The 57,671-nt window shown below is 37.2% G+C and carries 56 protein-coding genes and 1 riboswitch (2 of these 57 only partly in view); of the genes, 39 read left to right on the top strand and 17 right to left on the bottom strand.

Going from position 1 to position 57,671, the window contains the following annotated elements; all coding sequences use genetic code 11:
- The 3 genes from IGI65_RS00910 to gshAB form a co-directional block, all read left to right on the top strand.
- On the top strand, window positions 1–801 hold the 3' portion of the coding sequence (locus tag IGI65_RS00910; RefSeq protein WP_438772958.1) for a zinc-binding alcohol dehydrogenase family protein. It extends 228 nt beyond the left edge of the window; only the last 801 of its 1,029 coding nucleotides appear in the window; the start codon falls outside the window, past its left edge; the stop codon is at window positions 799–801.
- 365 nt (window positions 802–1,166) lie between these two features.
- Window positions 1,167–1,328 carry a hypothetical protein gene (locus IGI65_RS00905; protein ID WP_438772957.1) on the top strand — a complete coding sequence of 54 codons (162 nt, stop codon included), beginning with the start codon at window positions 1,167–1,169 and terminating at the stop codon, window positions 1,326–1,328.
- Window positions 1,329–1,503: 175 nt separating this feature from the next.
- Window positions 1,504–3,765 (top strand): bifunctional glutamate--cysteine ligase GshA/glutathione synthetase GshB, encoded by a 2,262-nt coding sequence (gshAB, locus tag IGI65_RS00900; RefSeq protein ID WP_438772956.1) that lies wholly within the window; start codon window positions 1,504–1,506, stop codon window positions 3,763–3,765.
- Window positions 3,766–3,950: 185 nt separating this feature from the next.
- Here gshAB and IGI65_RS00895 read toward each other — a convergent pair whose 3' ends face one another.
- Both IGI65_RS00895 and IGI65_RS00890 read right to left on the bottom strand, forming a co-directional pair.
- Window positions 3,951–4,364: a hypothetical protein gene (locus IGI65_RS00895; RefSeq protein ID WP_071864277.1), complete on the bottom strand. Its 414-nt coding sequence runs from the start codon at window positions 4,362–4,364 to the stop codon at window positions 3,951–3,953.
- A gap of 48 nt (window positions 4,365–4,412) precedes the next feature.
- Window positions 4,413–4,862, bottom strand: a complete 450-nt coding sequence (locus IGI65_RS00890; RefSeq protein WP_438772955.1) for a YueI family protein — start codon at window positions 4,860–4,862, stop codon at window positions 4,413–4,415.
- A gap of 188 nt (window positions 4,863–5,050) precedes the next feature.
- On the opposite strand from IGI65_RS00890, the gene IGI65_RS00885 reads away from it, so the two are divergent.
- The 5 genes from IGI65_RS00885 (at window position 5,051) to IGI65_RS00865 (ending at window position 8,945) form a co-directional block, all read left to right on the top strand.
- Window positions 5,051–5,224 carry a hypothetical protein gene (locus tag IGI65_RS00885; RefSeq protein ID WP_438772954.1) on the top strand — a complete coding sequence of 58 codons (174 nt, stop codon included), beginning with the start codon at window positions 5,051–5,053 and terminating at the stop codon, window positions 5,222–5,224.
- Window positions 5,225–5,448: 224 nt separating this feature from the next.
- Complete coding sequence (locus tag IGI65_RS00880; RefSeq protein ID WP_438772953.1) at window positions 5,449–7,029, top strand: amidohydrolase; 1,581 nt, start codon at window positions 5,449–5,451, stop codon at window positions 7,027–7,029.
- Between the two features lie 12 nt (window positions 7,030–7,041).
- The gene (locus IGI65_RS00875; RefSeq protein ID WP_438772952.1) at window positions 7,042–7,611 is read left to right on the top strand and encodes a GNAT family N-acetyltransferase; all 570 of its coding nucleotides are present in this window, start codon (window positions 7,042–7,044) and stop codon (window positions 7,609–7,611) included.
- 58 nt (window positions 7,612–7,669) lie between these two features.
- Entirely contained in the window at window positions 7,670–8,071 is a 402-nt protein-coding gene (locus IGI65_RS00870; protein WP_438772951.1) for an iron-sulfur cluster biosynthesis family protein, read from the top strand.
- A complete protein-coding gene (locus tag IGI65_RS00865) occupies window positions 8,049–8,945 on the top strand; it encodes a metallophosphoesterase (protein WP_438772950.1) in 897 nt (298 codons plus the stop codon). The genes IGI65_RS00870 and IGI65_RS00865 overlap by 23 nt, the downstream gene beginning before the upstream one ends.
- 56 nt (window positions 8,946–9,001) lie before the next feature.
- Here IGI65_RS00865 and IGI65_RS00860 read toward each other — a convergent pair whose 3' ends face one another.
- The gene (locus IGI65_RS00860; RefSeq protein WP_071864283.1) at window positions 9,002–9,733 is read right to left on the bottom strand and encodes an MIP/aquaporin family protein; all 732 of its coding nucleotides are present in this window, start codon (window positions 9,731–9,733) and stop codon (window positions 9,002–9,004) included.
- Between the two features lie 289 nt (window positions 9,734–10,022).
- Between IGI65_RS00860 and IGI65_RS00855 the strand changes: the two genes are divergently transcribed.
- Complete coding sequence (locus IGI65_RS00855; protein ID WP_071864284.1) at window positions 10,023–10,295, top strand: HU family DNA-binding protein; 273 nt, start codon at window positions 10,023–10,025, stop codon at window positions 10,293–10,295.
- Window positions 10,296–10,400: 105 nt separating this feature from the next.
- Here IGI65_RS00855 and IGI65_RS00850 read toward each other — a convergent pair whose 3' ends face one another.
- A complete protein-coding gene (locus tag IGI65_RS00850; protein ID WP_438772949.1) occupies window positions 10,401–10,946 on the bottom strand; it encodes a biotin transporter BioY in 546 nt (181 codons plus the stop codon).
- Between the two features lie 154 nt (window positions 10,947–11,100).
- Here IGI65_RS00850 and IGI65_RS00845 point away from each other — a divergent pair, with 154 nt between their 5' ends.
- Window positions 11,101–11,532, top strand: coding sequence for a hypothetical protein (locus tag IGI65_RS00845; RefSeq protein WP_438772948.1), 432 nt, complete (start codon window positions 11,101–11,103; stop codon window positions 11,530–11,532).
- A gap of 237 nt (window positions 11,533–11,769) precedes the next feature.
- Here IGI65_RS00845 and rpsD read toward each other — a convergent pair whose 3' ends face one another.
- On the bottom strand, window positions 11,770–12,381 hold the full coding sequence (gene rpsD, locus IGI65_RS00840; RefSeq protein WP_016173655.1) for a 30S ribosomal protein S4: 612 nt from the start codon (window positions 12,379–12,381) through the stop codon (window positions 11,770–11,772).
- Between the two features lie 553 nt (window positions 12,382–12,934).
- On the opposite strand from rpsD, the gene IGI65_RS00835 reads away from it, so the two are divergent.
- The 16 genes from IGI65_RS00835 (at window position 12,935) to IGI65_RS00760 (ending at window position 28,577) form a co-directional block, all read left to right on the top strand.
- On the top strand, window positions 12,935–13,732 hold the full coding sequence (locus IGI65_RS00835) for a formate/nitrite transporter family protein (protein WP_095006534.1): 798 nt from the start codon (window positions 12,935–12,937) through the stop codon (window positions 13,730–13,732).
- 188 nt (window positions 13,733–13,920) lie between these two features.
- Entirely contained in the window at window positions 13,921–14,577 is a 657-nt protein-coding gene (locus IGI65_RS00830) for a DNA alkylation repair protein (RefSeq protein WP_438772947.1), read from the top strand.
- Window positions 14,574–15,350 (top strand): Cof-type HAD-IIB family hydrolase, encoded by a 777-nt coding sequence (locus IGI65_RS00825; RefSeq protein WP_438772946.1) that lies wholly within the window; start codon window positions 14,574–14,576, stop codon window positions 15,348–15,350. Before IGI65_RS00830 ends, IGI65_RS00825 begins: the two co-directional genes overlap by 4 nt.
- A 16-nt stretch (window positions 15,351–15,366) precedes the next feature.
- Window positions 15,367–15,789 (top strand): methylglyoxal synthase, encoded by a 423-nt coding sequence (gene mgsA, locus IGI65_RS00820; protein ID WP_071864291.1) that lies wholly within the window; start codon window positions 15,367–15,369, stop codon window positions 15,787–15,789.
- Between the two features lie 156 nt (window positions 15,790–15,945).
- On the top strand, window positions 15,946–16,743 hold the full coding sequence (locus tag IGI65_RS00815) for a TIGR00282 family metallophosphoesterase (RefSeq protein ID WP_071864292.1): 798 nt from the start codon (window positions 15,946–15,948) through the stop codon (window positions 16,741–16,743).
- 9 nt (window positions 16,744–16,752) lie between these two features.
- Window positions 16,753–17,130, top strand: coding sequence for a YlbF family regulator (locus IGI65_RS00810; protein ID WP_438772945.1), 378 nt, complete (start codon window positions 16,753–16,755; stop codon window positions 17,128–17,130).
- A 99-nt stretch (window positions 17,131–17,229) separates the two neighbouring features.
- Window positions 17,230–19,785, top strand: coding sequence for a DNA mismatch repair protein MutS (gene mutS / locus IGI65_RS00805; protein ID WP_438772944.1), 2,556 nt, complete (start codon window positions 17,230–17,232; stop codon window positions 19,783–19,785).
- Window positions 19,786–19,800: 15 nt separating this feature from the next.
- Window positions 19,801–21,966, top strand: a complete 2,166-nt coding sequence (gene mutL, locus IGI65_RS00800; protein WP_438772943.1) for a DNA mismatch repair endonuclease MutL — start codon at window positions 19,801–19,803, stop codon at window positions 21,964–21,966.
- Window positions 21,967–22,246: 280 nt separating this feature from the next.
- A complete protein-coding gene (locus tag IGI65_RS00795) occupies window positions 22,247–24,046 on the top strand; it encodes a DNA-binding protein (RefSeq protein ID WP_438772942.1) in 1,800 nt (599 codons plus the stop codon).
- A gap of 246 nt (window positions 24,047–24,292) precedes the next feature.
- Window positions 24,293–24,847, top strand: coding sequence for a Maf family protein (locus tag IGI65_RS00790; protein WP_438772941.1), 555 nt, complete (start codon window positions 24,293–24,295; stop codon window positions 24,845–24,847).
- Between the two features lie 136 nt (window positions 24,848–24,983).
- Window positions 24,984–25,412 carry a peptide-methionine (R)-S-oxide reductase MsrB gene (gene msrB / locus IGI65_RS00785; RefSeq protein WP_438772940.1) on the top strand — a complete coding sequence of 143 codons (429 nt, stop codon included), beginning with the start codon at window positions 24,984–24,986 and terminating at the stop codon, window positions 25,410–25,412.
- Between the two features lie 66 nt (window positions 25,413–25,478).
- Entirely contained in the window at window positions 25,479–26,072 is a 594-nt protein-coding gene (gene ruvA / locus IGI65_RS00780) for a Holliday junction branch migration protein RuvA (RefSeq protein ID WP_071864299.1), read from the top strand.
- A gap of 15 nt (window positions 26,073–26,087) precedes the next feature.
- Window positions 26,088–27,086 (top strand): Holliday junction branch migration DNA helicase RuvB, encoded by a 999-nt coding sequence (gene ruvB / locus IGI65_RS00775; protein WP_071864300.1) that lies wholly within the window; start codon window positions 26,088–26,090, stop codon window positions 27,084–27,086.
- A 14-nt stretch (window positions 27,087–27,100) separates the two neighbouring features.
- Entirely contained in the window at window positions 27,101–27,667 is a 567-nt protein-coding gene (locus IGI65_RS00770) for a TetR/AcrR family transcriptional regulator (protein ID WP_071864301.1), read from the top strand.
- An 8-nt stretch (window positions 27,668–27,675) separates the two neighbouring features.
- Entirely contained in the window at window positions 27,676–28,131 is a 456-nt protein-coding gene (locus IGI65_RS00765; RefSeq protein WP_438774397.1) for a low molecular weight protein-tyrosine-phosphatase, read from the top strand.
- Between the two features lie 71 nt (window positions 28,132–28,202).
- Window positions 28,203–28,577 (top strand): hypothetical protein, encoded by a 375-nt coding sequence (locus tag IGI65_RS00760; RefSeq protein ID WP_438772939.1) that lies wholly within the window; start codon window positions 28,203–28,205, stop codon window positions 28,575–28,577.
- Window positions 28,578–28,997: 420 nt separating this feature from the next.
- Here IGI65_RS00760 and ypfJ read toward each other — a convergent pair whose 3' ends face one another.
- The 3 genes from ypfJ to brnQ all read right to left on the bottom strand — a co-directional run bounded on the left by ypfJ (window position 28,998) and on the right by brnQ (window position 32,904).
- Window positions 28,998–29,882: a KPN_02809 family neutral zinc metallopeptidase gene (ypfJ, locus tag IGI65_RS00755; RefSeq protein WP_438772938.1), complete on the bottom strand. Its 885-nt coding sequence runs from the start codon at window positions 29,880–29,882 to the stop codon at window positions 28,998–29,000.
- A 22-nt stretch (window positions 29,883–29,904) separates the two neighbouring features.
- Window positions 29,905–31,401: a helix-turn-helix domain-containing protein gene (locus IGI65_RS00750; protein WP_438772937.1), complete on the bottom strand. Its 1,497-nt coding sequence runs from the start codon at window positions 31,399–31,401 to the stop codon at window positions 29,905–29,907.
- A 150-nt stretch (window positions 31,402–31,551) separates the two neighbouring features.
- Window positions 31,552–32,904, bottom strand: a complete 1,353-nt coding sequence (gene brnQ, locus IGI65_RS00745; protein WP_095006545.1) for a branched-chain amino acid transport system II carrier protein — start codon at window positions 32,902–32,904, stop codon at window positions 31,552–31,554.
- 255 nt (window positions 32,905–33,159) lie between these two features.
- On the opposite strand from brnQ, the gene IGI65_RS00740 reads away from it, so the two are divergent.
- Window positions 33,160–33,747, top strand: coding sequence for a TMEM175 family protein (locus tag IGI65_RS00740; protein WP_071864306.1), 588 nt, complete (start codon window positions 33,160–33,162; stop codon window positions 33,745–33,747).
- Window positions 33,748–33,808: 61 nt separating this feature from the next.
- Here IGI65_RS00740 and IGI65_RS00735 read toward each other — a convergent pair whose 3' ends face one another.
- The 4 genes from IGI65_RS00735 to IGI65_RS00720 all read right to left on the bottom strand — a co-directional run bounded on the left by IGI65_RS00735 (window position 33,809) and on the right by IGI65_RS00720 (window position 38,718).
- A complete protein-coding gene (locus tag IGI65_RS00735; RefSeq protein WP_438772936.1) occupies window positions 33,809–35,152 on the bottom strand; it encodes an amino acid permease in 1,344 nt (447 codons plus the stop codon).
- 185 nt (window positions 35,153–35,337) lie between these two features.
- Entirely contained in the window at window positions 35,338–36,084 is a 747-nt protein-coding gene (locus IGI65_RS00730; RefSeq protein ID WP_412258746.1) for an amino acid ABC transporter ATP-binding protein, read from the bottom strand.
- Window positions 36,085–36,108: 24 nt separating this feature from the next.
- Entirely contained in the window at window positions 36,109–37,713 is a 1,605-nt protein-coding gene (locus tag IGI65_RS00725) for an ABC transporter permease subunit (protein WP_438772935.1), read from the bottom strand.
- Between the two features lie 176 nt (window positions 37,714–37,889).
- Window positions 37,890–38,063, bottom strand: a riboswitch (Lysine riboswitch).
- A gap of 358 nt (window positions 38,064–38,421) precedes the next feature.
- A complete protein-coding gene (locus IGI65_RS00720; RefSeq protein WP_071864310.1) occupies window positions 38,422–38,718 on the bottom strand; it encodes a hypothetical protein in 297 nt (98 codons plus the stop codon).
- A 246-nt stretch (window positions 38,719–38,964) separates the two neighbouring features.
- On the opposite strand from IGI65_RS00720, the gene IGI65_RS00715 reads away from it, so the two are divergent.
- The 4 genes from IGI65_RS00715 to IGI65_RS00700 all read left to right on the top strand — a co-directional run bounded on the left by IGI65_RS00715 (window position 38,965) and on the right by IGI65_RS00700 (window position 42,015).
- Complete coding sequence (locus IGI65_RS00715) at window positions 38,965–39,876, top strand: EamA family transporter (RefSeq protein WP_438772934.1); 912 nt, start codon at window positions 38,965–38,967, stop codon at window positions 39,874–39,876.
- A 70-nt stretch (window positions 39,877–39,946) separates the two neighbouring features.
- Window positions 39,947–40,648, top strand: coding sequence for an NAD-dependent protein deacylase (locus IGI65_RS00710; RefSeq protein ID WP_438772933.1), 702 nt, complete (start codon window positions 39,947–39,949; stop codon window positions 40,646–40,648).
- Window positions 40,649–40,658: 10 nt separating this feature from the next.
- Window positions 40,659–41,516: a chorismate mutase gene (locus IGI65_RS00705; protein WP_438772932.1), complete on the top strand. Its 858-nt coding sequence runs from the start codon at window positions 40,659–40,661 to the stop codon at window positions 41,514–41,516.
- Window positions 41,503–42,015: a transcription repressor NadR gene (locus IGI65_RS00700; RefSeq protein WP_412258751.1), complete on the top strand. Its 513-nt coding sequence runs from the start codon at window positions 41,503–41,505 to the stop codon at window positions 42,013–42,015. Before IGI65_RS00705 ends, IGI65_RS00700 begins: the two co-directional genes overlap by 14 nt.
- 202 nt (window positions 42,016–42,217) lie before the next feature.
- Here IGI65_RS00700 and def read toward each other — a convergent pair whose 3' ends face one another.
- Window positions 42,218–42,781 (bottom strand): peptide deformylase, encoded by a 564-nt coding sequence (def, locus tag IGI65_RS00695; RefSeq protein WP_071864315.1) that lies wholly within the window; start codon window positions 42,779–42,781, stop codon window positions 42,218–42,220.
- 226 nt (window positions 42,782–43,007) lie between these two features.
- Here def and IGI65_RS00690 point away from each other — a divergent pair, with 226 nt between their 5' ends.
- The 6 genes from IGI65_RS00690 (at window position 43,008) to IGI65_RS00665 (ending at window position 51,135) form a co-directional block, all read left to right on the top strand.
- Window positions 43,008–44,075 carry a DUF871 domain-containing protein gene (locus IGI65_RS00690; RefSeq protein ID WP_438772931.1) on the top strand — a complete coding sequence of 356 codons (1,068 nt, stop codon included), beginning with the start codon at window positions 43,008–43,010 and terminating at the stop codon, window positions 44,073–44,075.
- Entirely contained in the window at window positions 44,068–44,964 is an 897-nt protein-coding gene (gene murQ, locus IGI65_RS00685; RefSeq protein ID WP_071864317.1) for an N-acetylmuramic acid 6-phosphate etherase, read from the top strand. The genes IGI65_RS00690 and murQ overlap by 8 nt, the downstream gene beginning before the upstream one ends.
- A 94-nt stretch (window positions 44,965–45,058) precedes the next feature.
- A complete protein-coding gene (locus tag IGI65_RS00680) occupies window positions 45,059–47,014 on the top strand; it encodes a glucose PTS transporter subunit IIA (RefSeq protein WP_438772930.1) in 1,956 nt (651 codons plus the stop codon).
- Window positions 47,015–47,317: 303 nt separating this feature from the next.
- A complete protein-coding gene (locus IGI65_RS00675; RefSeq protein WP_438772929.1) occupies window positions 47,318–47,956 on the top strand; it encodes a GntR family transcriptional regulator in 639 nt (212 codons plus the stop codon).
- 253 nt (window positions 47,957–48,209) lie between these two features.
- Window positions 48,210–49,412 carry a quaternary amine ABC transporter ATP-binding protein gene (locus tag IGI65_RS00670; protein WP_438772928.1) on the top strand — a complete coding sequence of 401 codons (1,203 nt, stop codon included), beginning with the start codon at window positions 48,210–48,212 and terminating at the stop codon, window positions 49,410–49,412.
- Window positions 49,405–51,135 carry an ABC transporter permease/substrate binding protein gene (locus tag IGI65_RS00665; protein ID WP_438772927.1) on the top strand — a complete coding sequence of 577 codons (1,731 nt, stop codon included), beginning with the start codon at window positions 49,405–49,407 and terminating at the stop codon, window positions 51,133–51,135. The genes IGI65_RS00670 and IGI65_RS00665 overlap by 8 nt, the downstream gene beginning before the upstream one ends.
- 95 nt (window positions 51,136–51,230) lie before the next feature.
- On the opposite strand, the gene IGI65_RS00660 is transcribed toward IGI65_RS00665, so the two are convergent.
- On the bottom strand, window positions 51,231–52,082 hold the full coding sequence (locus tag IGI65_RS00660) for a MurR/RpiR family transcriptional regulator (RefSeq protein ID WP_071864321.1): 852 nt from the start codon (window positions 52,080–52,082) through the stop codon (window positions 51,231–51,233).
- A 125-nt stretch (window positions 52,083–52,207) separates the two neighbouring features.
- The gene (locus IGI65_RS00655; protein WP_438772926.1) at window positions 52,208–52,828 is read right to left on the bottom strand and encodes an FMN-dependent NADH-azoreductase; all 621 of its coding nucleotides are present in this window, start codon (window positions 52,826–52,828) and stop codon (window positions 52,208–52,210) included.
- A gap of 292 nt (window positions 52,829–53,120) precedes the next feature.
- On the opposite strand from IGI65_RS00655, the gene rpsO reads away from it, so the two are divergent.
- Window positions 53,121–53,390: a 30S ribosomal protein S15 gene (gene rpsO / locus IGI65_RS00650; protein WP_016173693.1), complete on the top strand. Its 270-nt coding sequence runs from the start codon at window positions 53,121–53,123 to the stop codon at window positions 53,388–53,390.
- A 176-nt stretch (window positions 53,391–53,566) separates the two neighbouring features.
- Window positions 53,567–55,690 (top strand): polyribonucleotide nucleotidyltransferase, encoded by a 2,124-nt coding sequence (pnp, locus tag IGI65_RS00645; protein WP_071864323.1) that lies wholly within the window; start codon window positions 53,567–53,569, stop codon window positions 55,688–55,690.
- 267 nt (window positions 55,691–55,957) lie between these two features.
- On the opposite strand, the gene IGI65_RS00640 is transcribed toward pnp, so the two are convergent.
- Window positions 55,958–56,698: a class I SAM-dependent methyltransferase gene (locus tag IGI65_RS00640; protein WP_438774396.1), complete on the bottom strand. Its 741-nt coding sequence runs from the start codon at window positions 56,696–56,698 to the stop codon at window positions 55,958–55,960.
- A 204-nt stretch (window positions 56,699–56,902) separates the two neighbouring features.
- A protein-coding gene (locus tag IGI65_RS00635) for an MATE family efflux transporter (RefSeq protein ID WP_438774395.1) crosses the window boundary here: on the bottom strand, window positions 56,903–57,671 show its 3' portion. Its footprint extends 272 nt past the window's final position; the window shows 769 of its 1,041 coding nt (coding positions 273–1,041); the start codon falls outside the window, past its right edge; it ends in the stop codon at window positions 56,903–56,905.

Raw genomic sequence — 57,671 nt, 5'->3', positions numbered from 1 at the left:
ACTGGTGCTAATGTTCATGATGTTCAAATTGGAGACAGAGTTTATTACGCTGGGACGACTAAACGAGCTGGGAGTAATCAAGAGTTGCAACTCGTTGACCGACGAATTTGTGCTTTAGCTCCCAAAACATTAACCGATGCCCAAGCAGCAGCAATGCCGTTAACAACAATAACCGCTTATGAATTATTATTTGAAAAATTTGGTTTAATTGCTAAAAAGGACGCAAATGAAGGAAAAAATATTCTCATAATCAACAGCGGTGGTGGTGTGGGTTCTGTTATGAGTCAACTAGCACATTGGGCAGGCTTGACGGTTTATGGTACCAGTAGCCCGCATAATTTTGAATGGTTACGCTATAATAAAGTCGATTTTCCCATTGACTATCATGGTGATTTGAAAAAAAATTTGGCCGCAGGTGGAGCAAAAAAATTTGATTACATCGCGGTGCTTTATGCGATTACACCATATTTTGATGCAATCAGTACCTTAATCGCACCACTCGGGCATGTGGGGACAATTGTAGCGATAAAAGAAGACTTGCCATTAGTTGCATGGAAAAATTTATCGGTTAGTTTTGATTGGGAGTATATGTTCACGAAAACAGATTTTCACACAGATATTGCCAGCCAAGGAAAAATTTTAGCTCATGTAGCGCAGTTGGTGGATGAGGGTGAAATTCAGACTACGTTGACGCAAACTATTACCGGAGGCATTAATGCGACCAATTTAAAAAAAGCAACGGCTTTGGTAGAAGCGGGACATATGGTTGGTAAAGTGGTGGTTACAGGTCCTTTTTTATAAAAGTGACGTTATTTTTAAAATACTAAAATAGGAATTCGCATTTTTAGTAAATGAGGTGTCTATTTTATACTATTCTTATAGTATTAGTTTTTTAGCTTCTAAGATGAATTTTTAAATCATTTGAAGTGTTTTTAATAATGGCTTTTGAATTGATTTAAAAATTTATCTGTTATTTATTTGGTTGTTGAGTTTTTTTGCTTTGGTGGTGGTTTAAAAAACGGAGGACACATCATGGAACAAAGAAAAATAATTGGGAAGATACTACAAGTTATTCTTGCTATTATTTTAGGATTAGTTGCTTATTGGGTGTTAATTGTATTAACGGGGACAACACCGGTATAAAATGCGTAAGAAAGGAGTAAAGAATGGGAAAAATTCAGTATTATTTTGGATTAACGTTGGTGGGTTTTTTACTGGCGTATTTTTACAAATTACAGGATTGGCGCCTTTTTTTACTGCTAGGATTACCCGCTGCTTTAACAGGCTACTCCTTAGCTGCGTATCAAAAGGAGCCTGTTAAAAAATGAAAAGGGATACATTTAACTCAGGTGTCATCTTGCTTTTTTATAAAAGTGAAAAAACAAATGGAAATGTTAAAAAGTTAAGCTAAAATGGGATTTTCCTTAACTTTGAGCAATTCCATTTTTTTTATGCCCGCTTTCCCATATAATGAGCATGAAACTAACTAAAAGGAAGTCGCATATGAAAACGATGAAGCAATTATTACATGAAAAGGCGCTCCAACCTTATCTTTGGCAAGCGCGTTATGGCGTAGAAAAAGAAAGTCAACGTATTACTGTGAACGGTCAACTGGCAAAAACCGATCATCCCAAAATTTTAGGCAACCGCGCTTATCATCCTTATATTCAAACAGATTTTGCAGAAACCCAACTGGAATTAGTGACACCAGTTGCAAACTCGCCACAAGAGTTGATGCGTTGGCTTGCTGCTATTCACGATGTGGCATATCGTTCTTTACCAAAAGAAGAAATGATGTGGCCGTTAAGTATGCCACCGATTTTACCGCTAAAAGATGAAGACATCGTGATTGCAAAATTAGATACTTTTGAAGATGTTTTGTATCGGCGTTATTTAGCCAAAACTTATGGTAAAAGAAAACAAATGGTCAGTGGAATCCATTTCAATTTTGAATTTGGAGCAGAGTTTTTACAAAACTTATTTGCGGTTCAAGAGCAATATCCTGATTTTACGGATTTCAAAACAGCGATTTACTTGAAAGTGACCCGCAATTATTTGCGCTATCGCTGGTTTTTAACCTACTTATTTGGGGCAACACCGACAAGTAATGAAAATTATTTTGTTGCAGATATTGCACCTAAAGAACCCGTACGTAGTATTCGCAACAGCCGGTTTGGTTATACCAATCACGATGATGTACAGGTTTCTTATGAAAGTCTAGGACAATACCTTGCAGATATTGCGCGGATGGTGGAAGTTGGTAAACTCTCAGAAGAAAAAGAATTTTATGCACCAGTACGCTTAAGAGGTGGGCAAAAAGTAGCAGATCTAGCAAAAACTGGGATTCGTTATATTGAATTACGTAATATTGATTTGAATCCTTTTGCACCTTTTGGTATCGATGAAAAACAAATTGAATTTTTACATGCCTTTATGTTATACATGCTTTATTTACCAGAAACTGAAGCTGCGGATGATTGGGTAGCAAAAGGCGATGCCATCAATAATTTTGTTGCTTTAGAAAGACCAGATCGGGTGACAGATTTTGTTGAAGAGGGCATGGATTTAGTAGCAGGATTAAAAGAACTGGTTAAAAACTTAAAACTGCCACTAGCAGAAGATTTCTTTGATTTTGCTCAACAGGCTTTTGAAGATCCAAACCAAACATTAGCTGCACGATTATATGCGGTCACAAAAGAAGATATGACGACTTGGGCTAAGACGGTGGCAAAAGAAAATCAAGCGCAAGCTTGGCAGAAACCTTATCAATTAGCCGGATTTACCAAAATGGAGTTATCCACGCAAATTTTAATGTTTGATGCCATTCAAAAAGGTGTTCAGGTCACGGTATTAGATGAAGAAGATCAATTTTTACAACTGCGTTTTGCCGGTCGCACAGAATATGTGAAAAATGCCAATATGACCAGTAAAGACAGCTATGTTGTGCCTTTAATGATGGCAAATAAGACAGTTACCAAAAAAGTGTTGGCAAATTCAGGTTTTCGCGTTCCACAAGGATCAGAATTTGCGGACATGGAGACTGCGGTTTTGGCTTATCCTAAATTTGCGGACAGTGGTTTTGTAGTCAAACCCAAATCGACTAACTATGGTTTAGGAATTTCTATTTTTAAACATGGTGCTAGTTTAGCTGATTTTAAAGAGGCATTAGCAATTGCTTTTGCAGAAGATTCTGCTGTTTTGGTGGAAGAATTCATGGCAGGAACTGAATATCGTTTCTTTGTTTTAGATGGATCGGTTAAAGCTATTTTGTTACGAGTGCCGGCAAATGTGGTCGGGGATGGTCGCCATACAATTGCAGAGTTAGTCGCAGCAAAAAATGAAGATCCATTGCGAGGAAGTCACCACCGCGCACCATTAGAGCTGATTCAATTAGGTGAAATTGAAAAGTTGATGTTAAAAGAGCAAGGTTATGCCACGACAAGTGTTCCAGCTGAAGGGGTAATTGTTTATTTAAGAGAAAACTCTAACGTTAGTACCGGTGGCGATTCAATTGATGTAACCGATGAATTCTCACAAGATTATAAAGAAGTAGCCGCCAAAGCTGTAACGGCTTTAGGTGCGAAAATTTCGGGGATTGATTTAATTATTCTCGATAAATTGCAACCAGCAACTTCACCAAACGCCTATGGGATTATTGAAGCCAACTTTAATCCAGCCATGCACATGCATGTGTATCCTTTTAGCGGAAAAAGTCGCCGTCTAACCATGGCAGTTTTAAAATTTTTATATCCTGAAATCAACTAAGCATAATTAAAAAGGTTGTGACAGAAGCAGCTTCTTCGAAAATAAGACGGAATTTCTAAAAATTTGAAAAACAATTTTCGGAAATTCCGTCTTATTTCTTGAAGCTGGTCACTTTTGTCACAACCTTTTTTGCGAATAAATAATGTTTATAGTAAATTTCCTAAAGGTTTTAATCTTTATAATTCTTAGTATTCAAAACTTTTAATTTCAATTGTTTGCTTTGTTTCTTCCACTTTTAAACCGGTAGTATTTTCCCACCAGGCTTTCATTTCCTTTTCGTAAGTGGTCGGGAAGGCATCGACGATTTCTAGCAAATTTTTGTTATTAATCTTGGCATAAGGAAAATTTAAGGTTAGATTATATTTTAATTCAGTTAGGAGACTATAATATTGAAACATTAAATAATTCATTTCCTCTTTATCATCGCAAGCTAAAACTTTCGGTGCGCGGTCCAGCATGAAGCCAAAACTACGCATCATAAACATAATACCGTCTAAATGATCGACTTGAATGTAAGAAGCATCTTTTAAAATATCAATGTGAGTATCCAAAGCTTCGAGTAATTCTGTCTTTAAAGCGGTGTATTCTGGTTGTATCATCGCATTTCCTCCTCAGATTAGTAGCAAATAGTGGCGTAGATTAGCTTTTTAATGGAAAAAGCGATCAAAGAAACCGTGCTTTTTTTCTTCATCCTTTTTCTCGGGTGCTTTTTTTTCTTCGGGATATTTCTTTTCTACATCAATCACAGGCTCATTGACGGCTTCTTTGGCGACTAAAAGTAAGCCAAAACTATCAGGATTGGCGTCTACAAAATCATTTACCACAGTAAATTTTGCATGATTCTTAGTCGCTAGTTGAATGTATTCACTTTGCAAACTTTCTGGCATTTGACCGTTTAAAAGAATTGTCGCATCTTCATGCTTTTTTAGCTCCGTTAAAAAGCTTTCTTTGTCAGCAGAACTTTTCATTTGAGCAATCGTCATACTTAAATAACAGCGTTCTCGAAAAGTTCCCATATATTTGTGTTGTTCATCAGGATTAACTAATGGCGTACCATAGCGGCCTTTATCTAAATGCTGTTGTAATTCGTCTGTCATCTCGTCGCCCCCAATAATTCTAATAAATTAATTATAGCATGTTTGTAAGAAAAGGTAAGAAAATGCTTGCATAATTACTGGTGCAGTTGTTTTAATAAAAACTAGCTTTTTTTCTGAAAATGAAAGAGGTATAATATTTACTGTTGAGTGGATAAAGTGAAAACTTAGCCAAGGAGGACAGTGCTGTTGTGGAAAATCCAAAAGAGAAGCTCTTGTTGCCACTAATTATTTTATTTTTATTGGTTAGTACATATATCGACAATCTTTCGCTAGGGCAAATTATCGCTTTTGTTTTAGTTGTGGTTCTTTTACCAGTTGGGTTGAAATTTTTTATGGCGCGGCAAATGGAGCGTTCAAAATAACAAGATGATTTAAAAACACGTCTGCTTTTTTAGTGGATGTGTTTTTTTTAGCTAATAGAAAAATTAACTGATTTCTATTAGTAAGCGATTCTAAAGAGCTGCAATTTAAAAAAACAATTTATTAAAATTCTATCTTATTGCTTGAGAGCGGAGCGAGTTTCCTTCAGCTTTTCTTTTATTTCTGTACTATAATAAAAAGAAAAAGGGACGAAGAAGGGATTTTTGTGAAACGGATTTTAGTAAATGGCAAAATTTTTACTGGTGACAAATTTTTCTCTGCAATGGAAATAACCGATGATAAAGTGAGTTGGCTAGGAGATAGCCAAGGGGCACGTTTACGCAATGCCGATGAAGTGGTTGATTTAAAAGGCCGTTTAACGCTGCCAAGTTTTTGGGATATTCATACGCATCCTCTATGGATTGCTGAAACAATTGGAAGTGTAGCTTGTACACCACCAAATGTTGCCAGTATTAAAGAGATGATTGCCGCTTTAAAAAAATCACCTCAAGTAGGCAAAAAAGATGCATGGATTGAAGGTTGGGGGTATGATGAATCAAAACTTGCCGAAGGACGCACCCCGACAATTGATGATTTAGATCAAGTATCAAAAACGCAGCCGGTGTATGTTTTACGCTCGGATTGTCATTCTTGTGTGGTTAATTCAGTGGCGTTAAAATTAGCTGGGATTACAAAAGAAACGCCAGATCCTTTTGGTGGGATGATTGGCCATTTTAAAAATGGTGATCCAAATGGTGTAATGATAGAAAATGGCGCCACCAAGTTAATTAAAGCCGTTAAGGAAAAAGATACTTTTGAAAACGTCGTGAAAAAGACCATGAAGTTAACAACGCACTATCGCGCCCGTGGTATTGGGGTTATTAGCGATATGATTAGTTTAATGTCCCCTTACGATTATGGTGAAATTTATTCAGAAGCTGCCCGTCGCGGTCTAGCCCAAGAGGTCTATTTGTATTATTCAATTGATGAAATTAAACGCCTGCAATTAACCACACTACCGCAACCTAGTCATCCTCAGGTTCATGCAGCAGGCATTAAATTATTTATGGATGGGACAATCTCCAATCAAACGGCACGAGTTAAAAAGCCTTATAAAAACTCAGAGAGTACCGGTTTTGCTATCAATACAGTTGAAGATTTAAAATTTGCCTATGAATTTGCTAAAAAGAATGATTGTCAAATTGCGATTCATGCGATGGGAGATGCGTCAATTCAACTGATTTTAGATACTTATGGTGATTTGGCACCGTGGTTAACAGATCGTCCTTCTATTCGAATTGAACATGCTACTTTATTGAGTGATAAACTGTTAAAAGAATTTGCGGCAGCCAAAATGAATTTTGCTTTTGTCACCCAAATTATTTTCCTCTATGCTGAATATGCGGCATATCAGAAAAATTTAGAGGAAAAACGATTAAAAGAATGCTATCCGCTGGCTTCGTTATTAAAAAGTGGTGTTACAACAGCTTTATCTTCGGATGCACCGGCGACAGCTTGGATTAAACCAGATGATGTTTTTGCCAGTCTTACCGCGGCAGTCACGCGCATTGGTGCCAATGGGGAAGATTTAAATCATAAAGAAGCAATTGATCTGCCTGCAGCTTTACAACTTTATACAAAAGCAGCGGCTAAAATGGTGAAAACAGACAAGACAGCTACGCTTTCAGTCGGCCAAAGTGCAGATATTATTGTACTTTCACAAGATTTATTTACTACTAATCCAGTAAAGTGGCAGGAAACAACGATTGAAAAAATGTACTTACGCGGAGCAGAAATCAAAAATTAGCGAGGTGTTAAAATGGAAGAAATGGTTAATATTCCCCTCACATTTGCGGAAAATACGATTTTAGAGACTACACGTTTGCGCTTACGGCCTGTTCAAATTTCAGACGCACAAGATATGTATGAATATGCCAGTGATGAAGAGACCACAAGATTTGTTTTTTTACAGCATCGCAGTTTAGAGGATAGTAAATTTGCAATTGCCAATTATTTTATGGCTGAGCCTTTAGGTAAGTATGCCATTGAAGAAAAAAAGAGTGGCAAAATGATTGGAACCATTGATTTACGCGTGGAGTCTAATTATGGTCGCGGAGAACTCGGCTATACTTTAAACAAAGCTTATTGGGGGCAGGGATTAATGCCAGAAGCGGCTTTTGCGCTCCTCGTTTTAGGTTTTGATCAAATGAAGCTAGTTTCCATTGGGGCGTATCATAATTTAGAAAATGGTAAATCTGGACGAGTGATGGAAAAAATCGGGATGAAAAAAATTACCGAAATCAAAAGTAGTCGTTTATGGAAAGGGCAACTTATTGATGAAGCTTTTTACATGATTACTGCGTCTGATTGGCGAAAACGTATTATGTAGAAGTAACAATATTTTTTAGGTGGTAATTTAAAAGCAGTGTTTGAAAGGAAATGATCAAATGAAACTTTCAATTGAAACAGATGTAGTAGAATATATCCGCAACAAGATGCACGCAGGAGATTTAATATATTTGGATTTTGAAGATGGCGATGGTCCATTTGCAAATACAGGGCTTAGTTGTCGATTGGATTTGAGTTTTCGCATCTTACTAACACCAGCAGATTATCCTGTAAAAGGGTTAGAAGTTTATGATGAAACGTTAGTAACGGCGTTAGGTCCAATTAAAATGAAAAAAAGTTCGGCGCGTTATTTAGAAGATGAAACGCAATTAGTAGAAAATAAAGCGATGCATACACTGCAATTAAAAGGCAAGAGTGGTATTTTAGCGACTAATATTCCCGTTTTACGGATTAATAAAGTGATTGCAGGTGGTAATAGTGGGAAAATTAGCGGTTGTTAGTGATCTTCATGCCGATATTAATCGTTTTACGACTGAAGATCTTGCCCAACTCGTCACCGTTTTACAAGAAAAAAAGGTTGATCGCCTGCATTTTGCGGGAGATTTAGCTAATAAGGTTGAACGAGCACTGGCGATTGTCGCGTATTTTGAACAATATTTTCCGACTACCTTTAATTGGGGAAATCATGAAATGGCTGATCTTGCCCCAGAGCAGATTGAAGATTATCCTAATCCGGCTTTTTTGAATCAAAAAGCATTGGCACTAAATCATACAACTGTTTTAGTCGGATATAACGGTTGGTATGATTATCGCTTTTCTACTTTGGAGGATGAAGAAAAAATAAAAGCCGTTAAACAATTGTATTGGTATGATCGTGTCATTAAAAGAAACGACAGTGATCCAAATGTTGATTTGCAATTACGGCGGCGTTTAAAAATCTTATTGGATGCGTTACAAAAAGAGGACAAACAAGTGATTTTAGCCACGCATTTTGTCCCCAAAAAAGAATTTATTGTTTATCAGACTGAACCCAAATTAAAACGTTGGAATGAATTGAACGCCTTTTTAGGTTCGGCGGCATTGGGCGAGCTGTTAAATCAGTATGACAATATTAAACAGGTAGTCTTCGGCCATACTCATCGTCGTTTTAACGATCAAAAGATTCATGGGACCTGGTATAGTTGTCATCCTTTTGGTTATTTTTTTGAATGGCAATTAACGCGAAATTTCGTTTTGGAAAATAAATTAGTAGAAGAGTATAATCCGATGAAATTAAGAGGGGTTTTAAAAACCCATGAAGCTCAGTTTAAGGAATATCAAACGCAACATTTAAAAAGTGAGTTTGAACAAGCACTCACCGTTATTGATTATTAAAAAAGTGATGACAAACGTCTAAAAACGTTTGTCATCACTTTTTTAATAAAACTTTTTTATAAGAATAAACCTTTATAAAGTAAGATAGCGACAATACTTGCTAAAATTGGAGCTAAAACAGGTACCCAGGCGTAATCCCATTGAGAAGAGCCTTTATATTTTAAAGGTAAAATACTGTGTAAAATTCTTGGTCCCAAGTCACGAGCAGGATTTAAACCAGGCCCAGTTGGTCCACCTAAAGATGCAACTAAAGTCCAAACTAGAAAACCTAATGCAAAGTGAGCTGTACCCAAGTTATCTTGGAAAAAAGGTGCTTTGGTAATTCCGATGGCACCAAAGAACAAAATGAAAGAACCGAAAAATTCATTAACAAAACCATTTAATTTTGAACCGACACTGTTAATTGTTGAAAATGTTCCTAAGACATGGTTTGTATCTTCTGTTTGGTCATAGTAAGGTTTGTAACACGCTACGACAATTAATTGACCCACAATGGCACCTAGCATTTGCGCTACAATATAAGGTAAAACTTCGCTCCAAGGAAACATGCCAGCAACTGCTAAACCAATTGAAAAAGCAGGGTTAATGTGGTTACCACTGATTGAACCAAACATCATCGCAGGAATCATAACCCCACAACCATAACCGACGGCAATTAACATCCAATCACTACCATAGCCTTTTGTACCTTTCAAATCGACGTTTGCTACCGCGCCGTTACCTAGCATAATTAAAAAAGCTGTTCCGACAAATTCGGCTGCTAGGCGTGTCATTAATGAATAATCCAAATAAAAAACCTCCTAAAATTTTTGCTTGAGTTTAAAATAAGTGCAAGAAAAATAAAGCAAAAAACTCAAACATTACTATAAAAACAGATTTTATTTAAAAAAACAAATGATAACACTTGTGAAAATTTCAGGAAAAATGCTGTTACATAAACATTAAAAGTATTACAATTATTTTAATAGTAATCATAGAAAGTGTTTTCTATTGCGCCATAACAGGCACTTTGCTAGAATAAAAGACAAGGATTGTTTAACATCCTAATTATTTTATTCCGAGTAGGAGGAATTATTAATGAACAAAGCAGATTTAATTTCAGCTGTGGCTGAAAAATCAGGGGTTACTAAAAAAGATGCTACTGCTGTATTGGCTGCCATTATTGAAACTGTTGAAACTACGCTTAAAGCAGAAGACAGTGTTCAAATCATGGGCTTTGGTACTTTTGAAACACGTAAACGTGCAGCCCGCAAAGGTCGCAATCCACAAACTGGTGAAGAAATCGAAATTCCAGCATCCGTTACACCAGCTTTCAAACCTGGTAAACAATTAAAAGACGCTGTAAAATAAAAAACGGCCGTGATAATTATCACGGCGTTTTTTTTGTCATCAAAAAAATAACTTTTATATATCGAGCTACTAGTTGAGTGTTAGAAAGGTTCCATTCAATTTTGTTTATTTGATTGGTGCAAAATAGCGTTGCGGCAAGCGACGTAAAAGAAAAATACCTAAGATGCCACAAGCAACTGCTTTTATGATACCTGGAATAATAAAAGGAATAAAGCCGGTTTTAAGAGCTGCAATAAATTCCATTCCCGTACCAAATTTTAACCAGGCAGTCCCAAAAGCTAGCGTCACCATCGCGCCAACAATATTGGCAATCACAGCCCAAAAGTAATTTTTTTTAGTATTATCTAAAATACTGCCTGTGACTAAGCCGTTAAAAATAAAGCCAATTAAAAAGCCACCGGTTGGTCCAAATAATACACCGAAACCTGCGCTGCCACCGGCGAAAACAGGTATGCCAATTAAGCCTAAGAGTAAATAGATCGTAATCGCCCAAGTGCCTGTCTTACTTCCTAAGATAGTGACCGTTAAACCGATGATAAAAGTTTGTAAAGTTAGAGGGATTAAGCCTAACGGAATAGTAACTTGGGATAAAATCGCGATAATCCCAGCAAAGATTGCAGCTAATAGTTGTTCTCGTAAAGAAATACGCATTTTTTTCACTCACTTTCGTTAACTTCATTTGCAAATGGTTAACCAAATTATATTTCTTGGTTAACGAAAAGTAAAGTTCTTTTTTTGTTCTCCCCTAAAATTAAAAAATAGCGTATGATACAAAAAGGAAGAAAAAAGAAAGGGTAACGAAATTATGAAGCGATTGAAAAAGCAGTTGATTTTTATTGTTGGTATAGTGGCGTTAGTAGTTTTGCTACTTTCGTTTTACAAACCAGCGGGAAAATCAGATGATGTCAAAGAAAGTTTTGAGCAATCTCCACGTTTTTCACAAACTGAAATTGGCGCTGCGGCAGCTGTTGTGAAAAGTGGATTTCCATCTGTCTTTAAAAACTGTCGGTTAGATACATTGGAGTTTAAAACAGATTTGCAAAAGTATGCCCGCTTAAAAACGGAAAATAATGTGTCAGATAAGACCGAATACTTATTGTTAACCAGCACGCTTTATGTCGGACCGAATGGGTATGAAAATTTACGTCCCAATACTTATTACAGAGACTGGTGTTGGTATTTAAAAAGAGTAGATCAAGGACAGTGGCAATTATATTATTATGGGAATTTAGGCTAGTTTTAGTTAGCTGAGAGTGAGGCAGTTCGCGGGCAAGCGACTGTCTTTTTTTGTGTGGAAAGATATAGCTTTAAATCCAATACCAAAGAATTTATATAGCAAAAGTTTCGTATCATAATACTTGTAAGAGCAACGAGGCAATGACAAGGAGGTGGGGGAGCTCAATGTTATGGTTTTAAAACGTACAGTTAAATAAAAAAATACCACGTCGCAAAAGACGTGGTAAAATTGAAATTCTTACATTAATTGGTTGTAGAATTCAACGACGAATGATTCGTCAACATCAGGTGTCATTTCTTCACGTTCTGGTAAACGAGTTAATGAACCTTCTAATTTTTCATCGTCAAAGCTAACGAAAGCAGGACGTCCGATTGTTGCTTCTAAAGCAGCGCGGATTGCTACGTTGTTTTGAGATTTTTCGCGAACACCGATCACTTGACCAACTTCAACGTGGTATGAAGGGATGTCAACGCGTTTGCCGTCAACTGTGATGTGGCCGTGGTTTACTAATTGACGTGCTTGACGACGAGTAGTAGCCAAACCTAGGCGGTAAACGACATTATCCAAACGTTGTTCTAACAAGATCATGAAGTTAACACCAAGTTTACCTTCTTTGATCCGGCCAGCTTTAACGAATAAGTTACGGAATTGACGTTCGTTCATGCCGTACATGTGACGTAGTTTTTGTTTTTCAGTTAATTGCAAGCCGTATTCAGATTTTTTACCGCGGCTGTTAGGGCCGTGTTGACCTGGTGGGAAAGGACGACGAGCTAATTCTTTACCAGTTCCAGACAATGAGATGCCTAAACGACGTGATAATTTCCATGATGGTCCAGTATAACGTGACATTTAAAAATTCCTCCAATAAAATAAATTGTTTTTTGGAGTAAAATAATCCGATGAAAAATTCATATTCGTACAGTTCATCCTTCAATCTTCACCTTTGCAGCCGCGGTTACACAATTGAACTGGCAAACCAGCGATGAACTGGTGACGAGCTATTACTTTTCTGCTGCATTATTTTACACAAAGTTTATTGTACGATAATTGTCTACTTGTAGTCAAGAGAAATTGTCTTATGAACCAAAATTGCAAAAGTAGTCAAAAAAAAAAGAAGTTAATAAAAATACAACGGTTATTTATCTGGTAGTTTTGCATTACTATCTCTCTTAGTACAATGAAATAGCACAAATTTTTAATGGAATTGCTTTTCTTAGTAAAAACAGTCATTTTGATAACAAAAAAGAAGCCAATTTGAAAAAAAGATTAAAGAGAATGACAGTCGTGTAATTTTGTTGCGGGCTTTTTCAGAAATTTACCGAAATAACTTTACAAAATCACTTTGCCTCTATAAAATAAGTGGGTATTTATAATTATTCATTTAAAGTAGAGGAGAAAAGAGATGAATCCTGTATCACCATTATTTTCAAAAATTGACACATCGATTGAAAAGAAAGTTGATTTAATTCAAGGCAGTTACTTCCGGTATGCGGTTCGTGCAATTTTAGCTTGTTTGTTTTTAGGTTTGGGAACAGCAGTGGCATTTGCAATCGCTATGAAAGGCGAGCATATTGTGCCAGGTTTGGGTAAGATGTTATATGCTTTCATGTTCAGTTGGTCACTTGTGATGATTTTGTATTTGAATGCGGAATTAGGTACTTCAAATATGCTATATATGACAGTTGGTGTTTATCGTAAACGTTTGAATTTTGGCTTGGCTACGAAGATTTTATTTTCTTGTATTTTATTTAATTTAATTGGTGGTTTAGTGGTGGGCTTTTTAATCGCACAAACAGGACCATTCCAAGGGCTAGAACCTGATAACTTCTTTTTTACTTCAATTACAGGTAAATTGGAAAAATCAACCGTGCAAATTTTGATCGAAGCAATGTTTGCCAATATTGTCGTGAATACAGCCGTTTTAATCAGCATGCGTATGAAAGACGATGCTGGTAAAGTAGCAGCGATTATCTTCATTATTTTTATCTTTGCCTTTTTAGGATATGAACACGTTATTGCAAACTTCCCGGCTTTTTCATTAGCTTATTTTGCTTCTGGTGGTGCCATTGAAGGAATGACAACCGGAGCAGTTTTACACAACCTTATTTGCGCCTTAATCGGGAACTACATTGGGGGCGGTCTGGTTATGGGCTTAGGCTTTGCATGGTTAAATAATTCTAAATCTATTTATGTTGACTAATATTTAACGGCTATAACAATAAGTAGTGGTAAATCGTTAAAAGATTTTACCCACCGCTTGTTGTTATAGTCGTTTTTTTATTTTCTAAGCGGAGTTTAAAAAGGAGAAGTCTTGCTTGTTTTAAAGATTACTTTTACAATTAGTTTTGAACGATTGGAAAATGCTATAATTTTTCATAAGGAGATTTTATGTCACGATTATCTTTTGACCCTGACCCAATCAAAGCTACGCCAATGGCAAAATATATGAAAAATAAGTTTCTTTTTTTGGGTGTTCAAAAACCGCTACGAGCAAAAGCGGAAAAAGAGTTGCTAAAAGAAAGTCTTACATGGTCGGTGGCTAAATTACAAACTGAGATTTTTTATTATTACCAGCTAGAGGCACGAGAATATCAATATTTAGCCATTGATTTATTTAATCAAAATGTTTTACGCCTCAATTTAGGAGAGTTGGCAGAATATGTACCATTAGTCGCTACCAAAGAATGGTGGGATAGCATTGATGTGTGGCGTAAGGGCTTTAATGATTATATCAAAGCTTATCCGGAAACTTTAACGGAAGTCTTTAGCTGGTTTTACCAAGCTGAAGATTTTTGGTTAAGACGGATTAGTATTACGTTACAATTGCAAAGTAAAATAAAGACGGACTTGTCTTTGTTAGAGCAGGCGATTTTATTTGATCAACAGACGCCTGAATTTTTTATTCAAAAAGCGATTGGTTGGGCGTTGCGGGAGTATAGCAAAACAAATCCAGTCTATGTCACAAATTTTATTGCCCAAAATAATTTAAGTCGCCTTGCTGTGAGAGAAGGCAGTAAGCATCTAAAGAAAGCGAGTAAAAAATGAAACGAAAATTAATTGCCTTTGATATTGATGGAACATTGTTGAATAGTCAAAAAGAAGCGTTGGCTAGTACGAAAAAAGCATTGGAAATATTGCGAAATAACGGCCATTTAGTCATGGTAGCGACTGGACGGAGCCGGTTTTTGGCCCAACCTGTTTTAACCGAATTAAATTTTCACAACTACATTGTCTGTAATGGATCAGCTGCCTTTTTGGATCATAAACAAGTCTATAAACATTTATTAGACCAAGATCAATTGACTGCTTTTGTAGCGGAAATGGATCAATTAAAGATCGATACGGCTTTTATTGGCATGGATGCTATGCGCCGTCATAGCGATTTTGATGTAGTTAGAATGGATGAAGCAATGCGCTCTTTTGGTTCCCATGTGCCAAAACAAGATGCAAATTTCAAAAACCAACAAGAAATTTATCAAGCATTAGCTTATTACGATGATACCTATGAAGGTTTTTTTGATGAAAAATATCCTGCTTTGCGTTTTGTGCGCTGGCATGAAAAATGTGTGGATGTAATTCCTGAAAATGGCTCTAAAGCTGCCACTATTATCCACTTAGGTGAAACACTTGGCATTGACCGCAGTGACATTATTACGTTTGGTGATGGTCAAAATGATAAAGAAATGTTAGCCGCAGCTGGTGTAGGTGTGGCAATGGGAAATGCAACAGCAGATGTTAAAGATGTAGCTAATTTTGTGACAGCTTCAAATGATGAAGATGGAATCTTTCACGCGTTGAAAGAATTTGCGTTGATTTAATTAGGAGGTGCTAAAGATGAAAATTGCTTTAATTGCTCACGATCGCAAAAAAGATTTGATGGTGCAAATGACAACTGCCTACAAAGAAATTCTCGCACAACATGAATTATATGCCACCGGCACAACTGGTCAGAGAATTGCTGAAGCTACTGGTTTAAAGGTGCATCGGTATAAATCTGGGCCTTTAGGAGGCGACCAACAAATCGGCGCGATGTTAGCCGCAGACGATTTGGATATGGTAATATTCTTGCGCGATCCTTTAGCAGCACAACCCCATGAACCAGATGTGACAGCTTTAATTCGGTTGAGTGATGTTTACGAAATCCCCCTAGCTACTAACATTGGAACGGCTGAAATTTTGATACGAGGTCTGGCTTTAGGGTTAGCTGATTTTCGCGAAATTATACACGAAAATGACCAACGGCCACTTTCTTTTTAAACATAAAAAACGCGTTTTGCCTCAAAAGGTAAAGCGCGTTTTTATTTTGGGATAAAAGAGAAGATAAGGCACTATTTTGTTAAAATAAGGAACACTTTTTTTTCTTTAAAAAAACCACTATAATAGAGCAAGACATTTAAGAGAAGAGGAAAATTTGTGCGGGTATTGTTTATTGGAGATGTTGTGGGTTCATTAGGGCAAAAAACGATTACAGAATATTTACCAAAGTTAAAGAAAAAGTATCGTCCTCAAGTTACCATTGCTAATGGTGAAAATGCGGCCGGTGGGCGTGGAATTACTGGCAAAATCTATAAGAAATTTTTGCAAGATGGTGTTGATGTGGTGACATTGGGCAATCACACTTGGGATAATCGTGATATTTTTGAATTTATCGGGGATGCTAAAAAGATGATTCGGCCAGCTAATTTCCCCCAAAAAGCACCAGGAGTAGGGATGGTTTTTGTTAAGGTAAATGAAATCGAACTGGCTGTCATTAATTTACAAGCCAGAGCTTTTATGACCGCAATTGATGATCCTTTTACAAAGGCCGATGCGTTAGTAGCAGAAGCCAGAAAACGGACACCGTATATTTTTGTCGATTTTCATGGTGAAACCACCAGTGAAAAACAAGCATTAGGCTGGTATTTAGATGGCAAAGTTTCCGCAGTTGTTGGTACCCATACACACGTACAAACAAATGATGGGCGCATCTTACCAAAAGGTACTGCCTTTTTAAGTGATGTGGGCATGACAGGACCGTATGATGGTATCTTAGGTATGAAAAAAGAAGGGGTTATTGAACGTTTTTTAACTGCATTACCTCAGCGTTTTGAAGTTGTAGAAGAAGGCCGCAGTATTTTATCGGCTTGTGTGATTGAAATTGATGAAAAAACTGGGCATGCTAAAAAAATTGAGACGATTCAAATTTCAGCAGATCGTCCTTTTTATGAATAGGAAGAACAGATGGAAAAATTTGAACCCAAAATAGCTGCTGGGTTAAATGAACTAACCAAAGCTCTAGCAGAAAATGAGATTGTGAAAGATTATCGCCAGATTGCGCGAAAAGTGGCGAATAATTCCCGCTTGCAAGATTTGGAAGAAAAAATAAAAGCAGCGCAACAAGAGGCTGTTCAATTTGCTCACTATGGCAAACTTGAAGCCGAAAAAATGGCCCTTATAAAAGCAGAGCATTATCAAAAGGAATATGAAAATCATCCTTTAGTCATTGCTTATCGGGAAAAGTTGATACTAGCAAATGATTTGTTGCACTTTTTGACTGATAACATTTCCCAAAATGTTAATCAGGCAATAGAAAAAATGGCTGATAAAGAGATTGAATAAATGCTCTAAGTAAGCTTTGCTTAGTGCGTAATCCTTTTAAAAAAGCAGACAATCATAAATAAATTACAGTAAAAAAGGCTAATTGAAGGAGGAGCTTTAATGCCTCAAAAGACCAAAAATACACCGATGATGGAACAATATTTAAAGATAAAAGCCAATTATCAAGATGCTTTTTTATTTTATCGTCTGGGGGATTTTTATGAAATGTTTTACGATGACGCGATTAAAGCTGCTCAAATTTTAGAGTTGACATTAACTAGTCGCAATCGTAACGCCGATGATCCTATTCCCATGTGTGGTGTTCCTTATCACGCAGCTCAAGGCTATATTGACACGTTAATTGAACAAGGTTATAAAGTGGCGATTTGTGAACAAGTGGAAGATCCTAAAACCGCTAAAGGTATGGTAAAACGCGAAGTTGTGCAATTGGTTACTCCCGGGACTGTCATGGATGCCAAAGGACTAGCGGCAAAAGATAATAATTTTTTGACTGCCTTAAGTTTTAACAATAATCAGTATGGTTTTGCCTATGTAGACTTAAGTACAGGAGAACTAAAGGCGACCACTTTACCAGATGAAGAAGCAGTTTTAAATGAAGCGAGTGCGCTTCAAACAAAAGAAATTGTATTTACGAGTGAGATTTCATCAGATTTGCAACAGACTTTAAAGAAACGACTCAACTTGGTTTTCTCCAGTCAAATGGAAATGAAAGAAAATGCGGAATTTCAATTTTTAACAAGTGAACTAACTGAAACCATTGAAAAAGAAGTAACTGGTAAACTGCTGTGTTACTTAGCAGAAACGCAAAAACGCAGTTTGGCTCACATTCAAAAAGCGCAAGAGTATCAGCCTGATCACTACCTTAAGATGGATTACTATTCTAAATTTAATTTAGAATTAGCCCAATCGATTCGGACGGGTAAAAAACAAGGAACGTTATTGTGGTTGTTAGATGAAACGAAAACGGCAATGGGAGGGCGTTTGTTAAAACAATGGTTAGATCGTCCTTTAATTCAGAAAAAACAAATCTTTGCTCGTCAAGAAATGGTGCAATCCCTCTTAGATAGTTATTTTGAACGTGCTGATTTACAAGAGAATTTAACTAAAGTATATGATCTGGAACGCTTAGCTGGACGAGTAGCTTTTGGCAACGTAAATGGCCGCGATTTATTACAGTTAAAAACTTCATTGGTTCAAGTGCCACAAATTCGCACACTGCTAAACGGCATTAATACTGGTGCTTGGAATGCTCTGCTACTGGATTTAGAGCCTTTGGATGATTTGGTTACGTTAATTGAACAAGCGATTAATGAAGAGGCGCCATTAGCGATTACAGAAGGTAACGTTATTAAAGACGGTTTTAATGACCAATTGGATCAATACCGTTTGGCGATGCGCAATGGGAAACAATGGTTAGCGGAACTAGAAGCAAGTGAACGGGAAGCTACTGGTATTAAAAATTTAAAAGTAGGGTTTAATCGCGTTTTTGGTTACTATATTGAGATTACAAAAGCGAATTTGGGCAATTTAGCTGAAGGCCGCTATGAGCGCAAACAAACGCTGGCAAATGCAGAACGTTTTATTACCCCAGAGTTGAAAAAGCTGGAAACACAAATTTTAGAAGCCGAAGAAAAATCTGTTGATTTGGAATATCAGCTCTTTTTAGCTGTGCGAGAAGAAATTAAACAAGCGATTACGCGCCTGCAAAAATTAGCCAAAGCCTTAAGTGAAGTTGACGTTTTACAAAGTTTTGCGACCATTGCAGAACGTTATCAATATGTTCGTCCGCAGCTAAATAATCAACATGAGTTAACGATTAAAGAAGGCCGACATCCCGTGGTGGAAAAAGTTTTGGGGCATCAAGAATATATTCCCAATTCGATTACAATGGATCAAGAAACGCTGATTCTATTAATAACTGGACCGAATATGTCGGGGAAAAGTACGTATATGCGCCAGTTAGCACTGACGGTGATTATGGCACAAATGGGAAGTTTTGTACCGGCTGAAAGTGCTAATTTACCCGTTTTTGATCGGATTTTTACCCGAATTGGTGCAAGCGATGATTTAATTGCCGGTCAAAGTACATTTATGGTGGAGATGATGGAAGCCAATCAGGCCCTTCGTCATGCAACTAATAATAGTCTAATTTTATTTGATGAATTAGGTCGCGGGACAGCAACTTATGATGGTATGGCGTTAGCACAAGCAATTATTGAATACATTCATAAGGTTGTTAAAGCAAAAACGCTCTTTTCTACCCATTATCACGAATTGACAGTTTTAGATGAAGTCTTACCACAATTACGCAATATTCATGTTGGAGCAGTGGAAAAAGACGGTGAAGTGGTCTTCTTGCATAAAATGATGGAAGGCGCTGCCGATAAGAGTTACGGCATACACGTCGCTAAAATTGCCGGTTTACCGACGGATTTATTAGAGCGCGCGGCAACGATTTTACAACATTTGGAAAAACAAGATGGAACAAAAGCACAGCCTACCCAAGTTGCAGAAGAAGTTGAACAAATTTCATTGTTCCAAGAAGTTTCCACAGAAGAGTTGGGTGTGATTGATACGTTGAAAAAAATCGATTTACTCGACACTACTCCCCGTGAAGCGTTAAATATTTTATACGAGTTACAAAAACGAATTTAGAAAAGGAGGCAGACGATGGGTAAAATTCAAGAGTTATCTGAACGTCTTGCCAATCAAATTGCTGCCGGTGAAGTGGTGGAACGCCCCGCCTCGGTTGTAAAAGAATTAGTTGAAAATGCGATTGATGCAGGATCGACTCAGATTGATATTTTAGTCGAAGAAGCCGGATTGAAAAAAATTCAAGTAACTGATAATGGCGAAGGAATTGCTGAAGATGATGTAGTGAACGCCTTTAAACGTCACGCGACAAGTAAAATTCATAGTCGGGATGATTTGTTTCGCATTCGAACATTAGGATTTCGTGGTGAGGCATTGCCAAGTATTGCTTCTGTTTCTTATGTCACAGTTGAAACAGCAGTTCAAACCCACCAGCAAGGGTCGTTGTTGCGTTTAGAAGGTGGAAAAGTCGTTGAACATACACCAGCGCCTTTGCGTCAAGGAACTAAAATTACTGTTGAAAATCTATTTTACAATACACCAGCGCGCTTAAAATACGTTAAGACATTACAAACGGAGCTTTCAAATATTGGCGATATTGTGAACCGTTTGGCACTTAGTCACCCTAATATTGCTTTTCGCTTAGTGCACGATGGCAATAAAATGTTAACGACAGCGGGAAATGGTGATTTAAAACAAACGATTGCAGGAATTTTCGGGGTACAAACCGCTAAAAAAATGTTAGATCTTGCAGCACAAGACTTAGATTTTACGGTGAAAGGCTATATTTCATTACCAGAAGTAACTCGGGCGAGTCGTAATTATATCTCAACGATTATTAATGGCCGCTACATTAAAAACTTTGCCTTAAATAAAGCTATTATTACAGGCTATGGTTCTAAATTAATGGTCGGCCGTTTTCCGATTGCGGTTTTAGAAATCACCATGGATCCTTTATTAGTCGATGTGAATGTTCATCCTACCAAACAAGAAGTGCGCTTATCAAAAGAACCAGAATTAACCAAATTAATTAGTAAAACAATTAATGACCGTTTAAAAAGTGAGAATTTAATTCCTGATGCTGGAGAAAATCTAGACTTTAAGAAAAAAATCCCGCGGACAGAACAAGAAAAAATCGAGCAATTGCAAATGGAATTACCAAATGCTGAAAAGAAAAATAGCGGACTAGCCTTTGATCCCGGTAGTGGTAAATTTATTTACCGTAATTCACAGTCTGTGGATAAAGCTGTGGAAGATTGTGGACAAGTTTCAGAAAAGCCAGATAAAAAGCTAGAAGAGGCAACAGATAAACGGGAAAATCAAGAAGAAGATTTCCAACAAGTAGTAGAAATTCAAGAAGAATTACCTACAGTGCCAAGTTATCCCAAAGTGTCAGAAGAAAAAACAGATTCTACTCCTCTGCAGGAAAATCCTGTTGTGGATAAATATATGGATGTGGAAAACATTCCCTCCAATTCTCAAGCTGATCTTTCTTTATCACAAGATGAAATAGAGGCAGAACTGCAAAGCGAGTTGGACCATCCAGAATTTAGTCTTCATGATCCAAAAGGTAGCCAAGCTTTAAATAAAGCGATTGCTACGCTAGAAGCAGAAAAAACTGGCGAACGTTTTCCCCAACTGGAATATTTTGGACAAATGCACGGGACCTATCTTTTTGCTCAAAGTAGTGATGGCCTTTATATTGTCGATCAACATGCTGCCCAAGAGCGGATCAAGTACGAATATTTTCGGGAAAAAATTGGGGATGTGAGCAGTAACTTACAAGAATTACTCGTACCTATCGTGTTGGATTATCCTAATAGTGATGCGATTAAATTACGTGAGAAAAAGGAAATGCTCTTAGATGTCGGGATTCAATTAGAAGATTTTGGTGCCAATAGTTTTATTATTCGTGCCCATCCAACGTGGTATCCCGCTGGACAAGAAGAAAGTATTACCAGAGAAATGATTGATATGTTGCTGATGACAGGAAACGTTAGCGTCAAAAAATTTCGCGAAGCAACAGCAATTATGATGAGTTGTAAACGATCAATTAAAGCCAATCATCATTTAAATGAATTACAAGCACGGGTCTTATTGCAAGATTTAGCTTTATGCGAAAATCCTTTCAATTGTCCTCACGGTCGGCCGGTTTTAATTCACTTTAGTAACGGCGATATGGAAAAAATGTTCAAACGCATTCAAGATCCTCATCGCTCTGCTATGGCTGGTTTAGAAGATTAATTTTTCAAATGGTAAATTAAGCGAGCAATAAAATTAGCCCGAAAGATTGCAGTCGTAATCTTTCGGGCTAATTTTTTGTGTTTCACAAACGCACTCTTGGCGACATTAAGTCGAAATGCTAAGAAATTTGAGGAACAATTTCGTAACATTCCGCCTTAATGCTAAAGAGTTAAGCGCGTTTGTTTAGCTTTTCTATTTAAAATACTGCAAAAGGCTGACGTATTTTTTGTTATTTTCTGGCATAATAGGAAAAAGTCTTATAAAAGAAAGAGTGTTGTGGATGATTGTTGATTTTATTATTTTAACGTTGTTGTTTAGTATTGGGATACTCATGATAAATTTTTTAATCTTAGTACTAGAAAAAGATAGCTCGCGTAAAGGAATGGCCGCCTTAACAGTAATGGAATTACTAGTAATGGCAGTTTTTTTATATCTGGTACTACCAAGTAAAAATTTAAGTTCTCTTTTGTGGTATAACTTATGGGGAGCTTTTGTTGCTGTTTTAATTGCAAGTCTATATTTGGCCATTAAAAAAGCGGGCAAAAAAATTGGTAAGAAGATACCAGCGGCTAATGAAAAACGTGTGGATGTTACTCCTGAAACCAAACTAGCAATGGGGCAATTAGGAAAAGTCTTTGCGGCGGTAGTGGTGTTGATGGGAGTATTATTTGCAGTTTCCAAAATTAGCGGGATTACCTCTATTGATGAAGTTTATTCTTCTATTCCCGCAAAAACAAAGGAAAAAGCAGAAGTGCTAACTTCAACTAAAGAAACACCAATCGCCATTGCTCCTGATATGGCGAAGCGAAAAATGCTGCAGAAGTTTTCAGTCATTCCCAATTCGAATATGTTTACATTAGATGGGATTACTGCTCAGACAATCAATGGTGAGTATGTTTATGTAGCAACTGTGGAATACAATGGCTTTTTCAAATGGCTTAAACTCGGTGAAGTTCCCGGTTATTTCAAAATTAGTGCTACAGACATAAATGCCCAACCTGAATTTGTCAAAGAGCCATTGAAATACACACCGTCTGCTTTTTTCAACCAAGATGCAGGACGCAAAATTTATGCTGCTTTTCCTGGTTATGCTTCATATGGGAAAATCAATTTAGAGATTGATGATAAAGGGATACCTTATTATATTCAAACTTTATACAAAGAATATGGTGTAACCGGGCTAATGCATTATAATCAATTCAAAACAGCCGTGCTAAACGCACAAACAGGCGAAGTTAAATTGTATGACAGTAAAAAAGCACCTGCTTTTGTGGATGCGCCGATTACATCGGCTGCGGCTAATAGTATGAATGAATTCTTTGGACGTTATGGCCAAGGCTGGTGGAATCAATTTGTCTTTGGCGCTAAAAAAGATGTCAAAGTCCCAACTGATAACGGTATTTATGCTTCTGGTCAATTAACACCGATGTTGAGCAAAGAAGGCCAGTTAAATTATTTCACCGACTTTACCAGTGGTGATGATGATCAAGATTCTGCTTTAGGTTATTCCTTAATTGATGCGCGCAGTGGCCAACTGACCTATTACCGTGATTCAGAAGTTGGGATAATGGATAGTGACGGTGCAATCTCCATTGCTGCAAAAATTTATCCCGAAAAGAAATGGGATGCTGAGATGCCAGTCTTATATAATATTGATGGAGTGCCCACGTGGATTGTGTCGTTAATGGATACAAAAGGTATTTTCAAAAAATATGTTTACATTAATGCAGTGGATAACGATATTGTCGTAGACGCTGAAAATGCGCAAAATGCATTGGATGCTTATCGGATTGAGCTTGCAACAAAAGGTAGTAACAATAGTAGTACCCAAGCAGATGCTTTAACCCAAAAAAGTGGTGTAGTACAACGTGTTGTCGTACTTGCCAATGGTAACAATACCGTAGTGTCTTTCTTATTAAAAGATGAGCGGACAGTTTATAGTGTTAATTCAAATAATAGTCCTTATGCTATCTTCATCAAAGAAGGGGATAATGTAACTTTTAAAGCTAATGTGACGGCTGATCAAACCGCAGCCAGTATTCAAGATTTAACCGTTGAAGGTTTAGGGATAAAAAAATAAGACGATTTAGCGTCAAAGGGGTTGTGATAGAAGTCTTATCACAGCTCCTTTTTAGGAATAAACAGTGTGACAGAAGTAATTTTTTAACAAATCGAAATTTCGCAAAAAGTCGAAAAAATTTTGCTTGCAATTTCGTCTTATTGCTTGAAGCTGACCGCTTTTGTTGTAACCTCTTTTACAATTGCAATATTAAGTATAAAATGAGGGTACTTTGTAAAATGAGTGGAAATAAAGGAGGAGTTTTTCTTGGCAATTATTTTAGCATCACAATCACCTAGACGAAAAGAGTTGTTATCTCGCTTGGTGGCTGACTTTAAAGTGGAGCCAGCAGATATTGACGAAACGGTAAAAGAAACAGATCGACCAGAAGAATATGTTGTTCATATGGCAAAAGAAAAAGCAAAGGTTGTAGCTGAAAAGCATCCTAAAGATTTGGTCATTGCCAGTGACACGATTGTGGTTAATCACGGTCAAATTCTGGGCAAACCAACATCTCGAAAAGACGCTTTTGTGATGCTAAAAGATATGAGTGGCGGCATGCATCATGTTTACACAGCAGTGGTGATGCGTAAAGGTCACCAAATTTTACAAGAATTAGTACCAGCAAAAGTACTGTTTTTTGAGCTTAGTGATGCAGAAATCAATCGCTATTTGGATACTGGTGAATATGCCGATAAAGCTGGTGCCTATGGGATTCAAGGTCAGGCTAGTCTGTTTGTAAAAAAAGTTGATGGGGATTATTACAGCATTGTTGGTTTTCCTGTCGGTGTTGTCAATCAAATGTTAAAAAGAATTATCTAAAAATCTGCGCAGCAATTAATGTATCTAAATTCAGTCTAAAACTGTTTTGATGCAACATTAAGGGCTGCGTATTTATAAGCATAAAATTTTTGCTTTTAATTAGATGAGCGTACTATTTTCTTAAGAGGTGATTACGATGGATAAAGAAGAATTGAAAAAGAAATTAACACCAGAAGAGTATGCTGTAACCCAAGAAAATGCCACTGAACGTCCTTTTACCGGAAAATATGACGACTTTTATGAAAAAGGCATTTATGTGGATGTCGTTAGCGGGGAACCTTTATTTGCTTCGACTGATAAATATGACGCTGGTTGTGGTTGGCCTGCTTTTTCAAAACCAATTGAAAAACGAGTAGTCAAAGAAAAAGCTGATTTTTCTCATGGTATGCATCGGGTAGAAGTTCGCAGTAAAGATGCCGATTCCCATTTAGGTCATGTTTTTAGCGATGGACCAAAAGATGCAGGAGGCTTGCGGTATTGCATTAATTCTGCTGCGCTAAAATTTATTCCAAAAGCAGAAATGGAAGCTGCGGGGTATGGGGAGTATTTACCCCTTGTGAAATAGTCAGCTTTTGTCTGGTGCCAAACTATGCTACAATAAGGGGAACGTATGTACAGGAAGGACAAAAAAATGTACGAGTATTTAATCGGTAAAATTACAGGCGTTACCCCCGCATATATTGTTTTAGAAAATCATGGAATTGGGTATCAAATCGCAGTAGGAAATCCATATCGCTTTAAAGAACAAGAAGAGGTTAAAGTATATGTGCAACAAGTTATTCGCGAAGATGCTCACGTTTTATATGGTTTCAAACAATTAGCAGAAAAACAACTTTTTTTACGCTTGATTAGTGTTTCTGGTATCGGACCAAAATCGGCTTTGGCTATTATGGCCGGCGAAGAGCATACGGGTATGATTAATGCGATTGAATCAGGCGATGTTACTTATTTAACAAAATTTCCCGGTGTGGGAAAAAAGACCGCCCAGCAAATGATCTTAGATTTAAAAGGCAAATTAGGCGATCTTTACGATCCGCAATTGAATTTGGAGCTCTTACCACAAGCAAATGGCAAAGTAGCATTAACAGAAGCAATGGAGGCGTTAACTGCTTTGGGTTATAGTGCAAAAGAAGTCAAAAAAGTTGAGAAAACTTTGGCAAATGAAGAAATGCAAACAACAGATGAGTATTTACGTGCAGCCTTAAAACTTGTGATGAAAAAATAGAAAGGAGGGGAGATTGTGACAGAAGAACGACTTGTCTCACCTGAAAAAGAAACGACCGAACAACTCATTGAAAAGTCATTACGGCCCCAGTTTTTATCCCAATATATCGGTCAAGATAAAGTGAAACATGAACTATCTATTTATATCGCTGCGGCTAAAAGTCGTGAAGAGTCTTTAGACCACGTCTTACTTTACGGACCACCTGGATTAGGGAAAACGACTATGGCAATGGTTATTGCCAATGAGATGAATGTCAATATTCGAACGACAAGTGGTCCAGCTATTGAAAAACCAGGCGATCTGGTGGCGATTTTAAATGAACTAGAAGCTGGCGATGTTTTATTTATTGATGAAATTCATCGTCTACCCCGAGTGGCTGAAGAAATGTTGTATTCGGCCATGGAAGATTTTTATGTGGATATTATGGTTGGACAAGGACCGACAGCACATCCTGTTCACTTTCCTTTACCTCCTTTTACCTTAGTAGGGGCGACAACGCGGGCGGGTATGCTTTCTGCACCTTTACGAGATCGTTTTGGTATTATCAGCCATTTGGAATATTATCAAGAAGCTGATTTAAAAGAGATTGTTTTGCGTTCAGCCGATATTTTTGCTACAGATATTGTTGCAACTGGTGCCCATGAAATCGCCCGGCGCTCACGGGGAACACCCCGAATTGCCAACCGCCTTTTAAAACGCGTGCGAGATTTTGCCCAAGTGGAAGCGGATGGTATAATTGATGATAAAATCGCCGCGCGCGCTTTACAGTTATTGCAAGTTGATGAAGCTGGACTTGATTATGTCGATCAAAAATTAATTAAAACGATGATTGAATTATATGGTGGTGGACCAGTAGGCTTGAGTACCCTAGCGGTTAATATTGGTGAAGAAACCGAAACAGTGGAAGATATGTATGAACCTTTTTTAATTCAAAAAGGATTTTTGAAACGTACTCCTCGTGGGCGAATTGCGACTGGCTTAGCCTATGAACATTTTGGTTATCCTTATGAGTAATGGAGTGTATTAGGATGGCAGTTAACCAAACAAAATTAAAGATTGCAACAGCGTTAATTGAGTTAGTAGCAAAAACGGATTACAGTAAAATTAGTGTGCAAATGATTGCAAAAAAAGCGGGAATTAACCGGCAAACTTTTTACTATCATTTTTCGGATAAAGATGAATTGCTACGTTTTATTTATTACACAGAAGCATTAAATTTTCTAACTAGTGATGAATTATCACTGGCAAATTGGGAAGAACAAGTACTCCAAATGTTGCGGGCAATCTATCAGCGTCGCGAGTTTTATCGCAAAACAGTAGCGGACCGCAAAGAAATTTTAATTCGCGAATTTTCTAAAATTGTTGGGCGTCTTTTCCGCAAATTATTTGAAGACTTTGATACGGAAAATTATTTATCAGAATCAGATAAAGATTTTTATGGGCACTTTTTTACCTATGGCTGTAGTGGAGTGTTGTTGGCTTGGATTGAAGATGATTACCCCGTCGCTCCTTTAGAAGTGGCGACGCAAATGTTTCGTTTGGCAAAAGACGTTGAGCTTTATTCTTATCGTTTATATCAACAAGAGGAGCAATAGTGGACATGGTGAGTAGTGTTTTATTTGTTTGTTTAGGTAATATTTGTCGTTCGCCAATGGCAGAAGGCTTGTTTGGACAATTTGCACTTGAAAATGGCTATAAAATTCATGTGGATTCTGCTGCTACTAGTCGTTTTGAAGTGGGAAATCCACCACATCCGGGTACAAAAAAGATCTTGAAAAAAGCGGGTGTCGATTTTTCAGCGATGGTTTCCCGACAATTGCAACAAGAAGATTTTTATCGCTTTGACTATATCGTGGGAATGGATAAAGAAAATGTTCACGACATTTTGGCGATTGCACCTCATGATAAGACCGCTAAAGTTGCCACGTATTTATCAGTAGTTGAGGGGAAAGAAGGGGACTCTATTCCAGATCCTTATTACACAGGTGATTTTGATGAAACCAAACAATTGATTGAATCGGGATTAGCACCGTGGCTAGCGGTTTTGACTACTATGTGAACAATCAGAAAAACTTGTCTTTTTACAGAAATTTGATAAAATATGCTTACTTATGAGAAGGGGTGGCGGCAATGAAAGAAAAAATGAATGTTAAAAAATTCGGCAATTTCGTGGCCAATACCTCGAATGCCTTATTAAAGGGATTTTTAAGCGATAGTATGGACAAAGAGCTGCAACAAAAGATTTCAGTTGAAATGGCTGAAACGTTGGTTTTGGCGGCTGAAAAAGAAAGTTTGGTAGTTTTACAATTAGATGTAACCCCAAATAGCGTCAAGTATGAAACTGTTTATGGCTGGATTTTAAATAGACAATTAAATCCCAATCATTTGATGATACAACCGCAAAATAAAGAACAGCCATTGCGGATGATTCCGTTAGAGTTGATCCGCAAAGTGAGTATTTTAGATAAATCAGGACAACGAACGAGTATTACCCGACAACCATAAAAGATTTTGCTGCGCAGCCAAAAAGCTTGCGCAGTTTTTTTATCTGTAAATAAAAAAGGGCCCGTCGCTAGGGAGGCGACGGGCAAGGAGTTAAAAATGAAAAAGTGTTAGTTAGGGTTGTTTGTTGGTACACTTATATAGTACAAATCATTTATGAATATTTTGTGAATCAAAGAAGCAAAAGTTAGGAAATATCCTTAAAAAAGTATTAAGCCTTAAAAGCAAAACAAACGTGTTCAACTCTTTAGCATTAAAACAGAATTTTTTGAAATTCCAGTTTATTGCCGTAGAGAGCTAGTTCATGAGCTAGATATCCAATAAAATTGAAATAACTCAGGTCAAGCTTGCAAGCAATAATGAAAAAAGACTTCTCAACTGATAGGTATATATCAGCTAAGCAGTCTTTTTTATTGCTAAGATTTAGAGACTTAAATTATAAGTACTAAATGTATCACCGTGTTTTAAATCACCATATTGGTAGCCACGCTTAAACCAGTCCACACGCTGCTCAGAAGTACCGTGTGTGAAGCTGTCAGGAACAACATATCCTTGTGCTTCTTGTTGTAAGGTATCATCACCAATTTGATTAGCCGCTTGGATAGCTTCATCGATATCGCCGACTTCTAAAATTGGTTGGCCTTGATAAGTTTTATTGGCTAAATAACGGGTAAAGCAGCCCGCAAAATAATCGGCTTGTAACTCTAAGGCCACGCTATAGCAATTATACTGTTTTTCCGAAAGGCGGCTACGTAAGCGTTCCATCTTATCTGAAGTGCCCAATTCATATTGAACGTGGTGACCTACTTCATGGGCAATAACATAAGCCATAGCAAAATCTCCTGTTGCGCCAAAACGTTGGGATAATTCTTCTTGAAAACTTAAATCCAAATAAACTTTTTGATCGCCCGGACAATAAAAAGGTCCCACAGCAGAGGAGGCTTGACCACATGCTGAACGCACGCTACCACTATATAAAACCAAAGTCGGATTTTCATAGCTTTGTTGGTATTGGGCATATTCAGGTTGCTTAAATTCAGCGTTCCAATAATCTTCCAAGTGCCCAAAAACAACACTGGCAAATTCTTTTTGCTCATCAGTTCCAGTTGGTTGTTGGGTGGTAGTTGGACTATTTTCACTGCCTAAAAGCGAACCTAAGTCGATATTCCCCCCGGAAAAGAAGAGAGAAAATAAAACGATAAGTAGCAGCCCGATTCCACCACCGCCGATTACGCCACCGGATAATCCACCAGAACTACTACGGCGATCTTCAACATTTTTACTTTGTCGGTCACCTTTCCACCGCATGAGATACCCTCCTTAACTGCGATTACTTATTTTTTTCATTAAAAATTTTGCGCAAATGTTTATATAAGACGATATATTGTTCGTCATCATGGTCCAATTCCCATAAAAAGACATTTAAATTCGGTGTTTGATTTTTTAATACTAAAGATGAACTAATAACCAAATCGTACTGTTCTTGTCTTTGACTGTTGTAAGTTTCCGCATTGACAAATTTTAAATCTGACATAAATTGATAAATATTTTTTACGATTAAATAGTTATGTTCAATCGCAACCCCCACCTCAACTTTTTTTGCATACGTCATGGTGTCATAAAGCGGTATTAAGACTTGAGTATAACCATTGACTAAGCTATTGATAGTTGCATTATTGATGAAAGCAGCATAAGGCTCTTGATTACTTTTATCGATAAAGAAGGCGCGAATTTTTCCTTCCATTTCGCGAATAGGTGATTCAAAAACTTGTTTTGGTCCTAATAAACGTTGAATGGTAGGCATGCGATGTTTAATGACATAATAACCAAACGTAATGTTCAATAAATTCCCTAAAACAAGGGGTTGATCTAAGACAGAAGGGTTGTTGGTAAATAACTCTTCTTTAGCAAATTGTAAAAATTCTTTGACTAAATTATCAACAGGATTTGCTTCTTTACCAAAGTCGTGAATAACTTGTGTTAAGGTTGGATCATCTTCTAAGGTATAAAACGGAATAAAGTGTGCCAAAAAGAAAATATAACTGGATTCAGCTTTATTTTGACGGGCAGTTAACTGATTATCAACTAAAGGATTTAAACGAGTGAAATCATAATAGTCATTGTTTTTCATTAAGCAATCATAGGCTTTATCGTATTTAACAAAAATACCTTTTTGAATGCGTAATAAGAAAATAGCCGCAAAATATTTTAATTCTAAATTGCCTAAATAGGTACGAGAAAGAGGAAAGTATTCGCCAAAAGCTGCTACTACTTGTTCGACTTTTTCTTCTGACACATTAAATGGCCAAGTAATTCCTCTAGTTCCCAACCAAATCAGATTAAACAATGCGAGGCGAGCGAGTCTTTCGTCTCCTACTAAACCAGCTTCTGTATATGTAAAACGTAAATTAAAAGTCTTCAAGAAATTTTTTAACTTCTCGATTTTTCGCGATACAGTTGATCGACTGGAGAAGTAGCGGTTGCAAAATTCTTCTATTGTTGGGTTCTCTTCGTTAATAAAATACATAATAAATTGAAAAGGCACAGAATTTTGCAATAAGTAGTAACGATATTCATCGATGGTGGCAGTTAATTTCAGACAGTTGATTTTTCCCGCCCCAATTAAAAAACTTTCGTGTTCGGGGTGAATCTGACTAATATCTTTATCAATTTCCGTCAAATCAATAACGGTTTGTTGGTAATTGAGACTCATTTCTTGTGCTAGTTCAGCAATAGCGTAATTTGGGCGTCCAATAAACATCATTTTGCGGAACAATTCAAATTTTAATAAGGTTGATGTATCCATCATCAGCTCTTCATATACCATAAATATCCCTCCATATTTTGACTCCTTTTTTTCATTGTATCGTTTTTTTGTCAGACTGTCAGTTATAAGCACACAAAAACGCCTGCTACTTAAAAGCCGCAGGCGTTTTACAGGTTGGAAATTAAAATGAGAATCGCATAAAAATTTTGCTTAATTTTCGGCAGGTACTTTTTTTAAAATTGTCCAAATTATTCCCACGATAAAGCCAAGAAGTGCTGGCACAATCCAGCCCATTCCTAATTGGAAAAAAGGAAGATAATCTTGCGCAAAATGTAGTAGGCTTTGAACTGGTGCTAAATTTCTTAAAAAAGCAGGAGCGGCATTTAGACCATCTAATATCGCTGCAAACAAGGTAAAGTAAGTGGTTAAGCGATAAACACTCGCCCGTTGTTTAAATAAAGGGCCAACCAAAGCAAGTAAGATTAAGGTAATTGCTAGAGGATAGGTAAACATTAAAACAGGTGTTGAGAATTCAATAATTTTAGTTAACCCAATGTTGGCAAATAAACAAGCCAGTAAGCTTGAGCCGGTCACAAAGGTAGTATATTTTTGTTGTGGAAACAACTCAACAAATGTTTCAGAAAAAGCAGTAATTAGGCCAATTGCTGTTTTTAAGCAGGCAATAATAACGATAAACGCAAGTAAAATGCTCCCGCCTGTCCCAAGATAGTGCTTAGCAATTTCCGCTAAAGCGATCCCGCCATTTTCAGAAATCGCAAATTTACCAAGACTCATCGTCCCCATTAAAGATAAAAGCGTATAGATAATTCCCATCAATAAAATACTGATGAAACCCGATTTAACTGTATCCATGGCGATGGTGCTGGGCTTTTTAACTCCCATATCTTTTAAAGTGGTGACAATAATAATGCCAAATGCCAATGAAGCTAATGCATCTAATGTATTATAGCCCTCTGTAAAGCCGGTTAAAAATGCGTGATTGGTATAATCGGCTTGAATCGGCGTATCGGTGATGTTACCAATTGGATTTAAAAATGCTAATAAAATTAAAATACCTAGTAAAACTAAAAATAAAGGATTTAAAAATTTTCCCACATAATTAAGTAATTTAGTCGGTTTACGGGATAGCGCCCAAGCGCAGATAAAAAAGAGAATACTAAAAACTGCTAGTGCCAAAGTAATCTGGCTTTTGGCTAAAAAAGGTGCCAAACCAATTTCAAAAGAAGTTGTCGCTAATCTAGGTAAAGCAAAGAAAGGCCCAATAACCAAGTAAAGTAAGATGGTAAAAATTTTGGCATACGTTTTATTTACCCGACAAGCTAAATCATATAAACCACTGCTGCGGGAGATGCCAATCGCTAAGACTCCTAAAAAAGGTAATCCAATTCCTGTTACAAGAAAACCTAAGTTAGCGCTAAAAACATTGGCGCCTGCTAATTGGCCCATGTGAACGGGGAAAATAAGATTCCCGGCACCAAAGAATAAGCCAAATAACATAGAACCGACAAATAAATAATCTTTAAATTGCAACTTTTTTTCCATTTTTCACCTCGAAAGTTATGAATTTTATTAATTATTGCATGCGTTACTTCTAACTGTCTTTGATTGCCTCTTTCTATATTGTAAAAAAGAAAAAGGGCAATTTTTTGACGTGATAATTGTTTCAAAAATAACAGAATTGACGTCTATTTTCAAGAGTTTTCTGAAAGTTTAGCGATATAATACATTGAATTGTATTGTTGACTAATAAATATCGTTTAGTTCAGAGGTATGCTAAAATAAATCGAGGTGAAAAAAGTGACAAAAGGACGTTTAACGGCTTTTACAGATGGCGTAGTGGCCATTGTCATTACGATTTTAGTATTAGAAATACGTTTTCCAGCAGCGCCGACTTTAGCATCCCTTTTAGCAATGCGGGATGTTTTAACCGCTTATACGATTAGTTTCATTTTTGTAGCGGTGATTTGGGTAACGCATCACAGGGTAATGAAGATGACTGAAAAAGTAGATGATCGTGTCATTTGGGCCAATATTTTTTGGTTGTTTTGGTTAACATTATGTCCTGCTGTAACCCAATGGGTAGGGAGTAATCCTGGCATGTTTTGGCCGGCTTTGGCATATGTAGTAGTTTATACGATGTGGAGTTTTTCATTTGGTATTTTAACCAAACAAATCTTAAAAGCCAATGATGACAATACCCGTGGCACCCAGTTATTACGTCACGATTGCCGTAGTGGTTTATCGATGGTGATTAATTTATTACTTATCGCAGCTGTCTTTTGGCATCCTACTATTGGTTTGTTTGGCCGCTTTATCGTTTCGGCCATTTGGGTGCCTTCTTATGAAAGTGCAGCGAAAATTCAAAATTACATTTTAAGAAAATAAAGGAAAAAGCGTTCAGCCATTAGTATTCAAAACAGGCGAACGCTTTTTTTGGTCGTGAAATTTATTTTCTTTCGAATTTGAAATAATAAATTACCCTTAAAATGATAAACCATACCGGAGTTACAAGTGCAGCAATCCGAGTTTCTTTTGATAGGAGTAAAACCAAAGCTACAAAAATTAAAAAGGCAAAGATTAAGATATTGCTATAGGGATAAAAAGGCATTTTAAAAGCATGGCTTTTTTTCCCTAGGATACTTTTCCGATATTTCATGTGGGTGTAGACTAGAATAGCCCAAATAAATAAAAAGCAAGTAGTTGCAACACTTGTAACAATGGTGAAGACTTGACTAGGCATGAAATAGTTTAAGATAACGGCAATAAAAATCACTAAAGCCGAAAAGAAAATTGCATTGCCGGGAACTTGGTGTTTAGTCAATTTTTCAAAAGGTTTTGGAGCACTTCCTTCTTGAGCCAAAGAACGTAACATGCGTCCGGTACTGTAAATTGCACTATTACAGGCAGAAGCTGCTGCAGATAAGACAACGACATTAATAACAGTCGCCGCGGCAGTTATACCGATATCTGAGAAAACCTCTACAAAGGGGCTTTCACTAGCACTTAAACTATTCCAAGGGTAAATAGCCATAATGACAAATAAAGCTCCTAAGTAAAACAAAATGATACGAATTGGAATATTGTTAATAGCTTCTGGTAAAACTTTTTTGGGATTTTTTGTTTCGCCAGCCACTAGTCCAACCAATTCAATCCCCGCAAAAGCAAAGGTCACCATCTGAAAAGAGAGTATAAAGCCAGACATTCCTTTTGGAAAAAAGCCACCGTGTTGCCAAACATTACTAACTTTTACTACACCTGCTGTTGTTTGGTAATGGGTGACAATCATGTAGGCGCCCACCACAATCAAAGCGATAATGGCTACGACCTTAATTAAAGCAAACCAAAACTCAAGCTCACCAAACAAGGAAACGGCAATCATATTTAAGGCTACTAATAAAACTAAAGCGATTAATTCGGGTAGCCACTGTGGAATTTGGGGAAACCAGTAGCGCACATAAAGACCGGTTGCGGTTAAGTCAGCCATTGCAATCGAAATCCAGCAAAACCAATAAGTCCAACCAGTTAAAAAGGCCCATTTTTTCCCTAGATATTCTGCAACAAAATCTAAAAAAGAATGTTTATCCGTATTGGATAAAAGTAATTCACCTAAGGAGCGCATGATTAAAAAGCAAATACACCCAGTGATTAGATAAGCAAATAAAATAGCCGGGCCAGCTAATTGAATCGATTTACCCGCTCCTAAAAATAAACCAGTGCCAATCGCGCCTCCAATTGAAATTAACTGGACGTGGCGATTTTTTAAACTACGACTTAATTCTTGCGATTCCATTAAATTTTCATCCTTTGTAGTAGGGAAGATTCCCTCTGAATTTTTTACTTGAAAAGTGCTGGCTTAATTTTAGGATAATTTTCAGAAAATTTCAATGTTAGATTATTATTGCTTTTTTTGACAAAAAAATACCAACACCTAAAAGTGGGCTTGGCCCTAAGACTTTTAGACGTTGGTTATTCTACTTATGCTTCTTTATCTAAAACACGGTGTAAGAATTTTTTCGTGCGTTCTTCTTTTGGATTACCAAAAATATCTTCTGGTGAGCCTTGTTCAGCAATGACACCTTTATCCATAAAGATGACACGATTCGAAACATCACGGGCAAAATCCATTTCGTGAGTTACCACTACCATTGTTAAACCGGTGTGGGCGAGTGCTTTCATTGTTTTTAAAACTTCCCCGACCATTTCTGGATCAAGGGCTGAGGTAGGTTCATCAAAAAGCATCACGTCAGGGTCCATGGATAGTGCGCGGGCGATTGCGACCCGTTGCTTTTGCCCCCCAGATAATTGGGCTGGTTTTGCTTCAATATAACGATCCATACCAACTTTTTCCAGATTTTCTAAGGCGATTTTTTTAGCTTCTGTGCGATTGCGTTTTAAAACAGTCGTCTGTCCGGTAACACAATTTTCTAAAACGTTCATATTGTTAAATAAATTGAAAGATTGAAAAACCATACCAAGGTGTGTTCGGTATTTTGTCAGACTATAGCCTGGGGATAATACATTTTCCCCTTTGTAGTAAATTTCACCACTTGTAGGTTTTTCCAATAAGTTAATACAACGTAATAAAGTTGATTTACCAGAACCTGATGAACCGATAATGGAAACGACTTCCCCTCTAGTTACAGAAAAGTCAATATCTTTTAAAACTTCATTTTCGCCAAAGCTTTTTTTCAAATGCTGAATGTCAATAATTTTTTCTGCCATGTTTATTTCCTCCTAAGCCTATCCCTATTCTTCTTCTGCTTCTAATTCAGCCTCGTCAGCTTTGATGTATGATTGTGGACCGTCAATTCGTTTTTCAACTAAACGTAAAATTCTTGAGATAGTGTAGGTCATAATCAAGTACATAATACCGACGATAGTAAAGACTGGGAAGAACTTATAGTTCGTTCCAGCAGCAGAGGTCCCTTGGAAGAACAAATCTGCAACAGAGATAACACTCAATACTGCTGTATCTTTAATATTGATGACAAATTCGTTACCAGTAGCAGGTAAAATATTCCGAATCACTTGTGGTAAAACAACTTTGGTCATTGTTTGCCCATGGGTCATCCCGATTGCTTGTGCAGCTTCAAATTGCCCCGGATCAACGGCAAAAATCCCACCACGAACGATTTCAGACATATATGCCCCAGTATTAAATGAAACGATGATAAAGGCAGCTAGAGTACGATTCAAATCAATTTGGAATACTTGAGCTAAACCATAATAAATGACCATTGCTTGTACCATCATTGGTGTGCCGCGGAAAATTTCGATATAAACAGACAGTAACCAATTAAAGAATTTTTGGAAAACGAATAATACTTTATTTTCTGCGACTGGTAGTGAGCGGATAACACCAATTAGTAACCCTAGACTGGTACCTAAAATCGTACTAACGATTGCAATTAAAAGTGTCAAACCTGCCCCGCGTAAAAAGAGACCGCCATATTGATTCCAAATGGTTTTAATATCATGTAAAAAGCCTGATTTTTCTTCACTGCTATCACTAGCAGCAGGTTGTTCTTTAATTGCTGCATCCATCAATTTGGTACGTTCTTCTTCAGAAATACCAGCTAAAATTTGATTCACTTTTGCAACGTCTGGATCACCTTTACGCATACCAACTGCAACTTGAACATCTTCAGGATTGGTTTTAAAGCCTTTATCTTTAGCGAATTCTACCATAGCATAATTTTTATCAACAGATGTTGCTGTGACACCTTCTGGCCGTTCAGAAACATAGCCGTCAATGACCCCAGAAGAAAGTGCTGCGCGCATCGCTGAAAAGTCTTTTTGTGCTTGTTCTTTTTGAACACCTGGAATTTGATCAATTACAGTATAGTGAAATGTATTTAATTGGGCGGTAAGTTTGGCCCCTTTAAAGTCAGATAAGTCTTTAGCTTTAGCGTATTTACTATCTTTTCTCGTTACGATAACTAAGTGAGATTCATAATAAGGGTTTGTAAAATCGATTTCTTTTTTGCGTTCAGCTGTTGGCGACATCCCAGCGATAACTGCATCGATTTTACCAGATTGTAAAGCAACTGGAAGGCCATCCCAAGAAGTTTTAACAATCTCTAGTTTTTTGCCTAAGCCAGCGGCAACTTTTTTGGCGATTTGAACATCATAACCACCAGCCCAAGCTGAATTTTCGCCTTGAATAGGGACAGCACCATGGGCATCTGTTGTTTGAGTCCAGTTAAATGGGGCATAACCCGCTTCCATCCCCACGCGCAGTGTATCTGTAGGTGTCTGGCTGTCAGCGGCTGCTGGTGTCGCGGCAAAGGCGACGGTGAAAAAGCTTAAAATAATAGTCAGTAGTGCGGTAACGGAAATTTTTTTATTCATGTTCTGCTCCTTAAAAAGTATTTGACCATACCAACGTAATTTAAGTGAAACACTTAAAACACGAGAGAGATGAATGGAGTTGCCGCCAGCGAAAAAAATAAAAAAACAGCCGAAATCAGTTCGTATGAAAAGAAATCGGCTGTTGACAAAGAGCAAAATTCGTCGACAAACCTCTCACAAAACATAGCGCAACTTAGCTAAAAGCTAAGACAGTCCGCCAGGTATTTCCCGTGCGTCCCAACAAATCCGTGAGCAAACACGTGATTTATTTCGGCAACATTCCCTAGGCCTGCGTCTTAATATTTGCTTACTCAACAGGATTAATGAATGATGCGACCTCTACCTCGGTGACGGAGGTATCTCGTATTCAGTTGATAGTACACAAGAATTTTACGTCAAATTGCATAGGGTGTCAAACTTTTTTACATGAAAATGAAAGAATATACATTACTTTTTATAAGATGAAAGTTCTTTAATTAAAGCTGTAATTCCCTGTTTAATCGTGATTTATAGCCTGAAATAAACGAAAATATCAGTTCTTTGTTAGTTTTTAGTTATACTTTTTTTAGTTTTGTTTCAGCAAAGGTTCATGAAAATATATGTATACATTATGCGGACTATACAAAAATACCACTTAACAAAATAGGGGTTGTGACAAAAGCAGTTTCTGTCACAATCTCGTTCATTAAGTGGTATTCATGCAATAAATTATGCGATACTTTCTTTTGGTTCACGGCCTAAAATAGCTTGGATAACAGTTAAGACAAGTAATACGCCGATAATAATATAAATCAAGCTTGAGTATTGGGTAATACCCCAACCCCAGGTGCGATAAATAGCCAAGACGATTGCTTGTACGATAGCAGCAAGGACGTTAAAGAAAGCAAATGCCCATAAATTGCCGTTTTCTTTGCGGGCCAAATAAAAAATAGAAAAGAAAATGCTTAACGCAGCCCATGCGACACAGACTAAGATTACGCCCCAATAAATAATAAATGGTACCAATGGTTTCACCTCGCTTTTACCAAAACGCAACTTCTTTGTTACGTTTTTCCCAATGTATTGTATCACGTTTACATGGCGCTGTCATGAGTTGAAATCATTTTCATTTATCCTGCCCATTTTGGTTAAAGGAAAAGAACTGATTTTAGTTAAATGAAGAAAGCAAAAGTGAAACTAGAGACAATGATTGACGATTCTATTAGTTTACGCTACTTTTAAAAAAGAAAAGTGAGTAGGGAGTGAAGATAGATGTGGTTTGCGTCGGCATTAATTACAATTTTAGCCTGGGGGACGGCTGATCTTTTTTATAAGAAAGGTAATGATTCTAATGACCGTCATAGCGCCATGAAGACCACGATTATGGTGGGATTAGTCATGGGACTGCACGTTTTATTTTACTATGTTATTTACGAAGGCATTCGTTATGACTGGCACAATTTAATTTTATATTTACCTGTTTCAGCAATGTATATTTTGTCTATGGCAATTGGTTATTTTGGCCTGCGTTATATTGAAGTTTCGATTTCTTCTCCCATTAGTAACTCCTCTGGGGCAGTGACAGCAGTTTTAGGTTTTTTAATTATGGGAAATAATGTCAATGGCCTACAACTTGTCGCAATTCTAATGATTTTAATTGGTATTTTATTGTTATCAATCTTTGAAAAAGAACAAGATGATGCCCAGTTAAAAGCGGAAGGGGTAACCATTGATAAAAAATACCGCTTTGGAGCTATCGCCATCTTATTTCCAATTTTATATATGATTATTGACGGGATGGGTACTTTTCTTGATAGTTATTATTTAGAATACCGCAAATTAATGCCAGAAGATCAAGCCAATATGAGTTATGAACTAACTTTTTTAATTGTAGCGCTAGTATTATGGGCATATTTAGAGTGGTGGAAAAAAGAGCCTGTATTTGTCTTTTTGGAAAAAGATAAAGGGTTAGCAGCGATTTTTGAAACGTTAGGTCAGTTCTTTTACGTTGGTGCAGTTTCCACTAAAGAAGCCATTATCGTCGCGCCTTTAATTTCAGCTTATGCGATTGTTTCTGTTATTTTGGGTCGAATCTTCTTAAAAGAAAAGTTAAAAGCCAAACACTATCTGGTAATAGCGGCGATTATGATTGGTATTATGATTTTAGGTTTTTATGATGCGTAAAAGTCGGTTTTTTGACCGGCTTTTTTTTTGACAATATTTCAGGTGTATACTAATAGACGAGGTGTTGAAGATGACAGTAATAAATGAAGCGCTAGAAAAAATCCAAGCAGCAAAAAAGATCACATTTTTAACCGGTGCCGGTGTTTCGACACCATCGCAAATTCCGGATTATCGATCTTTAAAAGGTGTTTATGCTGGGATTGAGCAACCTGAGTATTTATTAAGCGTTGACTGTTTAAATCATGAGCCACAAAAGTTTTACCAATTTGTTAAATTACTATATCATCCAAGTGCTCGTCCTAATGTGATTCATGAAAAAATCGCAGCACTGGAAAAGACAAAATCAGTTTGGGTGGTATCGCAAAATATTGATGGGTTACACAATCAAGCTGGCAGTAAAAATGTGGTAAATTTTCACGGTAATTTATACGATGTGTACTGTCGCAAGTGTGGGCAAAATGTTTCATGGCAAGATTATTTAGTGTGTGATACCCATCAGGATTGTGGTGGTCAGTTGCGACCAAACATCGTTTTATATGGTGAAGGATTTACAGATGCTACGATTACTTTGGCGATTAACGCTGTAGAACAAGCGGATTTAATCGTGATTGCCGGTACGAGTTTTCAAGTTGCGCCTTTTAATCAGTTACTTTACTATCATAAACCACAAGCTGAGGTATTGGCAGTTAATCAGACGGCTCTTGCTATTCAGGAACCGTTTACCATGGTACAATGTGCGGCAGAAGAATTATTTGATGCCATCAAAATTTAGGAGGATATTAATGGTTAGTGAAAAAGAAAAAATGATTGCCGGTGAGCTTTATTTTTCCGAGGATCCTGAACTTGTGAGTGAGCGCAGATTTGCTAGAGAACAGATGCAGTTAATCAACCAAGAACAAGATGCAAAAGTCCGGAGTCAACTTTTAAAAGAAACATTTGGTGCAGTGGCAGGAAATATTTATATGGAACCTACAGTCCAGTTTGATTACGGTTATAATATTTCAGTCGGTAAAAATTTCTACGCTAATTTTAATTGTGTCTTATTAGATGTCTGCCCAATTACAATTGGGGATAATTGTATGATTGCTCCAAACGTTCAAATTTTGACGGCTACTCATCCTTTAAATCCGGTCAAACGCAATAGTGGCTTAGAAAGTGGTAAGCCCGTAACCATTGGCAATAATGCTTGGCTTGGGGCTGGATCTATACTTTTACCAGGGGTCGTGTTGGGGGATAATGTCGTGGTTGCTGCCGGAAGCGTAGTGACAAAGTCATTTCCAGATAATGTTGTCGTTGCAGGCAATCCTGCTCGCGTTATCAAAAATATTGTAGCAGCAGAAAACACCGACAGCTTAGTCAGTGCACGTCAAAAAATTGATCAAATTGATCAAGAATTAACGAGACTTTTAGAACAGCGAATGATGGCTGTCAGTGAAATTGCAGCCTTCAAAAAAGAGCAGCAACAACCTGTTTTAGATAGTTCGAGAGAAACAGCCGTATTAAATAAGGTTGCAAAAAACGTTACAAAAGCAGATTATCTGCCGACGATTACGGCGACATTTGCTGATATTATGAAACATTCTCGTGCGTATCAACAACAAAAACTTGCAGAAGGTAGCGAACAAAATGGAAGGAAATAAACGACGCGATCAAATCTTGAGTCAATTGCAAACAGCAGAAAAACCTATAAGTGCTTCAAAATTTGCCCAACAGTTTGACGTAAGTCGTCAGATTATTGTCGGAGACATCGCCCTTATGCGTGCTGCGGGATTAGCTATTAAAGCGACTGCCCGTGGGTACTTACTCCAAGGAAAAAGACAAGGGAAATTAAGTCAGATCGCAGTACAACATGATGCTTCAAAAACTCAAGCCGAGCTTAAGATTATTGTGGAAAATGGCGGTGAAGTAGTAGATGTTGTAGTAGAACACGATATGTATGGTGAATTAACGGGAAACTTACAGATTAAAACATTCGAAGATATCGAAGTCTTTATGGAAAAGTACCATAACTCAAATGCCAGTTTACTTTTGGAACTAACCAATGGGATTCATTTGCATACAATTGCGTATGAAAATGAGGAAACCTTAGCAAAAATTAAAGCGGCTCTTTTAAAAGCAGGAATTTTATATCAAGAGTAACTTGGCAGAATTGTTAATGATAAAAACAATAGCTAAAAAAGGTGTGACAAAATTTTGTCACACCTTTTTTATTTTGCATAAACAGTGTCAAGTAAGTAAATCTTCATAAATAAGAATAAGTTGAACTTTTGCGAAAATTTGAGTAGTAATTTTTAAAATTCCTTCTGATTTCCTGAAGTTTGTCACTTCTTTACAGCCACTTTTATTCAATAACTAAGACGCCTTCTTTTAAGGCAAAAGGATTTTCTTCATTAATATGGTCGTAAAACATGACGCCATTTAAATGATCAATTTCATGTTGGACGACAATCGCTTCGTAATTTTTTAGGCGACGTTTGTGTTTTACCCCCGCTTCATCGTAATAAGATACGGTCACTCGCGCGTGACGAACGACATAGCCTGGTACTTCACGATCAACAGATAAACAGCCTTCGCCTTCGCCTAAACAAGCGTCTTGAACGGAGTGGCTCAAAATTTTAGGGTTGAACATGACAGTGCTAAGAATAGGTGTGTCATCTTCAGGATCATTACTAGGAACATGGACGGCAATTAAGCGTTTTGAAATATTTAGTTGTGGAGCAGCTAGACCAACGCCCCCGCGCAGATGCAATTCTTCTGCCTTAACGGGATCTTGACTATTTTTTAAAAACTCTAACATTTCTTCCCCCAGTTTTTTTTCTTCATCAGTTGGGGGCATGGGTACTTCTTTTGCAACTTCCCGCAAAGTGGGGTTGCCTTCTCTGATGATATCATCCATCGTGATCATTATTATTCACCTCAAAGTTGATTTTTCTCAACAGTAAGTTTACCACAGAATGTAATTTGGTGGGAATTTGAAATTTTCTTCTTAAATTTTTGCAAAGCTAAAGAAATAATATTTCAAAAAAATAATAAAAATAACGAAAAAAGGTTGCGTAAAAATAAAACATGATGTATACTCCTTTGTGTAAGCGATTACTAATCATTTTTTCATGAAAGATGGAGGAATCTCATTGTTTGGTTTTTCGATTTTTTTAAACGAAGCACTATCACAACAACAAGAAGAATATGTCACTGACATGGCGCAAGCAGGCTTTAAAGGTGTGTTTACTTCCTTGCACATTCCTGAAGACGATGCTACAAAATACCGAGAACGCCTAAGTCAATTAGGTAGTTGGTGTAAAGCGTTAGAGCTAGAGTTAATGGTCGATATTTCAGGAAACGCGCTAAAAAAAGCTGGATTTGCAATGGATAATTTATCAGAATTAGTTCAAATTGGCGTAACGGGGCTGAGGATGGATTATCATATCAGCAACCTGCAAATTGCCCACTTTAGTCAACAAATGAAAATTGCATTAAATGCAAGTACAGTCACAGCGCAAGACATTGCAGAACTAAAAAAAGCAGCGGCGAATTTTTCCAATTTGGAAGCGTGGCACAACTATTATCCACGACCAGAAACTGGTTTAGCCCAAAGTTGGTTCCTAGAAAAAAATCAGTGGCTTAAAGCCAATGGATTCACCATTCAAGCTTTTGTTCCAGGCGATGCTAATTTAAGAGGTCCGCTTTTTAAAGGGCTACCAACATTAGAACAAGATCGCTACAAACATCCACTAGCTGCGGCATTATGGCAGCAAAATGCTGCTGTTGATCTAATTTATATTGGAGATGGTGGCTTAAAGGGACGGACAAAAGAACAATTCAAAAATTTTATAAATAACAATGAAATTTTATTGCAAGTAGAAAATTGCGGGACAGATTACTTCGATTATATTTTAGGGGACCATGTCAATCGCTTAGACGAAGCAGATGCAGTTGTTCGCAGTGCGGATGCTCGTTTTCGTAAGATTCCGCAAATTAAAGCACAAAATACGGTAAAACGCACTTTGGGGAGTGTGACTGTAGATAATGAAAAATATCTGCGTTATGCCGGTGAAATTCAATTATGCCGTCAAGAATTAGCAGCAGATGAAAAAGTCAATGTAGTTGCACAAGTCATTACCACAGAAGAAGATTTAGTCCGCCAGATTAAAGGCGGCATGAAATTCAAATTACAATCTATGGGGGAAGAACATGAGTAAGATTAATTTAGAAAACTTAACAACTGAACGTCGTAACGAAGCAACTTTTGGTTTAGATGAAATGACAGTTAAAGAAGCTTGTCAAAAAATGAATCAAGAAGATCAAAAAGTAGCAGTTGCAGTGGAAAAAGAATTAGCAAGTATTGAAAAAGTAATTGAAGCAACAATTACAGCTTTTAAAAAAGGCGGCCGATTAATTTACATGGGGGCTGGAACGTCAGGACGTTTAGGCGTTTTAGATGCAGCAGAATGTGTGCCAACTTTTGGTGTTGAACCAGAAATGGTAGTTGGTTTAATTGCTGGTGGTGATCAGGCAATGACTGTCGCAGTTGAAGGTGCCGAAGATTCTGCTGAATTAGGGGCAAATGATTTACACGAATTAAAACTAAATGAAAATGATATGGTAGTAGGAATCGCTGCAAGCGGTCGGACACCTTATGTTATTGGTGGTTTAGATTATGCCCGTCAAGTTGGTGCTGCCACTGGGACGATTTCATGTAATAAAGATGCTGAAATTTCAAAGCATGCCCAATTCCCAATTGAAGTAGACTGTGGTCCTGAATTTTTGACTGGCTCTACTCGTTTGAAATCTGGGACAGCCCAAAAATTAATTTTAAATATGATTTCTACTATTTCAATGATTGGCATTGGCAAAGTTTATAACAACTTAATGGTCGATGTAAAAGCCACAAATGAAAAATTAGTCGAGCGTTCAAAAAGGATCATCATGCAAGCCACAGAAGTCGATTATGAAACAGCGGATCGCTTCTTTACAGCAGCAGACGAAAATGTTAAATTAGCAATCGTCATGATTTTGACAGACAGTGATAAAGATACTGCAGCCCAAAAACTAATTGCAGCAGATGGCTTTGTAAAGAAAACAATTTAATGAAGTAGCGTTGGAGTTACATTATTTTTTTAGTGGTGTAACTCCTTGAATAACAAGTTTCAAAGAATTCATAATTCCAAGGAGGAAAGTTAGCATGGCAAAAGAAGAATTGAGTTTGGAACAGTTGGCAAAAGAGATTTACAAAGGCGCCGGTGGCATGAACAACGTTGCAAGCGTCACTCATTGCATGACTCGGGTTAGAATGTCTGTCCGTGACCGCGATGAAGTAAATGAAGCACAATTGAAGGCGATTCCAGGCGTATTAGGGGTGGTTGATGATGAACAATTACAAGTCATTATCGGTCCTGGTAAAGTTAACAAAGTTGCAAAAGAAATGGCTAGCCAAGCCGGTGTCGCTTTAGGAGAAGAAATTCAAGTTTCTGCGAGTGGTAAAGATGCCGTAAATCAAAAAGCAGCCGAAATGAAAGCCGCACAAAAAGCCAAACAAAAGCAATCACCATTTAAAGCACTTTTAAAAGATATTTCAAATATTTTTGTTCCAATGATTCCAGCTTTTGTTGGCGCTGGTTTAGTGGCGGGGATCGCATCTGTTTTAACAAATATGGTCACTGCTGGTAGCCTAGACGCTGCGACATGGCAACAATATATTGATGTCATGAACATCTTAAAAAATGGGATGTTTTCTTTCTTAGTAATTTACACAGGTGTGAATGCAGCACAAGTTTTTGGCGCAACACCAACACTTGGTGGGGTAATTGGTGGGGTTGTAACCTTAACTGGAATGAATCCAGAAGCACCAATTATCAACTTGTTTAACGGCCAACCACTAGCTGCGCAACAAGGCGGTATTTTAGGAGTAATTTTTGCAGTCTGGTTACTTTCTAAAGTAGAGAAAAAATTACACGATATTGTGCCAGAAGCAATTGATATTATCGTCACACCAACTATTTCACTACTTGTTATTGGTTTAGCGGAAATCTTCTTAATTATGCCACTAGCAGGTTTTATTTCAAACGGTTTAGTTGGTGGAATCAACTGGATTTTAAATGTTGGTGGAGCATTCTCTGGCTTTGTATTAGGCGCAAGTTTCTTACCAATGGTTATGTTTGGTTTACACCAAATTTTAACACCAATTCATATTCAAATGATTGAAGCTACTGGTAGTACGCAATTATTACCAATTTTAGCAATGGCTGGTGCCGGTCAAGTTGGGGCAGCCTTGGCATTATGGATTCGTCTACGTAAAGATAAAGAATTAACTGAAATGATTAAAGGGGCATTGCCAGTTGGTATTTTGGGGATTGGCGAGCCGTTAATTTATGGGGTTACACTACCATTAGGAAAACCATTCATCACAGCTTGTATCGGTGGTGGTGTTGGTGGTGCGGTTATTGGTGCTTTAGGAAATGTCGGCGCGACTGCTATTGGCCCTTCAGGTGCAGCTTTAATTCCATTAATTGCTAATGGTCATTGGTTAGGCTATATCTTAGGTTTACTTGCAGGTTACGCTGGTGGTTTTGTGGCAACTTATTTCTTTGGTATTCCAAAAGAAAAATTAGCAGCTGAAAAAATGGCAGAAGAACAACCAGTTGCACCTGTAGCACAAGCGAGTGTTCCTACGAGTGAAATTGCTGCTACAACTGAATTTTTTGCAGTCGCAAACGGTGAAGTAAAACCCGTATCAGAATCGACAGATGCAGTTTTCTCACAAAAAATGATGGGTGAAGGTTACTTTGTTGTTCCAAAAGAAGGTACAATTTATGCACCAGTAAGTGGTACTGTTTCATCAGTTTTTCCTACAAAACACGCAGTCGGTATTACAACTGACAACGGCTTAGAAGTTCTATTACACATGGGTGTCAATACGGTTGAATTAGATGGCAAACCATTTGATTTAAAAGTTGCAGAAGGTCAAAAAGTAACGCCAGATACAATTGTGGCAGATGTCGATCTTGCTGCAATCAAAGCTGCTGGTAAAGGTACAGATATGTTAGTCTTAGTGACGAATATGGATAAAGTAAAAAATGAAATTTTAGAAAAAGTTGGCGCAACTGAAGCCAAAACACCGGTTATGAAAGTAGAAGTATAATTTTTGCTTTAATACTTTAATAGAAGTAAAAAGAAACGTGAATTTTCACGTTTCTTTTTTTGTATGTAAATTAAACTAGCAGATTGTTGCAAGTAATAAGGTGAATATAGCAACTTATGCTTTTTAAACTGAAGCTTTGCATTAAGCTTTTCTTATCTAAAAATAAAAGAGGAGCTAAGATTTTTGCTAAAATGCTTGTAGAATTTGAAAAAAAATGGGAAAGTGAGAGTAAGAAAAAGCCAAGAAGTTATGTTTAAATAGTAAAACCTAATCAGATGGTTGAAATGAAAAGGAGGTCAGAAAATGACCGGCAAAAAATTAACGATTCCGCGCTATCAACAAATTGCAGTTGAAATAGCTGAGCGAATTGTAGAAAATCGCTATAAAGAAGGAGAAAAGATTCATGCGCGTTCTACTTTGGCGAGTAATTTTAATGTTTCGCCAGAAACAGCAAGAAAAGCTATCAATGTTTTAGTTGATTTGGGCATCATGGATGTTCGCCATGGAAGTGGCGCTTATGTCGCATCTCGTGAAAAGGCACAAAATTACTTAGCCCAATATAAAGATGTTCATTCTATTCAAGAGCTGAAAAGTGAAATTTTAAGTAGTGTAGAACGCCAGCAACAAGAATTGGAAAATTTTTCTGGTCTACTGGATACTTTAGTCAATCAAACTAAACGGATCCAACAGACTGCCCCTTTCTTACCTTATGAAATACAATTAGATCACACCGCCAACCATCTAGATAAATCCATTAAAGATTTAAATATTTGGCAAGAAACAGGCGCGACAGTTGTAGCGCTCCAACATGAAGATCGTTTATTGTTATCTCCTGGTCCATATGTGAAATTTGAAGCGGGGGAAACAGTTTTTTTTGTGGGAGATGAGTTGGTTTTTCAGCGCATGATGAACTTTTTTTATCCCGAAAAAGATAAATATTAAGAAAACCTTAAGAGAAAATAGCACGTGTTATAACCAGGAAAACGAATTCACGTTTCTTCCTGGTTTTTCTTTTTTGACTAAGTGACCACATGGTGTTAACCTAGTGTGGTCAGTTTTTTTGAGAGGGAAATTTTCATGATCGTTTTCATACGATGCATTTTCCATCCTAATAAAGAAACAAAAGAGCTGTTTCTTTTAAAGGAAAGCTGTTTTTAAGTTTTTAAAACAGCAAAATTAAATAGGGGGTAACAAAATGGCTAAAGTGAAAGTAGAGCACTTAACAAAAATATTTGGTAAAAAGCAACAACAAGCACTAGCTATGATGAATGAGCATAAAAGTAAAACCGAAATTTTAGAAAAAACCGGTGCGACAGTTGGTGTTTATGATGCAAACTTTGAAGTGAATGAAGGCGAGATATTTGTTATTATGGGACTTTCTGGTTCAGGGAAGTCAACATTAATTCGCCTATTGAATCGCCTGATTGATCCAACCAGTGGTGAAATATACATTGATGGTCAAGATATTGCCAAGATGGATAAAGAAGCATTGCAAGAAGTGCGTCGTAACAAGATTAATATGGTCTTTCAAAGTTTTGCGCTCTTTCCACACCGCACGATTTTAGAAAATACAGAGTTAGGTTTAGAAATACGGGGCGTCTCAAAAGAAGAACGCAGAAAAAGAGCAGAACAAGCTTTGGAAAATTCCAGTTTATTAGCATTTAAAGATCAATATCCCGAACAACTTTCTGGTGGGATGCAACAACGGGTAGGTTTAGCTAGAGCCCTTGCAAATGATCCAGAAATTTTATTAATGGATGAAGCTTTTTCAGCGCTAGACCCTCTTATTCGCCGCGAAATGCAAGATGAATTGTTAGATTTACAAGAAAATGTCAAAAAAACAATTATTTTCATTACCCATGATTTAAATGAAGCGTTGCGGATTGGCGATCGGATCGCTTTAATGAAAGACGGACAAATTATGCAAATTGGTACCGGTGAAGAAATTTTAACCAATCCAGCCAATCAATATGTACGGGATTTTGTTGAAGATGTGGACCGTTCGAAAGTTCTAACTGCGCAAAATATTATGGAACCTGCCATTACCATGAATATTGAAGCTGATGGACCAAATGTGGCTTTAAATCGCATGCGTAAAGAAGGCGTTAGTATGTTGTTAGCTGTTGATCGCAAGCGACAATTAAAAGGTAGTTTGACAGCTCTAAAAGCGCTAGAAGCAAGAAGAGAACAATTACCATTAAAAGAGGTTATTGATAAAAACGTTAAGAAGATTCCCCAAGATATGTTAGTGACAGATATTTTTGACGTGATTAAAGACGCTGAAGCACCTTTAGCGGTAGTAGATGAAAATGACAAATTATTAGGAGTCGTTATTCGCGGAAGTGTGATTGAAGCATTAGCTGAAACAGGAGATGAGGAGGTGGAGTTTGTTGGATAATTTATTACAACAAGCAATTCCAGTTGCAAAATGGGTGGAAAATTTTACTGATTGGTTGACGAAAACTTTTTCAGGACTATTTAGTTTTGTTCAAACGATTGGTCAAGTGATTATGGACACGATTACCAATACATTACTATTTATTCCACCATTATTATTTATTGTCTTATTAGCTATCGCTGCTTTTTTCTTATCAAAGAAAAAGCCTGGCTTAACAATTTTGACTTTCTTTGGACTGTTATTCATCTATAATCAAGGACTGTGGAATGATTTGATGAATACAGTTACGCTAGTTTTATTAGCTAGTTTAGTTTCGATTGTGATCGGGATTCCATTGGGGATTTTAATGGCTAAAAGTGAAAAAGCTAATACAATTGTGTCCCCTATTTTAGACTTTATGCAAACCATGCCGGCTTTTGTTTATTTGATTCCAGCCGTTGCTTTCTTTGGAATTGGTATGGTACCAGGGGTATTTGCATCAGTTATTTTTGCATTACCACCTACAGTGCGTATGACTAATTTGGGCATTCGACAAATTCCAAGTGAATTAGTTGAGGCTTCTGATTCTTTTGGGGGTACTGGTAAACAAAAATTATTCAAACTAGAACTACCTTTAGCTAAGGGTACGATTATGGCTGGTATTAACCAAACGATGATGTTAGCTTTATCAATGGTGGTCACAGCTTCTATGATCGGAGCTCCTGGTTTAGGTCGCGGCGTATTGTCAGCCTTGCAACAAGCGCAAGTTGGTAATGGTTTTGTAAATGGCTTAGCGTTAGTTATTTTAGCGATTATTATTGATCGCTTTACGCAAAAATTAAATGCACCTAAAAAAGATCGTAAAAGAAATCTTGATCCAGCTGCTAAGAAAAAACAAAAATGGATTACAGGTGGCGTTGTCGCTGTAATTGTGGCTTTAATTTTTGGTTCTACTTTTGCAGGGAGTCATGCTAGTAATAAAGGCACTATTCATTTATCTTATGTTGAATGGGATACAGAAGTTGCCTCAACCAATGTGATTGCTGAAGTCTTAAAAGAAGAAGGTTATGATGTAAAATTAACTCCTTTGGATATGACAGTAATGTGGCAATCTGTTGCCAATGGTGAAACAGATGGAATGGTGGCCGCTTGGTTACCACATACGCACCAAGCACAATATGCGAAATATAAAAATCAAGTGGAAAACTTAGGTGAAAATCTAAGTGGTGCAAAACTTGGAATTGTCGTACCAAGTTATATGGATGTGAACTCAATAGAAGATTTAAGCGATCAAGCGAATAAACAAATTATTGGGATTGAGCCTGGTGCAGGTGTTATGAAAGCTGCGGATAAAACCCAAGCTGCTTATCCTAATTTGAAAGACTGGACGGTGGAATCCTCATCTTCTGGTGCGATGACAGTGGCATTAGGAAAAGCTATTAAAAATAAAGAACCAATCGTTATCACTGGTTGGTCACCTCACTGGATGTTTGCAAAGTATGACTTGAAGTATTTGGCCGATCCAAAAGGGACAATGGGTGGTGCTGAAACAATTAATACGATGGTTCGTAAAGGCTTAAAAGAAGATCAGCCTGAAGCATATAAAATTTTAGATAAATTCCATTGGGAACAAAAAGATATGGAAGAAGTCATGTTAGCAGTACATGATGGGAAAGATCCTGCCCAAGCTGCCAAAGAATGGGTCAAAAATAATCCAGATAAAGTAAATGAATGGGTTAAATAAAAATAAAAATCGGCGGTACGCAAGCTTGCGTGCCGTCGATTTTTTAGTTCTTAATAGTTCGTTGTTCGTATCTAAAGTGTAAAATTCAAATTATTTTAAAAGTGCTTTGCCCGAAAGTCCCTAATAATCTGACGCGATTGATAAATCTTTTCAGCGTTTTCTTGGTTACGACTAATATAGGAATAAAATAGGATATCCACAGCTAAAAATTGCGCGATTAAAGAATTAGTAGCTGCACTCCGTTGGTCAGCTTCTTGTGGTCTTGAAACTTGGAGTGAAACATCTGCTAATTTTGAAAGTCGATTGTTTCCAAAACGAGTTAAAGTAATAATTGGAATTTTTAATTCTTTCGCAACATCAGCAAAGTAAGTGATTTCTGGCGTTTCCCCAGAATTTGAAATCAGCCATAATACGGCGTCTTTTTTGGTATTAATTAGTTGGGGTAATAGACTATTGTAGTTTGTTTCAAGCGAAACACTTTTACCGATGCGGTCCCACTTTTGTTTGATGTCTTCAGCTACTAAATGAGAAGCCCCCACACCGGCTACAAAGATTCGTTCTTTTGTTTCCAATAATTTTAAGGCGGCTAATAATTTTTCATCACTTAAAATTTGCGTAGTTTCTTGTAATGTTAACTGCGCATTTTGAGATAATTTTTCTTTTAACGATGCAATTGGTTCGTTTTTTTTCACATCGGAATATTCTTGGTTGGCGCTATTGGGCTGATTTTCGGCTGAAATTTGGATTTTGAAATCAGTTAGACTTGAAGCACCGACTTTTTTTGCAAAACGGACGACAGTCGGCGCGCTGGTTTTAGAACCTTTGGCAATTTGCTCGGCGGTCATGGTTGGGATTTTGTCGATATTTCTTTTTATATAACGAAAAATTCGTAATTCCGCTTTGGATAGTTCATTTTCCATTCCTTGAATTCGATTGATTAATGCCATTGCAATCACCTCCAGCTTATTATAACAGAAATCATATTTTCTTAGGGAAGAAATATCGGTTTATAAATAAGCGGATTTGACGACAAAAAAACGACAGCACAAAGCTGTCGTTTTACTGCATAAGCTTAAAAACTTTTAGCGGCAGTGACGACTTCTGAAGTGGCTTTAGTCATAATTTCGTCTACTTTAGTTGGGTCAAAGTCCAACCCTTCAGCTAATATTTCATTAAAGTCTGTGATACCAATAAAGTTTAACATTTGACGCGTATATTGCGCGGCAAAATCTTGTCCGTTATAAAAACCACCACTAGCTTGAATATGGAGCGCCTTTTTACCAGTAACTAAGCCAACAGGGCCTTCTGCTGTGTATTTAAAAGTTTTGCCAGCGACACAAATTGTATCAAACCAAGCTTTCAAACGACTAGGAATACTTAAATTCCAGAGTGGATTGGCGATGACGATTTTATCTGCTTTTTCAAATTGTTCAGTTAAACCGTTAAAGGCAGCTAATTTACTTTGTTGGCTTTCAGATAAGTCGGCAAATTCTGCGCCTTTTATTAAAGCGTGCCAGCCAGAAGTGATATCTGCATCAATTTCAGGGAAGTCTGAAGCATAAGGATTGACCACGATAATTTCATCAGTGGGATTTGTTTCTTTATAGGCAGCTAAGAAAGCTTCCAATAATTGAACCGCGTGAGAATCTTTAGCTTCTAGTGGGTGGCCTTTAACAGCGAGTAACGTAGACATAGTTGATTTCCTCCAATTTAATCATTTTTATCTTTTTGCCTTGTTTTTCACAAAGTTGCTATTTTACGTACGTAAAAAACATACGTTATGATTATAACGGTTACATCCATAATTTTCCAATTTTTTTATTTTTAAGTAATTATATTTAAATTTAAAACAGTTGAACTTGCAATTTTACTTCAAATCAAGTAAAGTAAATCTGTGTGTATTGCACACCACCTGTCACTTGGTTTGGCGAGTCACCAACGCTTTACTCAGTCGCAGGGAGAATAAAAATGTGAGGTGAAAAAACATGGCAATTTCAAAAGAACGTAAAAACGAAATCATGACAAAATTTGCACGCCACGAAGGCGATACTGGTTCTCCAGAAGTGCAAATCGCTGTGTTGACTGAAGAGATCAACCACTTGAATGAACACGCACGCGTCCACAAAAAAGACCACCATTCTTACCGTGGTTTGATGAAAAAAGTTGGTCATCGTCGTAACTTGTTAGCTTACTTACGTAAAACTGACGTACAACGTTACCGCGAATTGATCCAAGCTTTAGGATTGCGTCGTTAGTCGTTATCGTCTTAAAAGTGAGGTTCAGCTTGAATCTCACTTTTTTGCTATGAAAAATTAAACAAATGCTGGGATAGTGGTAAGGCTAACTACTAACCAAATGAAAGTTTTGAACCCATTTCAAATTTTTCATTTGTTTAGTAGCGGCCCACTATCTACAGGAGATAGGAGAATTTATGACAAAACAAGTATTTAAAACAACTTGGGGCGGTCGTTCCTTACAAGTTGAAGTCGGTCAATTAGCTAAACAAGCCAACGGTGCCGTTTTAGTCCGTTATGGCGACACAGCTGTCTTAAGTGCAGCAGTAGCTTCAAAAGAAGCCAAGGATACAGACTTTTTTCCATTAACAATTAACTACGAAGAAAAAATGTATGCAGTTGGTAAAATTCCAGGTGGTTTTATTAAACGTGAGGGACGTCCTTCTACTGATGCTACTTTAACAGCTCGTTTAATCGACCGTCCAATCCGTCCGATGTTTGCTGAAGGCTTCCGTAATGAAGTACAAGTAACCAATATCGTGATGAGTGTGGAACAAGACTGTTCACCAGCGATGGCAGCAATGTTAGGTTCATCTTTAGCATTATCTATTTCAGATATTCCTTTTGACGGTCCAATTGCAGGCGTTGAAGTTGGTCGGGTAGATGGTGAATATGTTTTAAATCCAACGGTCGAACAAGCGGAAAAAACGGATATTGAATTAAGTGTAGCAGGTACTAAACATGCGATTAACATGGTTGAATCTGGGGCAAAAGAAGTTTCAGAAGACGATATGTTAGGCGCTTTACTATTTGGTTTTGAAGCCATTAAAGAATTAGTTGCTTTCCAAGAAGAAATTGTTGCTGCTGTCGGCAAAGAAAAAATGGAAGTCAAACTTTTACAAGTGGATCCAGAGTTAAAACAAGATATTTACGATAGCTATTACAGTGTAATGAAGACAGCTGTAATGACAGAAGAAAAGCTAGCCCGTGAAGATGAAATTGAAAAAGTTAAAGAAACAGTCAAAGAAGTTTACGCGGAAAAATTTGCCAATGTAGAAACAGAAGATTTGGTACAAATTACCAAAGAAATTAAACAAGTAGCTGAAGACTTAGAAAAAGATGTCGTCAGAGAATTAATCACGATTGATAAAATTCGTCCGGATGGTCGTAAATTAGACGAAATCAGACAATTATCATCAGAAGTTGGTTTATTACCACGCGTTCATGGTTCAGGTCTATTTACTCGCGGCCAAACACAAGCGTTATCTGCTTGTACTTTAGCACCTTTAGGGGAACACCAAATTATTGATGGCTTAGGCGTAGAAGAATCAAAACGTTTTATCCATCATTACAATTTCCCGCAATTTTCTGTTGGCTCGACTGGTCGTGCTGGTTCACCAGGACGTCGTGAAATCGGTCACGGTGCTTTAGGTGAGCGTGCCTTAGCTCAAGTAATTCCAAGTGAAACAGACTTCCCTTATACAATTCGTTTAGTAGCAGAAGTTTTAGAATCAAATGGTTCTTCTTCTCAAGCAAGTATTTGTGCAGGTACTTTGGCATTAATGGATGCCGGTGTACCAATTAAAGCGCCAGTAGCTGGGATTGCAATGGGACTTGTTTCTGATGGTGAAAACTACACAATTTTAACAGATATCCAAGGTTTAGAAGACCACTTAGGCGATATGGACTTTAAAGTTGCCGGTACAAAAGATGGTATTACAGCGCTACAAATGGATATTAAAATTCAAGGGATTACAGAACAAATTTTGCGCGAAGCATTAGCCCAAGCGAAAAAAGCACGTTTTGAAATCTTAGCAGAATTAACGTCAACTTTAGCTGAACCACGTAAAGAATTAAGTCAATATGCGCCGAAAATTGAAATGATTCAAATTGACCCTGAAAAAATCAAAGTGGTTATTGGTAAAGGTGGCGACACCATTAACGGTATTATTGAAGAAACAGGCGTTAAAATTGATATCGATCAAGAAGGTAAGGTTTCGATTGCTTCTGCCGATGCTGAAATGATCCAAAAAGCAATTAAGATTATTGAAGAATTAACTAAAGAAGTAAAAGTTGGCGAAGTTTACTTAGGTAAAGTAGTCCGCATCGAAAAATTTGGTGCATTTGTTAACTTAATCAAAGGTAAAGATGGCTTAGTTCACATTTCACAACTTGCAAACGAACGCGTGAACAACGTGGAAGATGTGGTGAAATTAGGGGATGAAGTTTTAGTTAAAGTAACTGAAATCGATCGCCAAGGCCGGATTAATTTGTCTCGTAAAGCCTTATTAAAAGACGATAAAAAAGAAGAAACAAAATAAGCAATTTTCCTCGTATCAAAAATGATACGAGGTTTTTTATACCTAAAATAGGGATTTGATTTTGACAAAAGAAGGTTATCAGTTTGCTTTGCTTTTTTACAAAAAGGACTGCTGACAAAAAGGGCTAGATTCAAACAATAAGAGGGAAATTTAAGAAAAGTAATACTTAAATTTTTCCGAAATTTCGGCTTGTTTAAACAAAAGTTGCTTTTATAGCACCGTTTATTAAAAAAAGGTATGACAAGATTTTTGTCATACCTTTAGTAGTTATTGTAAATTGTTTTTCGCTTTAATAATTAACATCATCGGGCGACGAAGTTCTTCTTTCATTTCCGGTAGCGCCAGTAGTTCTTTTGCAGGCGTTGGCTCCACTACGTTTAAAAGGGTAAAATCATTCTCTAACAATGTATTGAGATAAGTCGTTAGCGTGCGGTGATACTTGGTGACTTTTTCGCCTAAGAAATTAGCTTCTCTTAATCCTTCGTTAAAGTAGTTATCAAGAGGATAATGTAAAATATTTCCCTTCTCATCATAGTACCAATCTTGACTTCCTTCAGCGGTAAAAGCGGGGTGCTCCACTGAAAAAACAAGAATTCCATCAGTTTTTAAATACTGTTTAATATTTAAAATTAAACGTTTAAAATCAGCTACGTAATGAATTGCTAGTGAGCTGAGAACAACATCAAATGTATCGACTGGAAAAGTAATCGTGGCAATATCAGCTTGTAAATAATTTACCGAATAGCCTGCTGTTTTTTCTTTGGCTACAGCCAACATTTTTTCAGATAAATCAACACCGGTTACAGCTTTTGCACCATGTTCAGCGGCGTAAAGACAATGCCAACCGTATCCACAGCCGAGGTCTAAAACAGTTTTATCCGTAAAATCAGGTAACAATTTTTGTAATGTGTGCCATTCACCTGCACCAGCGAGTCCTTTTTGACTACGTGTCATTTGACTATATTTGTTAAAAAAATTTTCATTATCATAAATAGTATTCATTTTTATTTCCTCCATGTCATTTTTTTATGAAATGCCATGGAGATTTTCTCTTTTGTGGGCAATCATCATCACCACTCCCATCTTTTATCATTATTCTAGCACAGAAAATGTAATTTTAAAAAATCAATGATTAGATAAAAATCGTTTGAACATTGCGATTAAAAGAAATACGCTTTTATTTTATTGCTTAATTGAAGAGAGAAAAAGACGTTAATTTCCATTGAGTTGATAAGATTTTTTGAGCTGGATAAATAAAAAAATAGCAATCACTAACGTTAATCCTTCACTTAAAGGTAGACTTAGCCAAACGCCCGTTAAGTCAAACGTTTTCCCTAGCAAAATAACAAAAGGTAAAATCAATAGGTATCCCCGTAACAAAGCAATGATAAAGGATTGTTTTGCTTTGCCCACTGCAGCAAAAAAGATACTCAAAATAATATTAAAACAAGCACCAAATAGGGCTAAAAAATAAAGTGGCAAGCCGTTTAAGGCAAGTTTTGCCAAAGCGCTATTGTTTTCACTATTAAAGATTGCGACAATCGGAATTTTAAAAATTAGCACAATCAGATAAAGCAGGAGAGCTAGTGTGAAACTCACTTTAAAGCCATAATGCAAATAATAAAAAACTTTTTGCATCTCTTTATTGGCGGTAGCTTGGGAAATTAGCGGTTGCACACCTTGGGCGACACCGGTAAATAAGGCCAAAGCAACTAGTAAGATATTGGCTAAAATACCGTAAGCTGCAACGGCTATATCCCCACTTAAAGAAAGTAAAACTTGATTGAAAACTAAGATGCTAATGCCGGTACTCATTTCGGTTAAAAAAGATGAAAGACCCAATTGTGCGCTACGCGTAATCGTTTTAATCCTCAATTTTGTAAATTTGAAAACCAAACGACGATTGGCTTTTTTACGATGACTACTTAGAATAAGTAAACTTAAAACAGGCGATAATACAGTAGCTAAGGCGGCTCCTGCC

The sequence above is a fragment of the Enterococcus sp. DIV0755b genome, from assembly GCF_051713765.1.
In the GTDB taxonomy this organism is placed as follows: Bacteria; Bacillota; Bacilli; order Lactobacillales; family Enterococcaceae; genus Enterococcus_C; species Enterococcus_C canintestini.
Note: the sequence above shows the minus strand (reverse complement) of the source record. Positions and strands in the feature narration are given on the sequence as shown.

Excerpts from the sequence above, each read along its gene's own strand:
- IGI65_RS00905 (WP_438772957.1), top strand. The coding sequence starts at position 1,167 with ATGGGAAAAATTCAGTATTATTTTGGATTAACGTTGGTGGGTTTTTTA.
- gshAB (WP_438772956.1), top strand. The coding sequence starts at position 1,504 with ATGAAAACGATGAAGCAATTATTACATGAAAAGGCGCTCCAACCTTAT.
- IGI65_RS00895 (WP_071864277.1), bottom strand. The coding sequence starts at position 4,364 with ATGATACAACCAGAATACACCGCTTTAAAGACAGAATTACTCGAAGCT.
- IGI65_RS00890 (WP_438772955.1), bottom strand. The coding sequence starts at position 4,862 with ATGACAGACGAATTACAACAGCATTTAGATAAAGGCCGCTATGGTACG.
- IGI65_RS00875 (WP_438772952.1), top strand. The coding sequence starts at position 7,042 with ATGGAAGAAATGGTTAATATTCCCCTCACATTTGCGGAAAATACGATT.
- IGI65_RS00870 (WP_438772951.1), top strand. The coding sequence starts at position 7,670 with ATGAAACTTTCAATTGAAACAGATGTAGTAGAATATATCCGCAACAAG.
- IGI65_RS00855 (WP_071864284.1), top strand. The coding sequence starts at position 10,023 with ATGAACAAAGCAGATTTAATTTCAGCTGTGGCTGAAAAATCAGGGGTT.
- IGI65_RS00850 (WP_438772949.1), bottom strand. The coding sequence starts at position 10,946 with ATGCGTATTTCTTTACGAGAACAACTATTAGCTGCAATCTTTGCTGGG.
- IGI65_RS00845 (WP_438772948.1), top strand. The coding sequence starts at position 11,101 with ATGAAGCGATTGAAAAAGCAGTTGATTTTTATTGTTGGTATAGTGGCG.
- rpsD (WP_016173655.1), bottom strand. The coding sequence starts at position 12,381 with ATGTCACGTTATACTGGACCATCATGGAAATTATCACGTCGTTTAGGC.
- IGI65_RS00835 (WP_095006534.1), top strand. The coding sequence starts at position 12,935 with ATGAATCCTGTATCACCATTATTTTCAAAAATTGACACATCGATTGAA.
- IGI65_RS00830 (WP_438772947.1), top strand. The coding sequence starts at position 13,921 with ATGTCACGATTATCTTTTGACCCTGACCCAATCAAAGCTACGCCAATG.
- IGI65_RS00825 (WP_438772946.1), top strand. The coding sequence starts at position 14,574 with ATGAAACGAAAATTAATTGCCTTTGATATTGATGGAACATTGTTGAAT.
- mgsA (WP_071864291.1), top strand. The coding sequence starts at position 15,367 with ATGAAAATTGCTTTAATTGCTCACGATCGCAAAAAAGATTTGATGGTG.
- IGI65_RS00810 (WP_438772945.1), top strand. The coding sequence starts at position 16,753 with ATGGAAAAATTTGAACCCAAAATAGCTGCTGGGTTAAATGAACTAACC.
- mutS (WP_438772944.1), top strand. The coding sequence starts at position 17,230 with ATGCCTCAAAAGACCAAAAATACACCGATGATGGAACAATATTTAAAG.
- mutL (WP_438772943.1), top strand. The coding sequence starts at position 19,801 with ATGGGTAAAATTCAAGAGTTATCTGAACGTCTTGCCAATCAAATTGCT.
- IGI65_RS00795 (WP_438772942.1), top strand. The coding sequence starts at position 22,247 with ATGATTGTTGATTTTATTATTTTAACGTTGTTGTTTAGTATTGGGATA.
- msrB (WP_438772940.1), top strand. The coding sequence starts at position 24,984 with ATGGATAAAGAAGAATTGAAAAAGAAATTAACACCAGAAGAGTATGCT.
- ruvA (WP_071864299.1), top strand. The coding sequence starts at position 25,479 with ATGTACGAGTATTTAATCGGTAAAATTACAGGCGTTACCCCCGCATAT.
- IGI65_RS00770 (WP_071864301.1), top strand. The coding sequence starts at position 27,101 with ATGGCAGTTAACCAAACAAAATTAAAGATTGCAACAGCGTTAATTGAG.
- IGI65_RS00760 (WP_438772939.1), top strand. The coding sequence starts at position 28,203 with ATGAAAGAAAAAATGAATGTTAAAAAATTCGGCAATTTCGTGGCCAAT.
- ypfJ (WP_438772938.1), bottom strand. The coding sequence starts at position 29,882 with ATGCGGTGGAAAGGTGACCGACAAAGTAAAAATGTTGAAGATCGCCGT.
- IGI65_RS00750 (WP_438772937.1), bottom strand. The coding sequence starts at position 31,401 with ATGGTATATGAAGAGCTGATGATGGATACATCAACCTTATTAAAATTT.
- brnQ (WP_095006545.1), bottom strand. The coding sequence starts at position 32,904 with ATGGAAAAAAAGTTGCAATTTAAAGATTATTTATTTGTCGGTTCTATG.
- IGI65_RS00735 (WP_438772936.1), bottom strand. The coding sequence starts at position 35,152 with ATGGAATCGCAAGAATTAAGTCGTAGTTTAAAAAATCGCCACGTCCAG.
- IGI65_RS00730 (WP_412258746.1), bottom strand. The coding sequence starts at position 36,084 with ATGGCAGAAAAAATTATTGACATTCAGCATTTGAAAAAAAGCTTTGGC.
- IGI65_RS00725 (WP_438772935.1), bottom strand. The coding sequence starts at position 37,713 with ATGAATAAAAAAATTTCCGTTACCGCACTACTGACTATTATTTTAAGC.
- IGI65_RS00715 (WP_438772934.1), top strand. The coding sequence starts at position 38,965 with ATGTGGTTTGCGTCGGCATTAATTACAATTTTAGCCTGGGGGACGGCT.
- IGI65_RS00710 (WP_438772933.1), top strand. The coding sequence starts at position 39,947 with ATGACAGTAATAAATGAAGCGCTAGAAAAAATCCAAGCAGCAAAAAAG.
- IGI65_RS00705 (WP_438772932.1), top strand. The coding sequence starts at position 40,659 with ATGGTTAGTGAAAAAGAAAAAATGATTGCCGGTGAGCTTTATTTTTCC.
- IGI65_RS00700 (WP_412258751.1), top strand. The coding sequence starts at position 41,503 with ATGGAAGGAAATAAACGACGCGATCAAATCTTGAGTCAATTGCAAACA.
- def (WP_071864315.1), bottom strand. The coding sequence starts at position 42,781 with ATGATCACGATGGATGATATCATCAGAGAAGGCAACCCCACTTTGCGG.
- murQ (WP_071864317.1), top strand. The coding sequence starts at position 44,068 with ATGAGTAAGATTAATTTAGAAAACTTAACAACTGAACGTCGTAACGAA.
- IGI65_RS00680 (WP_438772930.1), top strand. The coding sequence starts at position 45,059 with ATGGCAAAAGAAGAATTGAGTTTGGAACAGTTGGCAAAAGAGATTTAC.
- IGI65_RS00675 (WP_438772929.1), top strand. The coding sequence starts at position 47,318 with ATGACCGGCAAAAAATTAACGATTCCGCGCTATCAACAAATTGCAGTT.
- IGI65_RS00670 (WP_438772928.1), top strand. The coding sequence starts at position 48,210 with ATGGCTAAAGTGAAAGTAGAGCACTTAACAAAAATATTTGGTAAAAAG.
- IGI65_RS00660 (WP_071864321.1), bottom strand. The coding sequence starts at position 52,082 with ATGGCATTAATCAATCGAATTCAAGGAATGGAAAATGAACTATCCAAA.
- IGI65_RS00655 (WP_438772926.1), bottom strand. The coding sequence starts at position 52,828 with ATGTCTACGTTACTCGCTGTTAAAGGCCACCCACTAGAAGCTAAAGAT.
- rpsO (WP_016173693.1), top strand. The coding sequence starts at position 53,121 with ATGGCAATTTCAAAAGAACGTAAAAACGAAATCATGACAAAATTTGCA.
- pnp (WP_071864323.1), top strand. The coding sequence starts at position 53,567 with ATGACAAAACAAGTATTTAAAACAACTTGGGGCGGTCGTTCCTTACAA.